Source organism: Herbaspirillum sp. LeCh32-8 (assembly GCF_017814915.1).
Lineage (GTDB): Bacteria > Pseudomonadota > Gammaproteobacteria > Burkholderiales > Burkholderiaceae_D > Herbaspirillum.
Map to the genome: position 1 here is coordinate 721,638 of NZ_JAGIPZ010000001.1, position 57,193 is coordinate 778,830.

A 57,193-nucleotide genomic window follows, 5' to 3' on the forward strand; every position below is an offset into this window, starting at 1 on the left:
GAATCCGCGGTGTTGTGGCTGCGGCCGATGGTGTGGGTGGACTTCAGCTCCAGCTCCTGCTCCAGCGGTTCGACGAAGGTCTGGAACAGGTCCATGTGCATGGCCTTGGCCTGGCGGATCACCGACGACAACTCGGACTTCACCAGGGTCGAGAACACGATCGGCAGCTTGCCGTCGACCTGGAAGGCTTCATTGATCTTGCGCGTGGCGTCGTAGGCCTTGTCCAGGGTGTCGATGAAGGGCAGGCGCACCTGCTTGAAGCGCAGCTCGAACTGGCTCAGCACGGAATGCCCGAGCGTCTCGGCGGTGATGCCGGTACCGTCGGAGACGAAGAACACGGTACGGTTGGCAGCGATCATCGGCGCGGTGCGCGGGAGGGGCATGGGGTCGAGCATAGTCTTGTCGGAAAGAAATTTGAAAAAAAATGTGCTGCAATGAACAAAAATGATTACACGGGTTACAATGCCTAGCAACTAATCGAGCAGCTCATCCTGATGACCCTCAACCGCCTGCGCTATTTGGCCGAGTATTTTTCGATGTTTGCATTGGCAAACGTCCTCGGTGCGTGCGCGCGTTTGCTGAAGTCTCTGGGCTTGCCTCCGATGCCGCCACTGCTGTCGCAATCGTCGAAGAATAACAAAAATCAACAGACGCATGCCGCACCCGCGAAGATTTCTTATCATCAAGCTAGGGGTTGTCATGTCCAACGCAGTAAATACCCAGGGGGCAGCAGTATACGTAGCTCCCTTTGAAACTCTTCGCATGACGGACGTCGAGTCCGTCGGTGGCAAAAACGCATCGCTGGGTGAAATGATCTCCCAGCTGACCGGCGCGGGCGTTCGCGTGCCGGGCGGTTTCGCCACAACTGCGCAAGCCTTCCGCGATTTCCTTGAGCACAGCGCCGACGGTGGCCCCACCTTGGCCGCACGCATCGCCACGCGCCTGGAAGGACTGGATATCGATGATGTTCGCTCGCTGGCAGCCGCCGGCGCCGAAATCCGTCAATGGATCATCGATACCCCGTTCCAGCCGCGCCTGGATCAGGAGATCCGTTCCTTCTACGACAAGCTGGTGGCCGACTCGACCAGCGAGATGTCGTTCGCCGTGCGTTCCTCCGCCACTGCGGAAGATCTGCCCGACGCATCCTTCGCCGGCCAGCAGGAAACCTTCCTGAACGTGGTCGGCATCGACAACGTGCTCGAAGCGATGAAGCACGTGTTCGCCTCGCTGTACAACGACCGTGCGATCTCGTACCGCGTGCACAAGGGCTTCACCCACGCTGAAGTGGCGCTGTCCGCGGGCGTGCAGCGCATGGTGCGCTCGGATGTGGGCGCCGCCGGCGTGATGTTCACTATCGACACCGAATCGGGCTTCAAGGATGTGGTCTTCATCACCTCCAGCTACGGCCTGGGCGAAACCGTGGTGCAGGGCGCCGTGAACCCGGACGAGTTCTATGTGCACAAGCCCATGCTGGAGCTGGGCAAGCAGCCCGTGATCCGCCGCAACCTGGGTTCCAAGCTGATCAAGATGGAATTCACCGGCGAAGCCAAGGCCGGTCGTTCGGTCAAGACCGTCGACGTGCCGGTCGAGCTGCGCAACCGCTACTCGCTGACCGACGCCGAAGTCGTCGAGCTGGCCAAGTACGCCACCATCATCGAGAAGCACTATGGCCGCCCGATGGACATCGAGTGGGGCAAGGACGGCCGCGACGGCAAACTGTACATCCTACAGGCGCGCCCGGAAACCGTGAAGTCGCAACAAAAGGCGACCGACGCCCAGCAACGCTTCAAGCTGAAGAGCTCGGGCACCGTGCTGGCCACCGGCCGCGCGATCGGCCAGAAGATCGGCGCCGGTCCGGTGCGCGTGATCAACGACCCGGCCGAGATGGAACGCGTCCAGCCGGGCGACGTGCTGGTGGCCGACATGACCGACCCCAACTGGGAGCCGGTGATGAAGCGCGCTTCGGCTATCGTCACCAACCGCGGCGGCCGCACCTGCCACGCGGCGATCATCGCCCGTGAGCTGGGCGTGCCGGCGGTCGTGGGTTGCGGCGACGCCACCGACGTGCTGAAGGACGGCACCCTGGTGACCGTGTCCTGCGCCGAAGGCGACGAAGGCAAGATCTACGACGGCCTGCTGGAAACCGAAGTGACCGAAGTGGCGCGCGGCGAACTGCCGGAGATCCCGCTGAAGGTGATGATGAACGTGGGCAACCCGCAGCTGGCCTTCGACTTCCAGTCGATCCCCAACGGCGGCGTCGGCCTGGCGCGTCTGGAATTCATCATCAACAACAACATCGGCGTGCACCCGAAGGCGATCCTGGAATACCCGAACATCGACGCCGACCTGAAGAAGGCGGTCGAGTCGGTGGCGCGCGGCCACGCTTCGCCCAAGGCGTTCTACGTCGACAAGCTGGCCGAAGGCATCGCCACCATCGCCGCGGCCTTCTGGCCCAAGCCGGTGATCGTGCGCCTGTCCGACTTCAAGTCCAACGAGTACAAGAAGCTGATCGGCGGTTCGCGCTACGAGCCGGATGAAGAAAACCCGATGCTGGGCTTCCGCGGCGCCGCCCGCTACCTGGCGGACGATTTTGCCGAAGCCTTCCAGATGGAATGCCAGGCCATGAAGCGCGTGCGCGAAGACATGGGCCTGACCAACGTCGAGGTGATGGTGCCGTTCGTGCGTACCCTGGGCCAGGCCGAGAAGGTCATCGGTCTGCTGGGCAAGTACGGCCTGAAGCGCGGCGAGAACGGCCTGCGCGTCATCATGATGTGCGAAGTGCCGTCCAACGCCATCCTGGCCGAGCAGTTCCTGGAACACTTCGACGGGTTCTCGATCGGCTCCAACGACCTGACCCAGCTGACCCTGGGCCTGGACCGCGACTCCGGCATGGAGCTGCTGGCGGCCGACTTCGACGAGCGCGACCCGGCGCTGCAGGCCCTGCTGACCAAGGTCATCTCGACCTGCCGCGAAAAGGGCAAGTACGTCGGCATCTGCGGCCAGGGTCCTTCGGACCATCCTGACTTCGCCGAATGGCTGATGGACCAGGGCATCGAGTCCATCTCGCTGAACCCGGACACGGTGATCGACACCTGGCAGCAGCTGGCCAAGAAGTAATCAAGAAGCAATGGCCTGCATCGGCGCCGCGCAGGCGGCGTCGATGACGGCGAACGCAAAGGCGCGGGCAGAAATGTCCGCGCCTTTGTTTTTGGGCGCATGATTGTGGGGTAGACTATTGCCGCCCTTGCCGGAGGGAAAACCGGTGTTTCCATAGACGGGGATTGCATATGACGGACTGGGCCATCTGGTTTGTGCTGGCCGGCGTGCTGATCGGCGCCGAGCTGTTCACCGGCACCTTCTATCTGCTGATGATTGCGCTGGGTGTGGCGGCCGGCGGTGCGGCGGCGTTGTCCGGCGCGCTGCTGGAGTGGCAGCTGTTGGCGGCGGCGGTGGTCGGCATCGCCGCAGTGCTGTTGCTGCGACGCAGCCGCTTCGGCCGCCTGCGCAAGAGCTGCGCCAATGACGATCCCAACGTCCTGCTCGACATCGGCCAGACCGTGGAAGTGGCGGCCTGGCAAGAGCACGGCAGCCAGCATATCGCCCGCGTGCCATACCGCGGCGCCATGTGGGACGTGGAGCTGCAAGGCGGCCACCATGCCGCCGCCGGCGCCTTCGTCATCCGCGAGATCCGCGGCAGCCGGCTGATCGTCGCGCCGCGCTGAATCCGGGATCCGGTCCCGACACCTGAATCACACCTAAGGAGAGCCTCATGCTGGGAAGCGTCACCCTGGTCATTTTCTTCATCGCCATCGTGTTCGTCGTGCAGACGGTCAAGGTGGTCCCGCAACAGCACGCCTGGGTGGTGGAGCGCCTCGGCAAGTACCACGCCACGCTGGCGCCGGGCCTGAACATCGTGGTGCCGTTCATCGACCGCGTCGGCTACAAGCACATCCTGAAGGAAATCCCGCTGGACGTGCCGCCGCAGGTCTGCATCACCAAGGACAACACCCAGCTGCAGGTGGACGGCATCCTGTACTTCCAGATCACCGATCCGATGCGCGCCTCCTACGGCTCGTCCAACTACATCGCCGCCATCACCCAGCTGGCCCAGACCACCTTGCGCTCGGTGATCGGCAAGATGGAGCTGGACAAGACCTTCGAAGAGCGCGACCACATCAACACCGCCATCGTCAGCGCCATCGACGAATCGGCCGAGAACTGGGGCGTGAAGGTGCTGCGCTACGAGATCAAGGACCTGACCCCGCCCAAGGAAATCCTGCACGCGATGCAGGCGCAGATCACCGCCGAGCGCGAGAAGCGCGCGCTGATCGCCGCCTCCGAAGGCCGCAAGCAGGAGCAGATCAACATCGCCACCGGCGAGCGCGAGGCTGCCATCGCCAAGTCCGAGGGCGAGAAGCAGGCTTCAATCAACCGCGCGCAAGGCCAGGCGGCCGCCATCCTGGCGATCGCCGAAGCCAGCGCGGAGGCGATCCGCAAGACCGCCGCCGCGATCCAGTCGCCGGGCGGCGAGGACGCAGTCAACCTGAAGGTGGCCGAGCAATACGTGGCCGCCTTCGGCCAACTGGCCAAGACCAACAACTCCATCATCGTGCCGGCCAACCTGTCCGACATGAGCGGGCTGATCGCCGCCGCGTTGCAGGTGGCGAAGACGCAGAAATAAGAACCGGGAAGACATCCATGATTGTTCGCCACCTCCGCCAGCGCCTGCTTCCGGCCGCGCTGTCTGCCGCTTTCAGCATTGCCGCAGTTGGATTGACCGTGGCCGCAGCGCAGGCGCAGGACCAGGCGCAGATGCCGGCCCCGGCGCAAAATGAAGCCCTGGCCAAACGCGTCGACGCGCAGATGGAGCAACTGCTGGGCAAGTACCCGATCCCGGGCGCCAGCATCGCCATCGCCTACAAGGGTGAATTCGTCTACCAGCGCGGCTACGGCTTGGCCGTCATCGAAACCAACACGCCGGCCACGCCGGCCACGCGGTTTCGCATCGCCAGCATCGCCAAGCCGGTGACGGCGGTGGCGATCCTCAAGTTGTTCGAGGACGAATTGCCGCAGGCGCTGGATCGCAAGGTGTTCGGGCCCGACGGCCTGCTGCCGGACTCGGCCTATCCCGAGTTCGCCAACCCGCGCGACACGCGCGTGCTGAACGTGACCCTGCGCGACCTGCTGCAGCATACCGGCGGCTGGGGCGCGACCGACTACGATCCGCAATACGACCTGGTCGACATCGCGCGCACCATGAATGTCAAGGCGCCGGCGTCGGCGCGCGACGTGATCGCCTTCATGCTGAAGCAGCGCTCGCTGGACGTGCCGCCAGGCACCGAGGTCCACTACAGCAACTTCGGCTACAACATCCTCGGCCGCATCATCGAGTACAAGACCGGCAAGCCCTATGAGCAGGCGGTGCAGGACCTGGTGTTCAAGCCGGCCGGGGTCACCGACGCGGTCATCGGCGCCGACAAGCGCGCCCAGCGCGTGGCCAATGAATCGGCCTATTACGACGACCAGCGCTGGCCGGCGGTGCCGGACCAGGACGGCAGCGGCGCCACCGGGCCGGAGTCGTATTTCGGCTTCCACCTGGCGACCATGGATGCGCACGGCGGCTGGGTCGCCAGCGCGGCCGACCTGGTGCGTTTTGTCGATGCCGCGCAAGGCACCGCCAAATCGCCCGCCTTGTTGAAGCCGCAGACGGTGGCGCTGATGAAGCAGCGCAACGCCGCCATGCCGGACAACAACAACGGCCTGGGTTGGGTGGTGACCCGCATGGACGGCGTGACTATCCTTTCGCACAGCGGCGCGCTGACCACCGGCAGCTACGGTTACCTGCAGGCGCGCGAAGATGGCTGGTCGTGGGCAGTGCTGTTCAACCGCCTGCCGATTCCTTACCCGCCTGAAAAGGCCATGGCTGATCTGCAGGCCTTCCAGACCGCGGTGCAGCGCGGCCTGATGGCGGCCATCGTCAACAAGACCGATCCGGCCGTGGGCAAGTAATCCGCCCTGCGCGGAAAGTCCCGCGCGCCAAAGAAAACGGCCCGCCTTGCAGTCGCAGGGCGGGCCGTTTTGCCTGGGGCTCAGGCATTGCAGCAAACGGAAAAGATCGGGCGGATCAGGACTCCAGCGTCTGCCCCTTGGCCGGCTCGTCGGCCATGAAGGGCAGGGTGATGTCTACCCGCAAGCCGCCGTCGCGACGGTTGGCAGCGCGGATGAAGCCGCCGTGCGCATCGACGATGCGGCGCGCGATCGACAAGCCCAGGCCGTGGCCCGAGCTGTTGCTCTTGGTGCGGCTGCTGCGGAAGAACAGCTCGAAGATGCTGTTCATCTCGTCTTCCGGCACGCCCGGGCCGCGGTCCAGGATGGACAGGTGCACCAGCTTGTTGATCTCGTCGAGCTGGGTGTGGATCTGCACCGTGGTGTCGGGCGCGGTGTGCTTGATGGCGTTGCGCAGCACGTTCTCGATGGCGCGGTAGAGCAGTTCCGGGTTGCCCTTGATCTGCACCCGGCAATCGATCTGGCCGTCGATGTGCTTGCCGTGGGCGCCGGCCTCGAAGCTGGCGTCGTTGATCATGTCGGCCAGCATGGCCTGGATCGCGATCGGCTCTTCCATTGAGCCGGGTACGTTGGCTTCCAGGCGTGACAGCGTCAGCAGCTCGCCCACCAGTTTGTCCATGCGCACGCTTTCGCGCTCGATGCGCTCCAGCGTCAGGTCCAGCTTGTCCTTGTCCTGCACGCGGGCCAGGCCGATGGCCATCTGCAGGCGCGCGATCGGCGAGCGCAGTTCGTGCGAGACGTCGTGCAGCAGGCGGCGCTGGCTTTCCATCAGCGTGCGCAGCTTGGCGGTCATGGCGTCGAAGTCGCGGCCGAGATCGGCCAGCTCATCGCTGCGCGAGCTCATCACCGGTTCCAGCTCCAGGTCGAGATTGCCGGAGGAGGCTTGGGCGAAGGCATTCTTCAGGTGGCGGATCGGGTAGGAGAAATACCAGGCCAGCAACAATGCGAACACCAGGCTGGCCACCAGGGCCACGGCGATCGGCATGGTCGGGAAGAACAGCGGCTGCGGGCCGCGTTCACGCATGTGGCGGCCTTCGCGCGGACCGGGGCCCGGGCCGGGTCCGCCGAATTCCTCGGTGGGGGCCGGGATGAACATCAGGTAGCTGTGGCCGTTGGCGGCTTTCACCAACTCCACCACGCGACGTTGCTGCTGGTGCTGCTCGGTCTTGAGCAGCTCGCGTGCTTCTTCCACCAGCTTGGCCGGCACATCGCGGCCCATCAGGTCCTTGTTGTCCTCGTCCACCGCATACAGCTGCAGGCGGTTCTGGCGGCCTTCGTTGATCAGGCTGCGCAAGGCTTCGGCGCCGCCGAACTGCAGGGTGGCGGCGGCCGAGCGGATCATGAAGGAGGCCGGGGGGCTGAGATCGATTTCCGAGGAGCGGTTATTGCGCTCCAGGTTCTCGATCCAGAACAGCACGCCGACGCCGAAGGTGGCGGTGATCTGGGCAATGGCGATGAAGAAGAAGAACTTCCAGAATAACCGGCCCACTTTATTCCTTGATGAACTGGTAGCCCAGTCGATAGACGGTCTGGATGCAGCTCTTGTCGCTGCCCAGGGCGGCGATCTTCTGGCGGATGCTGGACAGGTGCACGTCGATGTTGCGGTCGAAGCGCGCCAGCGGGCGGCCCAGGCCTTGCTCCGACAGGTGCTGCTTGCTGACCGGCTTGCCGGCATTGCGCGCCAGCACTTCGAGCAGGTTGAACTCGCTGCTGGTCAATTCCAGCGGGCGGCCGCCCCAGGTGGCGCGGCGTTGTTCCGGCCACATCGACAGGGCGCCGACGGCCAGCGGGGAGTAGGGCGATTGTTCGGTGTTCTCGGCCGAGGCGCGGCGCAGGATGGCGCGGATGCGGGCGGCGATTTCGCGCGGGGTGCAGGGCTTGGGGACGTAGTCGTCGGCGCCCAGTTCCAGGCCGATGATGCGGTCGGTGTCGTCGCCCTTGGCGGTCAGCATCACCACCGGCATGCTGCTCTTGGCGCGGATGCGACGCAGCGTGTCGACGCCGTTCAGGCGCGGCATCATCACGTCCAGCACGGCGATGGCGTATTGGCCGGTGAGCGCTTCGGCAGCGCCGGCTTCGCCGTCGTAGGCGACGTTGACTTCAAATTTTTCCTGCTCCAGGTATTCCTTGAGCATATCGACGAGTTCGACATCATCGTCGATCAAAAGCACTTTAGACATTTGCTGCATTCCATTCTTGTTGCCCTGCATTAAGGCCTTCGGGCGTCGGCAGTCGCTAATATGCCGTAAAAGGTTTTGCAGAAGTGTTTCAGACCGTCTTTACAATTGCATCTTTACATTCATTTACCCACGTCCGCGCGAACATTTCAAGCGACTTCCGCTCGCATTTTGCAGCTTTTCCTTTTTGCAATTTTTCAGGCGAATCGCCGGCCGGATCATGTCCGTACGGCAATGCGGGCGTGCCGCAAAAAACGCGGTCATGCTCGGCGCTGACAAAACTTTACCTGCATTTACGCGGATGGCACGAACTTAACATGCTGCGATGGCCGATACTTCCGGCGTAGGAACAAGCGATGCCTGACATCGCAACGGGAGCGATGCCCGGCATCGCAGACAAGAACCTATAAGGGAGTGCGCCATGGCCATCAGCAGCGTATCGTCCAATTCATCCAGTTACAGCCTCGCCGATTTGTCGAGCCTGTCATCGCTCAACAGCAGCACCTCCAGCGCCACGCTGCGCCTGGACATGCCGCCGCCACCGCCTCCGGGCGGCGGCAAGGGCGGCGGCCTGATGGGCGCGTTGAAGGACGTGCTGGAGTCGCTGGGCATCAGCCTGGACAGCGATACCACCGCCACCACCGCGACCAGCGCCTATTCGCTCTCGTCGACGTCCTCGGTCTCCTCCAGCAGCGTCGACTCCAAGCTGGACGCCTTCCTGCAGCAGCTGATGGCGGCCTTGCATGGGCAAGGCGGCCAGCCGCCGGGACCGCCGCCGTCGTCGACGTCTTCCAGCGATTCCTCCTCCGACAGCAGCGACTCGACCAGCGTCAGTGCTGCCGATGGCAGCACCTCCACCGGCAGCACGTCGTCTGCGTCTTCCTATTCTCCCGCCGGCCGGCCGCCGCCACCGGGAGGCGGTCTGGAGGCAGACCTCAAGAGCCTGATCTCCGCCGTGTCGGGCAGCGACAGCGATACATCCTCCAGTTCAGGCAGCTCAAGCAGCTCGGGCAGCTCCGTGTCCTCGTTGGAAAGCGCCTTCAGCAACCTGCTCAGTTCGCTGGGCGTGTCGTCGGGCAGCACTTCGCTGTCGAGTTTCCTGCAATCGCTGCAAAGCAAGCTGGCCGCCGGCAAGACCACCGGCAACCTGGTCGATACCACCGCCTGATCAACTCTTTTCAGGTCATTTCTCGGCCGGCGGCCGTGTTAATCTGCCGGCCATGAACAACCCACACCCGGCCACGCTGGCCCGTCTCATGGGCCTGATGTGCGAGGCCATCGCCCTGCGCGCCGCAGGGCAGCTGCCCCAAGCCGTCGACGCGCTGGACCAGGCGCTGGCGTTGGACGCCGGTTTCATTCCCGCCCACATGCAGCGCGCCGACCTGCTGGCGCAGGCGGGGCGGCATGCCGACGCCGTCGCTGCCTGCGAGGCCTGCCTGGAGATCGCACCCGATTTCGCGGATGCGCGCATCGTGCATGCGCAACTGCTGGCCCAGCTGGCGGCGCAGTGCGAGAGCGAACTGGCCGACGGTGCTGCAGCCGACTCCTTCCCACTGCAATTCACACTGGCCCAGGCTCGCTACAAATCGGGGCAGATGCGGCAGGCGCTGGTCGCGGTGGAGGCCGCGCTGGCGAGCGGCGCTGCCGGCCCCCTTCATTTCCCCGCGCGGGCGCTGCGCGCCGACATCCTGCTGCGCCTGAACCGGCATGAGGAGGCGTTGGCCTCCTATGGCGACGTGGCCGGTCTCGATGACGAGCAGCGCGCGCTGGCCAGTCACAACCGAGCCGATATCCTGCGCCAGATGGGGCAGGTCGGACCGGCGCAGGAGGGCTACGGCGAAGCCTTGCGGCAATGTCCTGACCTGCATCAAGCGCGTGTCGGGCGCGCCCATATGCTGCTCATGCGCGGCGATTTCGAGGAGGGCTGGCGCGAGCACGAAGCGCGTCATCACATCCCTGAACTGGCGGCCCGGCGCGTGCGCAGCGCGCAACCGCCATGGCGGCGCGGGGACGATCTGCGCGGCCGGCATGTGCTGTTGTGGGCCGAGCAGGGGCTGGGCGACACGCTGCAGTTCGCACGTTATATCCCGCTGGTGGCGGCGTTGGCGGCCCGCGTCACCGTATGCGTGCCGCCGGGGTTGCTGTCGCTGCTGGCGCAGTCCTTTCCCGGCTGCGACTTCGTGGTCAACGACAAGGCGCCGCCGCTGCACGATCTCTACGCTTCCTTGCTGAGCCTGCCCTGGTTGCTGGCGCTGCCCGAACCGGGGCAGGCGCCATCCTCGCCTTATCTGCAGGCGGACGATCAGGCCGTTGCCGATTGGCGCGCGCGCCTGGACGCGATGACGGCGTCGGCGCCCCGGCGGCCGCGCATCGGCATCGCCTGGGCGGGGCGTCAGTACGCCACCATTCATTACTCGCGTGACATCGCACTGGAGCAGCTGGCGCCGTTGTTCGCGTTGCCGGCCGACTTCATCAGCCTGCAGCCGGTCGTGCCGGCCGGCGATGCCGATGCCCGCGCGGCGCTGGGCGAGCGCCTGCACGCGCCGCCCCTGCAGGATTGGGCCGATACCGCCGCGTTGATACAGGGTCTGGATCTGGTCATCAGCGTCGACACCGCGGTGGCGCACCTGGCCGGTGCGCTGCGGCGGCCATGCCTGTTGATGCTGCGTTATGAGGGAGAGTGGCGCTGGGGCCTGGCGCCGCAGCACACGGCCTGGTATCCGGGCACGCGTTTGTATCGCCAGCAACGGCGCGGCGAATGGGACGCGGTGGTGGAGCAGGTGACGGCAGCCTGCCTGGCGCCGCTGTCGGTCGCACCATGAAAAACGGCTGCGCGAGGCAGCCGTTGATGGAGATGGACGAACGGGCGCCGGTCAGCGTCGATGCTGCTTCATCGCTGCCTGGATCTCGCGCTGGCTATCGCGTTGCTTCTCGGTCTCGCGCTTGTCGTGCTGCTTCTTGCCCTTGGCCAGGCCGATCTCGCATTTGATGCGGCCCTTGTTGTAATGCAGGTTCAGCGGCACCAGCGTATAGCCGGAGCGCTCGACCTTGCCGATCAGCTTGGCGATCTCGGCGGCGTTCAACAACAGCTTGCGGGTGCGGGTGGTCTCCGGATGCACGTGGGTCGAGGTGCTGGTCAGCGCGCTGATATGGCAGCCGAACAGGAAGATCTCGCCGTTGCGGATGATGACGTAGGCTTCCTTCAGCTGCACGCGGCCGGCGCGGATCGATTTGACTTCCCAGCCTTGCAAGACGACGCCCGCTTCGTATCGTTCCTCGATGAAGTAATCGAAAAAGGCTTTTTTGTTATCAATAATGCTCATCTGAGAAAAAATCGTCCTGTCGGTTAAAATTGTTACTTTGCGATTTTATCAAACGGACCACCCTCGATGGCAGTCGTACACAAAACCGTCCTCATCAACTATAGCGCGGAACAGATGTTCAACCTGGTGGATCGGGTCGAGGACTATCCTGAATTCCTGCCCTGGTGCGGCGGCGTCGAAGTGGCGGAGCGCAGCGAGCACAGCCTGACCGCCAAGCTCAAGATCAATTACCACGGCCTGAAGCAGTCCTTCAGCACCCAGAATACCAATGAGCGTCCGACCACCATGACCATGCGTCTGGTCGAAGGGCCGTTCAAGCACTTCGAAGGCCGGTGGCATTTCAAGGCGCTGCGCGAGGACGCCTGCAAGATCGAGTTCGACATGGAGTATGAGTTCTCCAGCCGCATCCTTGAAGGCGTGATCGGCCCGGTGTTCAGCATGATTGCCAACAGCTTCGTCGATTCCTTCTGCAAGCGCGCCGAGCAGATATATGGCTGAGGCGGCCCGTTTGCAAGTCCAGATCTGCTACGCCGCGCCCGGCCTGCAAGTGTTGAAGGACGTGCAGGTGGGGCAGGGCTGCACCATCCAGCAGGCCATCGTCGACAGCGGCCTGTTGCGCGAGCAGCCGGCCATCGACCTGTCGGTGTGCAAGGTCGGCGTGTACGGCAAGCTCAAGACGCTGGAGACCGCGCTGCGCCAGCATGACCGCATCGAGATCTATCGCCCGCTGATCGCCGACCCCAAGGAGTCGCGCCGCCGTCGGGTGACCAAGCAGGACAAGCCGGCGCAACATAAGTCGGCGCAATAAATCCGCCGTCAGCATGCGCCCTCAGCTTGCCTGAATTCCAACGCCTCTGACCTGTTTGCCACACGCCGCGACGCGCGACGCGACAAAACCCGGCAAAAACTCAACTGGAGGAGACGCACGCAGAGCTTTTCTGTATAATTCGCTTTTGCGCCTATAGGAAACACTATGCGTCTTCTCCAAAAAGCACTCACGTTCGATGATGTGCTGCTCGTTCCGGCCTTCTCGGACATCCTCCCCAAAGATACTTCGCTGACCACGCGCCTGACGCGCAACATCACGGTCAACATCCCGCTGGTTTCGGCCGCGATGGATACCGTGACGGAAGCCCGCCTGGCCATTGCCATGGCGCAAGAGGGCGGCATCGGCATCATCCACAAGAACCTGACGCCCAAGGAACAGGCGCGCGAGGTTTCCAAGGTCAAGCGTTTCGAGTCCGGCGTGGTCCGCGATCCGATCACCATTCCTCCCACCATGAAGATCCGTGACGTGATCGCGCTGTCCAAGCAGCACGGCATCAGCGGCTTCCCGGTGGTCGAAGGCAAGAGCCTGGTGGGCATCATCACCAACCGCGACCTGCGCTTCGAGAACGAGCTGGACGCCGAAGTGCGCGCCAAGATGACCCCGAAGGAAAAGCTGGTCTACGTCAAGGAAAACGGCGCCGGCGCCGATCCTGAAGAAGCCAAGCGCCTGATGAACAAGCACCGCCTGGAGCGCGTGATGGTCGTCAACGACGCCTTCGAGCTGCGCGGCCTGATCACCGTCAAGGACATCGAGAAATCCACCGAACACCCGTTCGCCTGCAAGGACGAACACGGCAAGCTGCGCGTGGGTGCGGCTGTCGGCGTCGGCCCGGACAACGACGAGCGCATCGAGCTGCTGGTCGCCGCCGGCGTGGACGTGATCGTGGTCGACACCGCCCACGGCCACTCGGCCGGCGTGTTGAACCGCGTGAAGTGGGTCAAGACCAAGTTCCCGCACGTGGAAGTGATCGGCGGCAACATCGCCACCGCCGCCGCTGCGCTGGCGCTGGTCGAGCACGGCGCTGACGCCGTCAAGGTCGGCATCGGCCCCGGCTCCATCTGCACCACCCGTATCGTCGCCGGCGTGGGCGTGCCGCAAATCTCCGCTATCGCCAACGTCTCCGAAGCCCTGAAGGGCACCGGCGTGCCGGTGATCGCCGACGGCGGTATCCGCTTCTCGGGCGACGTCGCCAAGGCGCTGGCCGCCGGCGCTTCCACCGTGATGATGGGCAGCATGTTCGCCGGCACCGAAGAAGCGCCGGGCGAAGTGATCCTGTACCAGGGCCGCAGCTACAAGTCCTATCGCGGCATGGGTTCGCTGGGCGCGATGGCTGACGGCTCCGCCGACCGCTACTTCCAGGACGGCGACAATACCGCCGACAAGTTCGTGCCGGAAGGCATCGAAGGCCGCGTCGCCTACAAGGGCTCGGTCGTCGCCATCCTGTACCAGCTGGTGGGCGGCGTGCGCTCCTCCATGGGCTACTGCGGTTGCGCCTCCATCGACGATTTCCGCGAACGCGCCGAATTCGTCGAGATCACCGCCGCCGGCATGCGCGAGTCGCATGTGCACGACGTGCAGATCACCAAGGAAGCCCCGAACTACCGCGCCGAGTAATTCCCGGTGCGGCCACAGCCCGACAGCAAAGCGGCACATTGCCCGGCTGTCGGGCTGTTGATTTTTTACCGCGCATGGCTTGCATGCGCAGACCATTTTCCAACGTAGCCAGATCTCATTGCCCATGTCCACGCATTCGCATTCGAAAATCCTGATCCTCGATTTCGGTTCCCAGGTGACCCAGCTGATCGCACGCCGCGTGCGCGACGCCGGCGTGTTTTCCGAGGTTTTCCCGCATGACGTGACCGACGAATTCGTGCGCAACTACGGCGCGGCCGGCGTCATCCTCTCCGGCGGCCCCAACAGCGTGACCGAAGGCGACACCCCGCGCGCGCCGCAAGCCGTGTTCGAGCTGGGCGTGCCGGTGCTGGGCATCTGCTACGGCATGCAGACCATGGCCGAGCAGCTGGGCGGCAAGGTCGAGATCGGCCACCTGCGTGAATTCGGCTACGCCGAAGTGCGCGCCCACGGCCACACCGCGCTGCTGGAAAACATCAGCGACTTCACCAACGCCCAGGGCCACGGCATGCTGAAGGTCTGGATGAGCCACGGCGACAAGGTCAACGAAATGCCGCCGGGCTTCAAGCTGATGGCCTCCACCGGCAACTGCCCGATCGCCGGCATGGCCGACGAAGAGCGTCGCTTCTACGGCGTGCAGTTCCACCCGGAAGTCACCCACACCGAACAGGGCAAGGCGCTGCTGGGTCGTTTCGTGCACGAGATCTGCGGCTGCAAGTCGGACTGGAACATGCCCGACTACATCTCCGAAGCAGTCGAGATGATCCGCCAGCAAGTGGGCAGCGATGAAGTCATCCTCGGCTTGTCCGGCGGCGTCGACAGCAGCGTGGCTGCCGCGCTGATCCACCGCGCCATCGGCGACCAGCTGACCTGCGTGTTCGTCGACCACGGCCTGCTGCGCCTGGACGAAGGCAAGATGGTCATGGAAATGTTCGGCAAGAACCTGGGCGTGAAGGTGATCCACGTGGACGCCACCGCGCAGTTCATGGGCCACCTGGCCGGCGTGACCGATCCCGAAGCCAAGCGCAAGATCATCGGCCGCGAATTCGTGGAAGTGTTCCAGGCCGAATCGGCCAAGTTGACCAGCGCCAAGTGGCTGGCCCAGGGCACCATCTACCCGGACGTGATCGAAAGCGCCGGCAAGGGCAAGAAGACCGCCCACACCATCAAGAGCCACCACAACGTGGGCGGCCTGCCGGAGACCCTGAACCTGAAGCTCTTGGAGCCGCTGCGCGAGCTGTTCAAGGACGAGGTGCGCGAACTGGGCGTGGCGCTGGGCCTGCCGCCGGAGATGGTGTACCGCCACCCGTTCCCGGGCCCGGGCCTGGGCGTGCGCATCCTGGGCGAAGTGAAGAAGGAATACGCCGACCTGCTGCGCCGCGCCGACGCCATCTTCATCGAAGAGCTGCGCAACACCAAGGATGCAGACGGCCAGACCTGGTACGAAAAGACCAGCCAGGCCTTCGCGGTCTTCCTGCCGGTCAAGTCGGTCGGCGTGATGGGCGACGGTCGCACTTACGAATACGTGGTGGCGCTGCGCGCAGTGCAGACCCAGGACTTCATGACCGCGCACTGGGCGCACCTGCCGCACGAGCTGCTGGGCCGCGTCTCCAACCGCATCATCAACGAAGTGCGCGGCCTGAACCGCGTGGTGTACGACATCTCGGGCAAGCCGCCTGCCACCATCGAGTGGGAATAAGGCTTGCCGTCGCCGGTCCCTGACCGGCAGGCAAACGACAAGGCCCTGTTTTCACAGGGCTTTGTCTTTTTGGATTCGCGCCGGCCGGCACCGGCATGGCGGCGGATGACGGATAATAGCGGCCACGCCTGTTGCGCCTTACTTGCCTCATTTTTGGAATTCCCCCATGGAAATCAAAGTCAACTTCCTCGACAAGCTGCGTCTTGAAGCCAAGTTCGACGACTTCACGGTCATCGCCGACCAGCCCATCCGCTACAAGGGCGACGGCTCGGCCCCAGGTCCTTTCGATTACTTCCTGGCGTCGTCGGCGCTGTGCGCGGCTTACTTCGTGAAGTTGTACTGCAACACCCGCAACCTCTCGACCGAGAACATCCGCCTGTCGCAGAACAACATCGTCGATCCGGAGAACCGCTACAAGCAGATCTTCAAGATCCAGGTCGAGCTGCCGGCCGATTTTTCGCAGGCCGATCGCAACGGCATCCTGCGTTCGATCGAGCGCTGTACGGTCAAGAAGGTGGTGCAGGAAGGGCCGGACTTCGTCATCGAAGAAGTCGAGAACCTGGACGCCGACGCCCAGTCGCTGCTGACGGTGAAGCCCGACGCCGACGCCAGCACCTACATCCTGGGCAAGGACCTGCCGCTGGAGCAGACCATCGCCAACATGTCGGGCCTCTTGGCTGACCTGGGCATCAAGATCGAGATCGCGTCCTGGCGCAACATCATTCCCAACGTGTGGTCGCTGCACATTCGCGATGCGCACTCGCCGATGTGCTTCACCAACGGCAAGGGCGCGACCAAGGAAAGCGCGCTGGCCTCGGCGCTGGGCGAGTACATCGAGCGCATCAGCAACAACCACTTCTATGCCGGCTCCTACTGGGGCGAAGAGATCGCCAACGCCGAGTTCGTGCATTACCCCAACGAGCGCTGGTTCAAGCCCGGCCGCAAGGACGCGCTGCCCAAGGAGATCCTCGACAAGTACAGCCTGGCGATCTACAACCCGGACGGCGAGCTGCGCGCCTCGCACCTGGTCGACACCAACTCCGGCAATGCCGAGCGCGGCATCTGCTCGTTGCCGTATGTGCGCCAGTCGGACGGCGAGGTGGTGTATTTTCCGTCCAACCTGATCGAGAACCTGTTCGTCAGCAACGGCATGAGCGCCGGCAACACGCTGGCCGAGGCGCAGGTGCAGTGCCTGTCGGAGATCTTCGAGCGCGCGGTCAAGCGCGAGATCCTGGAGGGCGAGATCGCCTTGCCGGACGTGCCCGCCGAGGTGCTGGCCAAGTACCCCGGCATCGTGGCCGGTATCAAGGGGCTGGAGGAGCAAGGCTTCCCGGTGCTGGTGAAGGATGCCTCGCTGGGCGGCGCCTATCCGGTGATGTGCGTGACGCTGATGAACCCGCGCACCGGCGGCGTGTTCGCCTCGTTCGGCGCGCACCCTAGCTTCGAGGTGGCGCTGGAGCGCAGCCTGACCGAGCTGCTGCAGGGCCGCAGCTTTGAAGGCCTGAACGACCTGCCGCAGCCGACCTTCGAGAGCAACGCCGTCACCGAGCCGAACAACTTCGTCGAGCACTTCATCGACTCCAGCGGCATCGTGTCGTGGCGCTTCTTCAGCGCCAAGGCCGATTATGAATTCGTCGAGTGGGACTTCACCGCCCAGGGCGAGAACGCCAACGCGGAAGAAGCGGCGACCCTGTTCGGCATCCTCAAGGAAATGGGCAAGGAGGTCTACACGGCCGTCTACGACCAGCTGGGCGCCACCGCGTGCCGCATCCTGGTGCCGGGTTTTTCCGAGGTCTACCCGGTGGAAGACCTGATCTGGGACAACACCAACAAGGCGCTGCTGTTCCGCGCCGACATCCTGAACCTGCACCAGCTGGACGACGAGGCGCTGGAAGACCTGCTGGAGCGGCTGGAGAACAACGAGCTGGACGAGCACTCGGACGTCGCCACCCTGATCGGCATCGATTTCGACGAGAACACCGAATGGGGCCAGCTGACCGTGCTGGAACTGAAGCTGCTGATCCATCTGGCGCTGCAGCAGCACGAGGAGGCGCACGACTTGGTCGGCGCTTTCCTGCAGTACAACGACAACTCGGTGGCGCGCGGCCTGTTCTACCAGGCCGTGAACGTGGTGCTGGAAGTGGCGCTGGACGAAGAGCTCGAACTGGACGACTACGTGGTCAACTTCCGCAAGATGTTCGGCGACGCGCGCATGGACGCGGCGCTGGGCTCGGTGGACGGCAGCGTGCGCTTCTACGGCCTGGCGCCCACCAGCATGAAGCTCGAAGGGCTGGACCGCCACCAGCGTTTGCTGGACAGCTACCGCAAGCTGCATGCGGCGCGGGCGAGGGCGGCTGCAGTCGCTTGAGTTGCCGGCCAGGTAGTGTGATCAAACAAAAAGCCCGCGACAATCGCGGGCTTTTTTCATGTGCCTTGGCGAGGGGATATGCCGGCGATCAGGCGCCGCGCTCGACGATCACGTAATGCTTGCGCACCGGCTCCACCACTTCAAACACGCCCTTGAAGCCGGCCGGGATGACCATGGCGTCGCCCGGACCGGCCTCGGCGGCGTAGCCTTGCTCGTCAATGACGCGGCAGCGGCCTTCCAGCACGCAGAAGTATTCATCCTTGTTGGGCGCGAAGGCGATGCGCCAGCTGCCTTTTTCGCAAGCCCAGATGCCGGCGTTGACTTCGCCGCTGGCGCTGGTGAAGTGGTTCCAGGTGGTGCGCCTGGGATTGCCGTCCAGGCGGCGCTCTTCGCGCGGATGGTCGACTTCGGGCGCGGGGGACTGCAGGCGGAATTCGGTGATGGCGGGCATGGTCGTGGGCGGGTAAAGCGGAACAGGCCGGCAGTGTAACAGGCGCGACCCGGCCGGCACAGGCCCGGCCGATTCATAAATTGGATTTACCAATGGAGTAATTCCAACTGCCTAGGTGCATTTCCGGTCGGGGTATAAGATAGCCCGCATGACCACTTCCACGCTTTCGTCGGCCCTGCCGGCGCTGTTTCAGGGCTTCGCCGCCCATCGCCTGCCCACGCCGGACGGCCAGCACATCCATGTGCTTACCGGCGGCAGCGGGCCGGCCTTGCTGATGCTGCACGGGCATCCGCAGACCTCGGCCATCTGGCATAAAGTCGCCCCGGCGCTGGCGCAGCATTTCACGCTGGTGCTGGCCGACTTGCGCGGTTACGGCGACTCCGACAAGCCGGCCGGCGACGCGGCCCACACGCAGTACAGCAAGCGCGTGATGGCGGCGGACATGCTGGCCGTGATGCAGGGGCTGGGACACGCGCAGTTCTCGGTGCTGGCGCACGACCGCGGCGCGCGGGTGGCGCACCGGCTGGCGGCGGACCATCCGCAGGCCGTACGGCGCATGGTGCTGCTGGACATCGCGCCGACGCTGGCCATGTACGAGCAGACCAACAACGATTTCGCCCGCGCCTACTGGCACTGGTTCTTCCTGATCCAGCCGGCGCCGCTGCCGGAACGCCTGATCGAGGCCGACCCGGCCGCCTACGCGCGCGACGTGATGGGCCGGCGCAGCGCCGGCCTGGCGCCATTCGATCCGCGTGCGCTGGCCGAGTATGTGCGCTGCCTGGCGTTGCCGGGTACGGCGCATGGCATCTGCGAGGATTATCGCGCCGCCGCCGGCATCGATCTGGAGCATGACCGGGCCGACCGCGATGCGGGCCGCAAGCTGTCCATGCCGGTGCTGGCGTTGTGGGGCGAGCAGGGCGTGGTGCATAAATGCTTCAAGCCGCTGCAGCAGTGGCAGCGCGTGGCTGCCGATGTACGCGGCCATCCCTTGCCCTGCGGGCATTACATTGCCGAGGAGGCGCCGGACGCCTTGCTGGCGCAGGCGTTGCCGTTCTTGCTGGATGGGCGCTAGAGGCTGGCGACTCGGGGAATTCCAGCATGCCGCCTAGTGCTGCTCAGTCAGCTGGACGACGGCTGGCGATGTGTTACGAACGACGCTGGGCCCCTGCTTTCGCAGGGACGACAAGTTTTTCTCGATTCAAATCTCCCTGAGTCTTCAAGCCTTTCTCAACTCAATTCTTCCCCAATTCAGATTTTCCTCAATCTGCAGGTATTCCCCAATCGGCTTCCGTCGCCTCTGCGAAAGCAGGGGCCCAGCGGCGTTTGTCGCGCACCGCTTCCCTCCGGCTTGTTGATACGCCGCAGCAAACAAAAATGCCGTTCAGCGTCTGCCTGAACGGCATTGTCGTATCGTCGCGGCCATTTCCGTTTCCGGTCCCGGCGCGGCCAGTCGCTCAGGCGCGCTTCGCCTTGCCCGCTTTGTTCAGCGCCGCAGCCGCGTGAATCAGCGCCTTGAAGGCCGCCGCGTCCAGTACATCGCCTTCGTGGATATCGATGGCGCGGCGGGTGTTGCCCTCCAGCGAGGCGTTGAACAAGCCGGTCGGGTCAGCAACCGAAGCGCCCTTGGCAAAGGTCAGCTTGAGGATGTTCTTGTAGCTCTCGCCGGTGCAGAGGATGCCGGCGGCTTCCCATACCGGCACGCCGCGCCATTTCCATTGCTCGACCACGTCCGGTATCGCCTCCTTGATCAGCGCGCGCACCCGCGCCAGCTGTTCGCCGCGCCAGTCGCCAAGCTCGGCGATACGGGCGTCGATGAGGGCGGACGGCGTGGTTTCCTGATTCGTCATGCAGCGTCTCCTGATGATCTGGTTGTATTGGGCGGCAATTCTATTCCCCGCACGCGCGGTCGTCAGTGCGACGACACGAATGGCGAGCCCGCGTGCGGCGGCGGGATGGCGAACTCGGCCTTCATGCGGCGCACTTCTTCCACCGGACTGCGTCCGAACAGGCGCTTGAATTCGCGGCTGAACTGGGACGGACTTTCATAGCCGACCTCGCCGCTGGCGGCCGCCGCAGTGATGCCGTTTCTCACCATCAGCAGCCGTGCCTGGTGCAGCCGCGTGGACTTCAGGTATTGCATCGGCGAGGTGCGCGTGACGTTGCGGAAATGCGCATGGAAGCTCGGCACGCTCATGCCGGATTCGCGCGCCAGGCTGTCCACGTCCAAGGCCTGCGTGTAGGCGGCATGGATGCGGCGCAGGGCGCGCGCGATCTTGCCGAACTGGCCCTGCATCGTCAGCGCGGCGCGCAGCGAGTGGCCCTGTTCGCCGGCCAGCACGTGGAAGTAAAGCTCGCGCACCAGCGATGGACCAAGGATGGCCGCCTGCATCGGATCCGACATGGCTTGCAGGAAGCGCAGCACCGACGCCTGCATGGACGCATCCATCGGCGTGGATAGCATGCCGCGCGGCTCGGACGGCGCTGCGCCGCCGTGGCGGTCGATCTCCAGCATCAGGTCGGCTGCCAGGCGGAAGTCGAGGTGCATGTAGATCGCCAGCAGCGGCTCCGCGGCGCTGGCGTCGGTCTCCATGGTGAAGGGCACCGGCACCGACACCGCGAGGTAATGGCTGGCGTCGTACAAATAAACCTCGTCGCCGAAGAAGCCGCGCTTGCGGCCCTGGCAAACGATCACGATGCCCGGGTCGTACAGCACCGGGGTGGTCGCCAGCGGGCGGTTCGAGCGCAGGAAGCGCACGTCCGGCAGGGCGCTCAAGTTATAGCCCTCGTGCGGCGCCAGGCGCGCCAGCAGTGACGTCAGGGTGGGGTTCGGGTGGCGCTGCTGGGCTTCAGGGGGAATCTTTTGTTTCATAGGATCAGGCAAGGATTTGATATTCCAGGCCATCGATATTCAAGTTCATGAATCCTATCATTCAATCCGTGTTCCGCGACTCCCTTCACATCAAAGGATAGTAAATGACGATTACCGTATTCAACCCGGCCGACGGATCGGTGGCGGGTGAGGCTCCCTTCATGTCCACGGCCGAGGTGCAGGCCGCCATCGACCGCACCTGTTCCGCTTTTCCGCGCTGGTCGCGTGCGTTGGCCAAAGAGCGCAGCGCGCTGCTGCGCCGCTGGTTCGAGCTGGTGAGCGCCGACCGGCGCCTGTTCGCTGAAACCATGGTGCGCGAGAACGGCAAGTGCCTGTCCGAGGCGCGGGGCGAGATCGACTACGGCCTCGGGTTCATCGAGTGGTATGCGGAAGAAGCCAAGCGCGTCTATGGCGACACCCTCCCCAGCCATGCCGCCGATGCCGCAGTGATGGTGGTGAAGCAGCCGGCCGGGCCGACGGCGGCGATCACGCCGTGGAATTTCCCGTTCATGATGATCACGCGCAAGATCGCCACGGCATTGGCGGCCGGCTGCACCATGATCATCAAGCCTTCCGAGGAGACGCCGCTGACGGCTTGGCTGCTGCTGGACTACGCGCGCCGCGCCGGCATCCCCGAGGGCGTGTTCGAGATGGTGACCGGCGACCCCAAGGCGATCGGCGCGCTGTTCACCGGAGACGAGCGCATCCGCAAGATCTCCTTCACCGGCTCGACGGCGGTGGGCAAGCTGCTGGCCTCGGCCTGCGGGCAGGGGCTGAAGAAGATGACGCTGGAGCTCGGCGGCAACGCGCCGTTCATCGTCTTCGACGATGCGCAGTTCGACGATGCCATCGCCGGGCTGGTGAGCGCCAAGCTGCGCAACTCGGGGCAGGTGTGCATCTCGCCCAACCGCGTGTTTGTGCAGGCGGGCGTGCATGATCGCTTCGTCGCGGCGCTGACCGATAAGGTGGCGCAGATCCGCGTCGACCAGGGCATGCAAGAGGAGTTCGTGGTCGGCCCGTTGATCAACCGCGCGGGTTTCGACAAGGTGGCCGCATTGGTGGACCAGGCGCGGGAGCAGGGCGCCAATGTGGCGCTGGGCGGCGGCGCGCATGCCAAAGGCGGGCTGTTTTACGAGCCGACCATTCTCAGCGGCCTGCACGATGGCATGCAGCTGGCGCAGACGGAAATCTTCGGGCCGGTCTTCGCCATCTATCGCTTTGAGGACGAGGAGGAAGTCATCCGTCGCGCCAACGCCACCGAATACGGTCTGGTCGCCTACGCCTATACGCGTGACCTCGGCCGCGCTTTCCGCCTCTCGCAGCAGATCGAGGCCGGCATGGTGATCCTCAACTCCGGCTCGGTGGGCACCGCCTCAGTGCCGTTCGGCGGCGTCAAGCAATCCGGCTATGGGCGCGAGGGGAGTTACTACGGCATCGAGGAGTATGTCGAGGTCAAGTACGTGCTGATGGCGGGGTTGCAGCGCTGAGCGGACGGGCGCCGCCGCCCGCTGCCGGACAACTGATCGCTTAGCGGCCCACGGTGGCGGTCGGGCGCACCACGATCTCGTTGACGTCGACGTCGTCCGGCTGCTCTACCGCGTAAGCGATGGCGCGGGCGATGGCGTCGCCGTCCAGCGCAATGCGGCGGTATTCGCGCATCAGCGCCTGGGTGGACTCGTCGGTGATGGTATCGGCCAGTTCGGACTCGACCACGCCGGGGCAGATGCTGGTCACGCGGATCTTGTCGTTCTCCTGGCGCAGGCCGTCGGAGATTGCGCGCACCGCGAACTTGGTGGCGCAGTAGATGGCGGCAGTCGGCGAGACCGCCAGGCCGCCGATGGACGACACGTTGATCACCTGGCCGGCGCCTTGCGCATTCATGCGCGGCAGCACGGCGGCGATGCCGTGCAGCACGCCGCGGATGTTGACGTCGATCATGCGGTTCCACTCGTCCAGCTTCAGCGCCGCCACCGGCGAGAGCGGCATCACCCCGGCGTTGTTGACGATGACGTCGACCCGGCCGAAGCGTTCGGCGGCGGCGTCGGCGAAGGCCTGCACGTCGTCCATGCGGGTGACGTCGAGCGCACGCAGCTCGACCGTGCCGCCGGCGGCGCGGATCCCGGCGGCCAGCTGTTCGAGGCGGTCGGTGCGGCGCGCGCCGATCATCAGTTGGTGGCCGCGCGCGGCCAGCAGGCGTGCCGCGGCCAGGCCGATGCCGCTGCTGGCGCCGGTGACGAGGATGACCTTGGAAGAGGTTGCGATTTGCTGATTCATGGCATTGCTCCTTTGACATGGCCGCACCGGACTGATGCGGCGATGCAGGCATGATAGGAAGCGACGACCCCGGCGAACATGCACGGGGTTCCGCGATTTGCGCCTATTTCTCCATACCTCGGTTTCCCCCGTTTCCCATGCTTCGGCGTACGGCAAGCCGGCGGTTGTCGGCAGGGCTGCTCCCGGCATACAATTGGGAATAATTCGCATTAACATCCACCAGCGACAACAAGGGCGGCGCCTGCAGGCGTCGGCAGGGAGCAGCCATGTCCGGCGCAGAATCGGTCTTGCAGCAGCAACTGGGTTCGCTTTATCGCAGCCATCACGGCTGGCTGCATGGCTGGCTGCGCAAGAAGCTGGGCTGCGGGCATCATGCCGCCGACGTCGCGCATGACACCTTCCTGCGCATCATCGCCTCGCGCGACGCCTTGCTGGGCATGCGCGAGCCGCGCGCCTTCCTGACCACCACCGCCAAGCGCCTGCTGATCGACCAGGCGCGCCACGCCGCCATCGAGCAGGCCTACCTGGCTGAACTGGCGCTGCTGGCCGACAGCCTGCCGGGCTATCCGTCGCCGGAAGAGACCTTGCTGGCGGTGCAGGCGCTGCAGCAGATCGGCGCCGCGCTGGAGGGGCTGGCCGACAAGCCGCGCGAGGCCTTCCTGCTGCATTACCTTGAAGGGCAGGCGCAGGGCGAGGTGGCTGCTGTGCTGGGCGTATCGGTGCGCATGGTGCACAAGTACCTGGTCAAGGCCCTGCTGCATTGCCGCCACGCCTGCCCGGCGCTGGATGAAGCCTCGCTCTGATCCTTGCCGCTCGCGCCCATGAACTCCTCCTCATCAACGCCAAACGATACCGATCTGCTGGAACGGCAAGCCGCCGATTGGCTGGTGCGGCTGGGCCACGGCAGCGCTGCCGAACGCCGCCAGGCGGAGCAGGCCTTCGGCGAATGGAAGGCGGCAGATCCGCGCCATGCCAGCGCAGCGGCGGGGATGGAGCGTTTCCTCGCACAATTCGCCCAGATCCGTAAGCCGACCGACGGTGACGGCCGTGCCGCGCACCTGGCGCTGGAGTCGGCGCGGCAAACTACGCGCGCCAAGCGCAGCCGCGTGCGGCGCACCGTCGCGGCGCTGTGCCTGGCGCTGGCCGTGGGCGTGCCGGGCTATTCGCTGCTGCATGCCTACCCGCCGACGCTGCTGATGGCCGATCTGCGCACCGCCGACGGCGCCTGGCAGACCCACACCCTGGAAGACGGCACCCGCATCACCCTGCAGGGCGGCAGCGCCGTCAATCTGCGCTACGACGCCAAACGCCGTGCGGTGCAGCTGCTGCGCGGCGAGATTCTGGTGGAAGTGGCGAAGGACGCCGCGCGCCCGTTCCTGGTCGAGACTGCGCAGGGCAGCATCCGCGCGCTGGGCACGCGCTTCGTGGTGCAGGAGGCCGACGCGGTAACCACGTTGTCGATGCTGGAGTCTAAAGTGCGGGTGCGCGCCGCCGCCGACGCGGATGCCGACGGCATCGTGGTTGCGGCCGGCCAGCGCGTACGCATCACCACCGCCGGCGTCGGCGCGGTGGAGCCGGTCGACGGGCGCAGCATCGACGACGCCTGGCGTTACCGTCAGCTGGTGGTCAGTGACCGGCCGCTGGCCGAGGTGCTGGACCAACTGGCGCGCAACCGGCCCGGCACGATCCGCTATGACCGGGCGCAGATCGCGGGCATCCGCGTTTCGGCAGTGCTGCCGCTGGACGATACCGACCGCGCGCTGCAATTGCTGAAGAACAATTTCCCGGCCCTGCGCATACGCAGCTTCTCATCGTGGCTGGTGTGGGTCGATGCGCCTGATGCTGCCAATGGACCTGGCAGCCGGGCATCTGAAAAATAAATCGAAGAAGAGGCGGTAGACGGTTCCGGTTTGGCGATGTCATCCGTCAAGCAGGCAAGAGCAAACAAAGGAACCGCTGCCATGTCTCGTCCCCCGTCCCGTCTTTCTTCACATCCCTTGTACCCATCGCGTCCGCCTCGCCCCCTCGCGCGGGCGGTGCATGTCGCCTGCCTGGGCTGGCTGGCCTGGGCCGCCGTCTTGCCCGCGGCCCAAGCGCAGGGCCAGCGCGTCGAGCGCCAGGTGGCGTCTTACGATATTCCGGCCGGGCCGCTTGCCGACGCGCTGAACCGCTTCGCCCAGCAGGCGCAGGTCGCCATCGTGATGGATGCGGCCAGCCTGAAGGGTTTGCAGTCGCCGGGGCTGAAGGGCAGTTATACGGTGGAAGAAGGTTTCAGCGGCCTGCTCAAGGGCAGCGGCCATGCCGCGGCGCGCACGCCGGCAGGCTACGTGTTGCGTCCGCAGGCCGCGCCCGCCGCCGGCGGCGATGCGCCGCTGCCTGAGGTGCGGGTAACGGCTGATGCGCAAAGCGAGATCAGCGGTGGCGGCTACGTCGCGCGCCGCGCCGTCACTGCCACCAAGACCGATACGCCGCTGCTGGAAGTGCCGCAGTCCGTCTCGGTGATCACGGCGCAGGAGGTGGAGGACAAGGGCGCCACCACGCTGACCGACATTCTGGCCCAGACCCCGGGCGTGACGGTGAATCCGTATGGCTTCGACTCGCGCGCGCCGGACTGGGTGGCGCTGCGCGGCTTCGACAGCTGGTACACCGGCAGCTACCGCGACGGCTTGATCCAGACGGTGGGCGTGACCTTCCTCGGCGTGCAGACCGAGCTCTACGGGCTGGAGCGCATCGAGGTGCTGCGCGGGCCGTCGTCGGTGATGTTCGGCAAGGGCGATGCCGGCGGTGTGGTCAATCGCGTCAGCAAGCTGCCTTCAGCCGATGCGCCGCGCGAGATCAATGTGCAGCTGGGGAGTTTCGATCGTCGCCAGGTGGCCGCTGACGTCGGCGGCAAGCTCGACGAGGACGGCAAGCTGCTGTGGCGCGTGGTGGGGCTGGATCTGGATACCGGCACTCAGGAGCGTTACCCCAACGGCGAGCGCATGACCCGCAAGCGCCAATACTTCGCGCCCTCGCTGCGCTGGCAGATTTCGCCGCGCACGTCGCTGGTGCTACAGGCCGAGTCGCTGCGCGACGATGCCTCCGACGACGTGCAGTTCATCACCGGCGCCAACGGCCTGCCGACCTCGGTGAAGGAGGGCGACCCGAGCTACAGCCGCATCAAGACCGACACTGACGCCTTCGGCTACCAGCTCGAGCACCGGTTCGACGGCGGCTGGACCTTGCGGCAAAAGGCGCGCTACGCCTACCGCAGCATGGACAAGCATCACATCCAGTCCTCGCTGGATACCGACGGCGTGACCCTGCTGCGCCAAGCGCGGCATGACCGGGAAACGGTCAACGACCTGGCTGTCGATACCTCGCTCGCGGGCGAGGTCGGACTGGGGCCGAGCCGGCACCGGCTGTTGTTCGGCGTGGACTACAACCATTCGCGCGCAAGCTGGTGGCGCAATACCGGCGCCGCGCCCAGCCTGGACATGAACAACCCGGTATATGGCGTGCTGATCCCCGAGCCGCAGACGCCGGCCGGCAACATCCGCCTGACCACCACTCAGCTGGGCGTCTACGCGCAGGACCAGATGGCGTTCGGCGAGGCCTGGCGGCTGACGCTGGGCGGGCGCTATGACAAGGTCAAGTCCGACAACGACGACCGCCTGAATGTCACCCGCAGTACGCAGCAGGACGAAGCCTTCAGCGGCCGCATCGGCATCAACTATCTGCTGGGCGGAGGCTGGTCGCCCTATATCAGCCATTCGGAATCCTTCCTGCCCAACGTCGGCGCGGATGTGGCCGGGCGCGCCTTTACGCCCAGCCGCGCGCGGCAGGACGAGGTCGGCATCAAGTACATGCCGGCCGACGGTTCGGTCAGTTTTTCGGCGGCGCTGTTCGACCTGATCAAGACCGCCGTGGTCAGCTACGACCCGGATACCTTCGAGGCGCGCCAGATCGGCCGCGTGCGCTCGCGCGGCCTGGAGCTGGAGGCCAAGGCCGCGCTGACGCGCCGGCTCAGGATGATCGCCAGTTTCACCGCGCTGGACATCAAGGTGCAGGACAGCGCCGACCCCTCCGAGATCGGCAAGACGCCGATGCTCACGCCCCAGCGCAGCGCCGCCTTGTGGTTCGACTACGCGGCCGATGCCTGGCTGCCGGGCCTGTCGCTGGGCGGCGGCGCGCGTCATGTCGGCAAGAATTGGGACGATGCGGCCAACACCGGCTCGCAGCCGAGCTACACCCTGGTCGACGCCGCCATTCGTTATGAAACAGGGCCATGGAAGTTCGCGCTCAACGCCAGCAATCTGTTCGACCGCCGCTACTACGCCGGCCACGGCTACGGCAGCTGGTACCGCGGGGCCGAGCGCAGCGTGCTGCTGACGGCGCGTTACGGTTTCTGAACGATGGCGGGCGGCCGGCACTAATGCGCCCGCTGCCGGTCACACCGGTTCCGACGGCATCGAGGAGAGCGGCATGGGCAAGATCTGGATCGGCATTTCAGGCTGGCGCTACGAACCCTGGCGCGGCGGCTTCTATCCCAAGGGGCTGCGCCAGGACGACGAGCTCTGGTATGCCTCGCGCGCCTTGCCCAGCATCGAGCTCAACGGTTCCTTCTACGCGCTGCAGCGGCCGGAGAGCTACGCCAACTGGTATGAGGCGACGCCTGCGGGTTTTATCTTCAGTCACAAGGGCAACCGCTACATCACGCATACGCTGCGCCTGAACGAGATCGACGGCGCGCTGGCCAATGTGTTCGCCTCGGGCGTGTTCAACCTCCGGGAGAAGCTCGGCCCTTTCCTGTGGCAATTCCCGCCGAGCTTTACCTATGAGCCCGAGGCGCTGGAGCATTTCCTGGCGCTGCTGCCGCATGACACCGAAGCGGCGCAAGCGCTGGCCGAACGGCACGAGCCGCGCATGAAGGGGCGCGTGCAGCTGGAGATCGACAAGAAGCGCAAGCTGCGCCATGCGATGGAGATCCGCCATGCCAGCTTTGTCGACGAGACCTTCGTCAGGCTGCTGCGCAAATACAAGGTGGCGCTGGTGGTGGCTGACGCGCCGAAGAAGTGGCCGTATCAGGAAGACGTGACGGCCGACTTCATGTATCTGCGCCTGCACGGCGACAAGCGACTCTATGAGAGCGGCTACAGCGACGAGGCCATCGACGCCTGGGCCGCCAGGATCGAGGCCTGGGCAGCCGGCGGCCAGCCGGAGGACGGGCCGCGCATCTCGGAGACCGCGCCCGCCAAACGCGCCGGGCGCGACATCTACTGCTACTTCGACAACGACATCAAGGTGCGGGCGCCGTTCGACGCCCGCAGGCTGATCGAACGGCTGGGCTTGAAGTTCGACTTGCTGGAGCCGGGCAAACTGCCGGAATAGCTCATCGTTCAGGCCGCGGCCGGGGCGGCCTCGCGACGGATCGCGCCGCGCAGCAACAGCAGCGATGCGGCGACGAAGGCGGCGGCCACCAGGCCCACCTCGCGCACCGAACCGGTGGCCACCGTCAGCGCGCCCATGGCCGCGCCCAGCGAGAATCCCAGGTACATGAAGGAGGCGTTGAGCGAGAGCACGATCGAGGCCAGCTTGACGCCCGCGATGTTCATCAGGCGCGCCTGCTGCGCCGGATGGAAGGCCCAGGCCGAGATGCCCCAGACGATCATCGCCAGGTACACCGGCAGCAGCGCATGCGCCGGTGAGAGCGTGTAGGCGATGGCGGCCAGCGCCAGGAACGAGGCCATCATGAACATCAGCGCCGGGCCCGAGACGCGGGCGAAGCCCAGCCGATCCGACAACTTGCCGCCGGCCATCACGCCGACTGCGGCCGACACGCCCCACAGCAGCAAGCCGTAACCCACATGCGCGCCGTGCACGCCGGCCACTTCGTTGAGGTAGATCGCGAAGTAGGTGTACATGGTGTAGGCGCCGGTGGCCCAGAGCAGCGTGGTCAGCAGGCCGTGCAGCACGCGGCCGTTGCGCGCGGCGTTGATGCGTTCGCTCAGGCTGGCCACCGGCAGGTGGTCGCCGATGCCGCGCGGCAGGCCGCGCACCAGGCCTAGCGCGGCCAATGCCGACAGGATGGCGACGCCGGCGAAGGTCATGCGCCAGTCCAGCCGGTCGGCGATCAACACGCCCAGCGGCGCACCCAGCGCCACCGCCACGGTCAGCCCGCCGCTGACGATGGCCAGCGCGCCGCCGCGCTTGTCGGGCGCGACCAGGGCGCCTGCCAGCGCCATCGCATTGGGCACATACAGGCCGGCCGCCATGGCCAGCACGATGCGCGCCAACAGCAGCGCTTCGTAGCCGGGCGCTTGCCACGCCAGCAGGTTGGCAAGCGCAAACAGCACCATGGTGGCGATCAGCAGCAAACGACGATTGATTGCGCCGGTCAGCGCGGTCAGGATGGGCGAGCTGATCGCGTAGGCGGCGGTGAAGGCCACCACCAGCTGGCCGGCGATGGCCGGGCTCACATGCAGGTCATGCGCCACCGTGGGCAGCATGCCGGCGATCATGAAGCCCTCGGTGCCGATGGCAAAGGTGCCGAGCGCCATCCAGTAGAGCGGGGCGACGCCGGTGGAGGCGGCAGCCGGCGGGGTTGGCGCGGAAGTGGTTGCGGTGTTCATGGCGAAATCCTTGTCCTGGGATGTTTAATATGACCGGTCGTCTTAAAATGGTGTAAAAAAAGGCCGCCTGGTATCAGGCGGCTTGCTGCACGGTTCTTGCGACGCAATGGCGCGGCCCTGTGGCACAGGGCTCACGCCGGATGTGACAGGTTCAGGCCAGGATCTTGTTGAAGGCCAGATCCATGAATTGTTCGAACGGTACGCTGCTGCGCTCCACGCGCACCCGCAGGATGGTGCCTTCCCAGGCATTGAGCAGGAAACTGGCCAGGATGCGGGCGTCGGTCTTGTCGGGAATGGAGCCTTCCTTCTGCCCCGCGGCCACGGCGTATTCCAGCTTGTCGGTCCAGCGCTCGTAGACTTCGCCCAGCTGGGCGCGGATCACCGGGCTTTGCTCGGCCAGCTCGGCGCTCATGTTGCCGACCATGCAGCCGTGCTGGTAGCCGCTCTCGGCCATCTTGCCGTTGACGATGGTGAAGTAGCGGCGCAGCCGCTCCAGCGGCGCGATGGTGTCGTCCAGCAGCATCTCGCGCCATTTGCCCAACACCCCGTAGTGGGTGACGATCTCGGCCGCCAGCGCTTCCTTGCTTTCAAAATGGTTGTAGAACGAGCCCTTGGGCACGCCGGCCGCGGTGGTGATGTCCTGCACGCTGCAGGCGTTGAAGCTGCGCTCCGACAATAGCTTCAGGGCGGCATCGAAAATCTGGTCGCGGGTGTTGGGTTTGCTCATGTAGTGGATGATATGACCAGTCGTCTTAAAATTCAAGGGCGAGATGTTTGAGTTGCCCGTTTTGGACGTTTTTTGGACGTTGTCACGGGGAAACGACCTCGGCCGCCTGTCCCGCCAAAAGTAAGGATTCTGACAAATACGATTCAAACTCATATAATAACGATTCTCATTTGAAAGAATGTCGATACCCGTCCCATGAATGCGCATGCCCTCCAGGCCAGTCAGAACGACCCGCTGCATCTGATGTACCGCGGCCACCACGGTTGGTTGGTGCAATGGTTGCAGCGCAAGCTGGGCAATCTTGGCGATGCGGCCGACCTGGCACAGGACACCTACCTGCGCGTGGCCACCGGGCGCACCATGCCGGCGCCGGAAGAGGCGCGCCCGTATCTGGTCCAGATTGCCAAGAACCTGGTGGTCGACCTGTACCGCCGCCGCAAGCTGGAGGCGGCCTACCTGGAGGCGCTGGCTACGTTGCCCGAGGCGGTGGCGCCGTCGCATGAAGACACCCTGATCGTGCTGCAGACGCTGGGGGCCATCGACCGCGCGCTGGACGGCTTGCCGGAGAAGGTGAGGGAGGCGTTCTTCATGTCGCAGTTCGACGGCCTGACTTACAGCGCCATCGCCGAGACCCTGGGCATCGCCGTGGCCACTGTGCGCAAGCACATGCTGAGCGCCACGCGCGCCTGCTTCCATGCCATGCAGGACAGCGGGGCAGTCATTCCATCGGCCACCTGAGCCGAGGCTGCCGCCATGTCCGCTGCGACCATCGATCCCACTTCCCCCATCGCCGGCGATGCGCTGGACCAGGCGCTGAACTGGTTCGTGGTGCTGTCTTCCGGCGAGGTGACGCGGCAGGAGCGGGAGGACTTCGCGCATTGGCTGCAGGCCGACGCCGGCCATCGCCAATATTGGGAGGTGGTCAGCGGCTTTCAGTCGGCGTTGCAGGGCATCCCCGCGCAAGCTGCCGGGCAAGCCTTGCGCCATGCTGCCAGGAAGTCGGCGCGCATCTCGCGCCGCCATGTGCTGGGCCTGTTGGGCGTGGCCGCCATCGGGGCGCTGTGTTACGACCGGCGCGGCGAATGGGGCGTGCTGATGGCGGATCAGCGCACCGCCGTCGGCGAGCAGCGCGAGCTGACGCTGCCCGACGGCAGCCGCGTCGTGATGGATACCGACACTGCGCTGGACATCCGCTTCGACGACCGGCGTCGCCGCGTCGTCCTCAAGCGCGGCGCGGTGATGATCGAGACCGCGCATGCCGATGCATGGCGCGAGCAGCCCTTCGTGGTCGACACCGCGCAAGGCCGGGTGCGTGCGCTGGGTACGCGCTTCGTGGTGCGCCAGGCGCGCCCGCCGGGCTGGTTCGGCCGCGGCGGCCTGACCCGGGTGGAGGTGATGGAGGGCGCGGTGCGTATCTGTCCGCAGGACGGTGTCGACGAAGGCTTCGTGCTGCCGGCCGGCAAGCAGGCGCTGTTCGACGGCGCCGGCGTGGCGCAGGTCGAGGCGCTGGATCCCAACGGCCAGGCGTGGGCGCAGGGCATGCTGGTGGTGCGCGACCGCCCGCTGGGCGAGCTGGTGGCCGAGCTGGCGCGCTATCGGCCCGGCGTGCTCAGCGTGGATGAGCGCGCCGCAGCAATCCGCATCACCGGCGTGTTTCCGCTGGACGACAGCGAACGCATCCTCGGCGCGCTGGAGCGCGCTTTCCCCATTCGCGTCGAGCGCCATACCCGCTACTGGGTGAACCTGGCGGCGGCGCCCGAAAAAAAATCGACGCAGCCGTAGCACTTTTCGATTCTCGTTCGTAAAGGAAATGAAGGAGATGAAAACAACATCTCCCACCCATTTCAATACGCCAACGAGGATAGAAACAACAATGCGTCATTCCACCGCCCGCACCGGCCACGTTCCCGCCGCTCGCTGCCTGCTGCGCCCGATCCGCGCCTGGTCCACCACCTCGCATGTGCTGCTGGCCGGCAGCCTGGCGCTGGCGGCGGCGACCATGGCGTCGCACACGCATGCGGCCGAATCGGCTGCAAATCCAGCAGCTGCGGCGCAGGTGACCAGCTTCAGCATTCCGTCCGGCCCGCTGGACCAGGCCCTGAACCTGTATGCGGCCCGCGCCCGCGTGCTGCTGGTGGTCGATCCGGAACTGACGCGCGGCAAGCAAAGCGCCGGCCTGAGCGGCAGCTACAACCATGAGCGCGCGCTGGAGCTGCTGCTCTCGGGCAGCGGCCTGGAAGCCGAGCGGCGCGCCGACGGCGGCGTGGTGATCCGCCAGCGCAGCGCCGCCGACGGCGCCGCATTGCCGGCGGTGACGGTGGTCGCCGCGTCCGAAAAGGACAGCGGCCTGAAACGCGCCGCCACCAGCGGCGCACTCGGCGCGCGCTCGGTGCTGAACACGCCGTTCTCGATCAGCGTGGTGGAGAAGGACGATATCCAGGATCGCCAGGTCACCACCATCGAGCAGGCCTTTCGCTTTGATCCCTCGGTGACCTCGGCCAGCGGCGAATACGGTCGCGGCTCATCGGTGCTGGTGCGCGGCCTGGGCATCGACGCTACCAACGGCTTCAAGATGGACGGCCTGGCCATCCCGGGCTGGGGCAACGATCTGCTGCCCATGGAGATGTTTGAGCGCGTTGAGCTGCTCAAGGGCTTGTCCGGCTTCATGTACGGTTTCGGTTCGCCGGGCGGCATCATGAACTACGTGCTCAAGCGTCCCACGGAGGAGAAGCAGTTTTCGGTCGACGTCGGCTACAAGAGCGGTTCGCTGTTCTCCGAGCATATCGACGTCGGCGGGCGCGCGGGCGACGACCAGCGCCTGGGTTACCGGGTCAACCTGGTGCACGAGCAGGGCGGCACCTACTTCACCGGCGGCGAGCTGAAGCGCGACGCCGCGTCGCTGGCGCTGGACCTGAAGCTGACCAACGACCTCACCTGGACCTTCGACACCCTGTACGCCAAGCGCAAGTCGATCGGCAACGCCTTCTGGGGCCTGTCGCTGGGTTCCGGGCTGAGCATCCCGAACACCATCAATCCAGGCACGCGTCAGCAGCCGGACGGCAGTTACTACAACAATGAAAACATCATGGTCAGCACCGGCCTGCAATGGCGCCTGAACCAGGACTGGAAGACCCGCTTCGACTACCGCTACGCGCGTGAAGACGTGGACTACGTCTACAGCACGATCAACATCGTCAACGCCGCCGGCGACACCACCGCGTCGCAGTCGGCCGGCATCTACAGCTTCGAGTTCCAGCAGCTGCAAGCCATGGTGGAAGGCAAGCTGCAGACCGGAGCCATCGGCCACCAGCTGGTGTTCGGCGCGAGCCGCCAGGAGTACGCCTCGCTGAGCGATCGCGGCGCGATAACCACCGCCATGGGCGCGGGCAACATCTACCGCGACACGACGCTCAGCACCGGCGGCGTCAACAACAGCACGCACACCCAATACCGCTCGTCCGAAATCATGCAGGACGCGCTGTTCGCCAGCGATACGCTGAGCCTGGGCGACAAGTGGTCGCTCATCGCCGGCCTGCGCTACACGCGCTTCAGCCAGTACGGCTACAACACCAGCGGCGCCACCACCAGCACCTACAAGCGCAATCCGGTCACGCCGACCATCGCGCTGATGTACAAACCGACCGAAGACTCCACCGTCTACGGCAGCTATGTCGAGGCGCTGGAGCGCGGCGGCACGGCCGGATTCAACAGCAGCGGCGGGCGCACCGCCAACTATCAGGAAGTGATGGGGCCGATCAAGAGCAAGCAGGCCGAAGTCGGCGTCAAGGCCGAGCGCGAACGCTGGATGACCAGCGCCGCCTTGTTCCGCATCCAGCGCACCGCGGAATACGTCAACACCAGCAACTACTACGTGCAGGACGGCGAGACGCGCTACCAGGGCCTGGATCTGGCCGGGCGTTATGACTTCACGCCGGCGCTGTCGCTGTCGGGCGGCCTGATGTGGCTGGACGCGAAATACAAGCAGACCACTGCCGCCATGGAGGGCAAGTCGGTGACCGGCGCGCCGCACTTCCAGGCCACCGCCGCGGTGCGCTATCGCGTACCGCAGCTGACCGGGCTGACGCTCAATGCCGGCGGTCGCTATGTCGGCCGCTCCACGCTCAACACCACCACCGGGCTGGAGCTGCCGTCCTACTACGTGTTCGACGCGGGCGCCTTGTATCGCACTCGTCTCGGCGGCAAGGACGTCACCTTCAATGCACAGATCCAGAACCTGACCGACAACCGCTATTGGGTCTACAACGGCACCAATTACATTTTCGCAGGGGCGCCACGCACGCTCAGCCTGAACGCGCGCGTGGAGTTCTGAGAGCGGAGGGGTGGCCGGGGTTCGCCTGACGTCGGATTCCGGCCTTTTTTATCCGCTTGGCCGAACCTCGCCATGACTTGATCGGCCGCAGGAAAAGTTACGTTTTGAAGTGAATATCAATGGAGCTTTCTGGTGCAACCGGGTATCATCACAAATGAGAATTATTATTATTTGTGAGCGGGCCGGCCATCTGCATCCTGCCGCCGCGCAGCGCACATGACCCGGCCCCAGCGCCCCTGCCAGTCCATCGTATTCATCGCAAACATCATGACCATCATCAACAAGAAAACCGCGGCCTTGCCCGCCACCGTATCCAACTGTTTCGCCAGCGGCCGCAAGCAGCTGATGTCGGCCGTCGCGCTGACCGCCTCGCTGGCGCTGGCCAACCCGGCCTACGCCAACTACCTGTGGCTGGAGAAGGACGGCGCCGGCGAGGCTTCCGGCAACCGCTTCCGGGTCTATTCGGGGGAGCTGGCCAAGCGCGACGTCGCCATGCCCCAGATCGAAATGCCCAAGGCGTTCCCGGCGGATGCGGCCGATGCCTCGGCCAGCCTGCCGCTGACCACCGCCGGCGACCACCTGCAGATCGATCGCGCGCCGGCCGCCGGCGACCTGCGCTTTTCCGCGCGCGAAGTCACCGGCAAGAACACCGTGGTGTTCTACCAGGCGCGCTACGGCCGCAGCGAGACCAAGGCCGTCAACGACCTGGAGCTGGTGCCCACCGAACCGGGCGGCAATACCTTCCGCTTGATGTGGAAAGGCAATGCGGTGGCCGCATCGCAAGTCAACGTCGAGACTTCCGAAGGCTGGCGCCGCGTGCTGGCGCCGGGCAAGGACGGCACTGTGACGCTGGGCACGCCGTTCCCCGGCTTGTACGTGCTGGAGGTGACGGCCAAGGTGAACGGCTCGGTCACCATCGACGGCAAGGAATATACCGACGTGCGCCATGTGGCGACCTTGAGTTTCGAGGTCGCGCGCTGATAGTTGCCAATCAGGCCAACGAGGCCGATGACGGCCGGATGATAGTTCGAAGGAGGGGGAGTGAAGGGGGGAAGTGTGAGGCGCAGGACGATGGTCGCAATGGCCGTGCTGGTGATCGCCGCGCTGGCGATCTGGTGGCTGGGGCGATCCTCGGTGACGTATGAATCGGCGGTGATCGGTCGCGGCGATATCGAGTCCAGCGTCTCGGCGGTCGGCAAGCTGCAGCCGCGCCGCTATGTCGATGTCGGCGCCCAGGTGTCGGGGCAGATCCTGCGCCTGCACGTGCAGGCCGGCGACGCGGTGAAGAAGGGCCAGCTGCTGGCGGAGATCGACCCCAGTGTGCAGAAAGCCACCGTGGACGCTGGCCGCGCCTCGCTGACCGGCCTGCGCGCACAGCTGGCCGAACAACAGGCCCAGCATATGCTGGCCGGGCAGCAGGTGCAGCGGCAACGCCAGCTTGACGCCGGCGGCGCCACCCGCAGCGAAGACGTCGACATCGCCGAATCCAACCTGACGCAGGCGGCCGCCCGCGTCGAACACCTGAAGGCGCAAATCACCCAGACCTCGGCCACCTTGCAGGCCGACGAGGTGCGGCTGGGCTATACCAACATCTACGCGACCATGGACGGCACGATCGTGTCGGTCGATGCGCGCGAAGGCCAGACGCTCAACGCCACCTACCAGACGCCCAACATCATGCGCATCGCCGATCTCGGCCGCATGACGGTATGGACCGAGGTCTCCGAAGCCGAGGTGCGCAAGGTGCGCGCCGGCATGCCGGTGTACTTCACCACGCTGGGCGCGGACCGCCGTCGCTGGCACGGCGAGGTGCGCCAGGTGTTGCCGGCGCCGCCCAGCCCGGAGGGCAAGAGCGCCGACACCGCACTGGCGCCGTCGACCAGCAAGGTGATCGTCTATACCGCGCTGTTTGACGTAGACAATGCCGACGGCGAGCTGATGCCGCAGATGACCGCGCAGGTCAGCTTCGTCTCCGCCGCCGCGCGCGACGTGGTGGTGGCGCCGCTGGCGGCATTGAAGCCGATCAAGTCCGAGCTGGCCGCGCCCGGCGCTTACACCGCGCGCGTATTGGACGCCGACGGACGCATCCAGGAGCGCCGCGTGCGCGCCGGCGTGCGCAACCGCGTCAGCGCCGAAGTGCTGGAAGGCCTGGCCGAGGGCGAGCGCATCGTCACCGGCGAGCAGCGCCATGAAGGCGCGCTCAAGAGATTCCAGCTGTGAGCTCACAGCCTGCGCAGGCCGCGCCGTTGATCGAGCTGCGCGACATCCGCAAGTCCTATGGCGGCCACGACGGCGCGCCGTCGGTGGAGGTGCTGCGCGGCGTGAGCCTGCAGATTCGCCGGGGCGAGTTCGTTGCCATCGTCGGCGCGTCCGGCTCCGGCAAATCCACGCTGATGAATATCCTGGGCTGCCTGGACCGGCCCAGCGCAGGCGCTTATCGCTTCAACGGCAGCGATGTTTCCGCCTTCGACGCCGACCGCCTGGCCTGGTTGCGGCGCGAGGCCTTCGGCTTCGTGTTCCAGGGCTACCACCTGATCCCCACCGAGTCGGCGCGCGAGAACGTCGAGGTGCCGGCTATCTATGCCGGCCTGGGTGAGCGCGAGCGGCAGCAACGCGCCAGCGCGCTGCTGACCCGGCTGGGACTGGGCGAGCGGCTGGAGAACCGGCCCCATCAGCTGTCCGGGGGGCAGCAGCAGCGCGTCTCGATCGCCCGCGCGCTGATGAACGGCGGGCGCATCATCCTGGCCGACGAACCCACCGGCGCGCTCGACAGCAGCAGCGGCGCCGAGGTCATGAAGCTGTTCAACGAGCTGGCCGATGCCGGCCACACCATTATCCTGATCACCCACGATCGCGAGGTGGCGGCGCAGGCGCGGCGCGTGATCGAGGTGCGCGACGGCATGGTGGTGGCCGACAGCGGCAAGGTCGCCGTCGACGCCGGCGGCGACATGCCGGATCCGGCGCATCAGCCGATGGACACCGCCGATCCGCCGCGCCTGCTACTGGCCGAACTGCGCGAGGCCGGGCGCGCCGCCTGGCGGGTGATGTGGATCAACCGTTTTCGCACCGGTCTCACGCTGCTGGGCATCGTCATCGGCGTGGCCTCGGTGATCGTGATGATGGCCGTGGGCCTGGGCACGCGCCAGCAGGTGGTGGAGCAGCTGGGGCGCTTCGGCTCCAACCTGATGTACATGTCGTCCATCGGCGAGAGCTCGCGCATTCCCGGGCGCAGCATCACGCTGCAAGACCTGGAGGCGGTGGCCGAGGTGCCCAACATCATCCATGTGCTGCCCAACGTCACCGGCAACAAGGTGGTGCGTTATGGCAACCAGGACATCCAGACCTACGTGCGCGGCACCGGCGCCGGCCTGCCGGCGATCCAGACCTGGCCGCTGGCGCGCGGCGCCTTCTTCTCGGCCGAGGACGAGCGCGAGCTGGCCGCGGTGGCGGTGCTGGGACACAAGCTGGCGCGCGAACTGATGCCGGGCGTGGACGACCCGGTGGGGCAATACATCCTGATCGGTAATGTGCCGTTCCAGGTGGTCGGCGTGATGAGCCAGAAGGGGGCGCTGACCGGCGACCGCGACGAGGACAACATCCTGATCATGCCGTTCTCCACGGCCGGGGTAAAAGTGTTTGGCCAGCGCGAGCCGACTTACACCGTGATGGCGGTGGCCGACGTCGGCAAGATCCTCGATACGCAAGCCCGGGTGGAAGAGCTGCTGCTGGAGCGCCATCGCATCCGCGATTTCGCCATCGGCAACGCCGCCGCCTCCATCGCGGCCGAAGCCAAGACGCGCGACACCATGACGCTGATGCTGTCGCTGGTGGCGGCAGTGTCGCTGCTGGTGGGCGGCATCGGCGTGATGAACGTGATGCTGATGACGGTGCGCGAGCGCACCCGGGAGATCGGCATCCGCCTGGCCACCGGCGCACGCCAGCGCGACATCCTGCGCCAGTTCCTGACCGAGGCGGTGCTGGTCACGCTTGTCGGCGGCAGCGCCGGCGTGGCCGCCGGCTTGCTGATCGGCGTGGCGCTGATCGTGGCCGGCGTGCCGCTGATTTTCTCCCTCACGTCCATCCTCACCGCCTTCGGTTGTTCGGTCGCCACCGGCCTGCTGTTTGGCTACATGCCGGCAAAAAAGGCGGCCCGGCTGGATCCGGTGGCCGCGCTGACCGCTGAGTGAGGCCGGCGGCTTATCAGGCAGTGCGCGTTGCCAGCCTCCGGATGTCCGGGCTTTCCAGCACGCCCTTGTCGGCGCCGCGCCGCACCGTCTCCAGCATGGCCTGGCCGATCAGCTCGGTGGTCAGGATGCGATCCGGCCAGATGGCGCGCAGCAGCGGCAGCACCGGGCCGAGGAGCGGATAGAGCAGGCGATAGGCGAAGGTCTTGGAGCGCACGCCGTGCATGGCGATCATCGCGCCGGGACGGAACATGAAGGCGCGGCCGAAGCCCATCGCCAGCAAGGCGTTCTCGGTGCGGCCCTTGACGCGCGCCCACATGCTCTTGCCGCGTTCGCTGCTGTCGGTGCTGGCGCCGGAGACGTAGACGAACACCATCTTCGGGTTCAGGCGCTGCAAGGTGCGCGCGGCGGCCATGGTGAGGTCGTAGGTGATGCGCGCATAGTCGGCCTCCTGCATGCCCAGCGAAGACACGCCCAGGCAGAAGAAGCAGGCGTCGTAGCCGCGCAGTTCCGACTCGATCGCGCCATAGTCGAACAGGTCTGCATGCACCAGCTGGCGCAGCTTGCCGGCCACCGCGTGGTTGAAGGCAGCGTCCTGGCGGTCGCGCCGGAACAGGTCGGTGTCGGCGGCGGTGCGTCCCACGGTCGTGACCTGGGTGACGTCGTCCGCCACCAGACATTCGCGCAGCACGCCCAGTCCGACCATGCCGCTGGCACCGAAGATCAGTACTTTCATCGTCTTTCCTTTCGCTGAATCGTTCAATGGGCCGGCAGCTCAGGCACCGGCAGCTCCGAATAGCCGGTGGAGGTGGTGACCTGCCGCCAGCGTTCGGCGGCTTGCACGCGCTGCTCTTCGATCATGGTGTAGAAGTGCAGGGCGTCCTCGCCCAGCATCAGGTGCATTGGCGGCGCCGGGTGCGCGGCCAGCTTCAGCACCACTTGCGCCACGCGCGCCGGGTCGCTGTGCTCGTTGCCGGCGACGCCGGCCAACTGCTTCATCCATGCGCCCACCGACTCCTCGTAATCCGGCATCACCTGCGGCGCGTTGCCGCGCGCCCGCTGGGCCCAGTTGGTGCGCATGCCGCCCGGCTCGATCGCGGTGACCTTGATGCCCAGCGGCGCGGTCTCCATCGCCAGCACCTCGGTAAAGCCGCCCACCGCCCACTTGGCCGACTGGTAGGCGCTCATGCCCGGCACGCCGATGCGACCGCCCACCGACGACACGTTGATGATGTGACCGCTGCGGCGCTCCCGCATGGTGGGCAGCACGGCGCGCGTGACGTCGACCACGCCGTAGAAGTTGGTGTCGATCTGGGCGCGGAAGTCGGCGTTGTCCATCTGCTCGAACGGCAGCATCTGGCCGTAACCGGCGTTGTTGACCAGCACGTCGATGCGGCCGAAGCCTTGCAGCGCCTCGCCGACGGCGCGGCCGATGGCGGGGCGATCGGTGACGTCCAGCGCCACCGGCAGCAATTGGCCGGGGTAGCGCTGGACCAGTTCGGCCAGTTGCGCGGGCGTGCGGGCAGCGGCCACGACCTGGTGGCCGGCGGCGAGCGCCGCTTCGGTGATATCGCGGCCGAGGCCGTTGGCGCTGCCGGTGATGAACCAGACTTGTTGGGTCATGATGGTTTCCTTTCGGTGGGTGTGCGGTTGATGTTCGATCAATCAGGCGGCTGGAAGCCGTCTTGTGCTGCCGGTGAAGTATGAGTGTGTAATCACTCATTTATTGCCATGAAAAAGAAGCGGAGGAAGTGCGCTTTGTCCTGCTGCTTGTTTGGCGGCCTACTTGCCGCCGATGGCGTTCCAGAACGCGACGAAGCCCGCTTCGCAATAGCTTTCCTGCTGGTCCGGCTGGCGCAGCATGAAGTCGATCGTCATGTCGGCCAGCGAGCTCATGATGGCGCCGGCGAAGTCGGGTGACTGGTCCCGCAGCATCCCCACCGATACGCTCTCGGCGATCAGCCCGCTGATCTCGCAGAAGGCTTCGGCGCCGCGCGCGCGGGTGGCCGGCAGGATCGCGGCCGACACCGACAGTTGCTGCATCACGCGGCGCCGCGCCACGTCCTGCGCGCCCCAGTGCACATAGGCGTGCCACAGGTGGCGTACCCGCTCACGCAGCGACGCGCCTTGCGGGAAGCCCTGCATCATGGCCTCATGCAGGCTGCCTTTGACCTCAAGGTAGAGCGCGTTGAGCAGTTCGTCCTTGGTGGCGAAATAGGTGAACAGCGTGCCTTCGGCGATGCCGGCTTCGCGTGCGATCTTGGAGGTGGGCGCGCCCGCGCCGAGCTCGGCCATCACCTTGACGGTGGCGGCCAGGATGGCGTTGCGTTTGTCTTCGCTCTTGGGGCGGGCCATGGAATGCTTTCAATTAATGAATGAGTACGCACTTATTTTATGGGCCAGGCTGCAAAGTTTCAAGTCCGATTCGGCGAAATGCCAACAGTTGCAGCTCTTGCCTCCGGGTGCAGGCGCTGCGTTCGGCGGGGCGAGCGGCTATAATGTCGGCCTCGGCCGTTCGGGAAATCTCCCGCAATATCAGGCATTTAGCCGTACCTGCGCGGCACTTCAGCAACAATTTGAACGCAGGCGCACTGAGCCGCGGACGCCGTCAATAGTGGCGGCGACTCCTGGGCAGCCTGCTTTTCCAGCTTCGCGGCATGGCCGCATCGATAACGTGACCTACAGCATCAAAGAAATTTTCTACACCCTGCAAGGCGAAGGCGCGCATGCCGGTCGCCCGGCGGTGTTTTGCCGTTTTTCCGGCTGCAACCTGTGGACCGGCCGTGAAGAAGACCGCAGCCGCGCCATCTGCCAGTTCTGCGATACCGATTTCGTCGGCACCGATGGCGAGAACGGCGGCAAGTTCAAGTCGCCGCAGGCGCTGGCCGCGATGATCGACAGCCTGTGGCCGTCCACCTATGCGCCAAGCAAGTACGTGGTGTTCACCGGCGGCGAACCGCTGCTGCAGCTGGATGGTCCCCTGATCGACGCCATGCATGCGGTCGGCTTCGAGATCGCCATCGAGACCAACGGCACCATCGACGTGCCGGCCGGCGTGGACTGGATCTGCGTGAGCCCCAAGATGGGTTCGGAACTGAAGGTGAAGAAGGGCAGTGAGCTGAAAGTGGTGGTGCCGCAGGCCGGCCAGCCGCTGGCCGAGTACGAGCGGCTGGATTTCCAGAATTTCCTGCTGCAGCCGATGGACGGCCCGCAGGCCGCCGCCAACACGAAGCTGGCCATCGAGATGGTCAAGAACAACCCCAAGTGGAAGCTGAGCATCCAGACCCACAAGCTGCTCAATATTCCCTGACGCATCAATTCATGCAGCCTGATGCCGCCGATGCGTCGATGGCGGCGATGGCGGCCCACCGGTATGGATGCCGGGCGGGCCGTTGATTACAATTGCTCCAATTTCTCCCCGTTCGCCCGGACATGCCGGGCGGCTTTCATTGAAGACCCAGATTCATGCTGACCATCACCCGCAAACTCGAATTCGACGCCGGCCACCGCATTCCGGACCACAAGAGCCAGTGCCGCAACCTGCACGGCCACCGCTATACGCTGGAGATCACGTTGACCGGCGCGGTGATCGACATCGAGGGCAATTCCGACAACGGCATGATCATGGACTTCTCCGACATCAAGTCGCTGGCCAAGGAACACCTGGTCGACGTCTGGGATCACGCCTTCCTGGTCTATGAAAAGGACACACCGGTGCGCGATTTCCTGGCCAGCCTGCCGGGCCACAAGACGGTCGTCATCGACAGCATCCCCACCGTGGAAAACCTGGCGCGCACCGCCTTCCACATCCTGAAGGCGGCCTACAAGGACCGTTACGGCACCGGCCTGCACCTGCAAAAGGTGGTGCTGCACGAGACGCCCAATTGCTGGGCCGAAGTCACCGCCGACTGATGCCGATGAGCGAGGCGAGCCCACTCCCGGCCGACGCAACAACGCCAACGCCGACAGCGGCCTCGGACAGCGACCTGCATTTCATGCGGCTGGCGCTGGAACAGGCCAACAACGCCTGGGCGCTGGGCGAGATCCCGGTGGGCGCGGTGGTGGTCAGGGACGGCGAAGTGATCGCCGCCGGCTTCAACCAGCCCATCGGCAAGCACGATCCCACCGCGCACGCCGAGATCATGGCGCTGCGCCGCGCCGCCGAAAAACTGGGTAACTACCGGCTGCCGGGGTGCGAGCTGTATGTGACGCTGGAGCCGTGCGTGATGTGCTCCGGCGCCATGATGCACGCCCGCCTGGCGCGGGTGGTGTACGGCGCGGCCGATCCCAAGACCGGCGCCTGCGGCTCGGTGCTGAACCTGTTCGAACAGGAAAAACTGAATCACCACACGGAACTGCTGGGCGGCGTGATGGCCGAAGAGTGCGGCCAACTGCTTAAGGATTTCTTTGCCATGCGCCGCGAGCAGGTCAGGCAGCAGCGCTTGCAGGCGCAAGCGCAAGACAATCAACAAGGCGAACGAACATGATGCACGCGGCAAGCGAAGCAACGCTGGAAACGGTGAAAGCCCTGGTCCCCGCAGGAACCTGTGTGGCGGTCGTGGCGCCGGGCGGCTATGCGCCGGATCCGGCCGCGGTCGAGCGCGGCGTGGCGCTGTTGGAGGCGCTGGGTTGCCGCGTCAAAAATTTCTATCGGCACGAAGAGCGTTACCAGCGTTTCGGCGCCAGCGACGAGGCGCGCGCCGCGCAACTGATGCAAGCCGCAGCCGACCCCGAGGTGGAGGTGGTGCTGGCGCTGCGCGGCTCCTACGGCGTCTCGCGCATCCTGCCGATGCTGGACGTTCCCGCGCTGGCTGCCAGCGGCAAGCTGTTCGTCGGCTACAGCGACATCACCGCGCTGCATCTGGCGCTGCTGCAGGCAGGCGCGGCCAGTTTTGCCGGCCCCATGCTCAATGGCGACTTCGGCGCGGCCGAGCCGAACTGGCCGGCGTTGCAGGCGTTCTGGACCACGCTGGCGTCGCCGCAGGTGACGGTGCACGAGCACCGCCCCACCGAAGAAGACGGCAAGGAATCGATGGATCCGCGCTGCGGCGACCGCCTTACCGACGCCGACAGCCCGGCGCTGCACGCCGAAGGCAAACTGTGGGGCGGCAATCTGGCGATGGTCGCGCATCTGGTGGGCAGCCCGTGGTTCCCGCAGGTGGACGGCGGAATCCTGTTCCTGGAGGACGTGAACGAACATCCGTTCCGGGTCGAGCGCATGATGCTGCAGCTGGAGCATGCCGGCATCCTGGCGCGCCAGAAGGCCATTGTCCTGGGTGACTTCGCCAGCTATCGCCTGGCCGAGATCGACAACGGCTATAACTTCGGCGAAATGCTGTCCTTCCTGCGCGGCCGCATCGCCACGCCCATCGTCACCGGCTTGCCGTTCGGCCATGTGCGCGACCTGGTGACGCTGCCGGTGGGCGCACACACGGTGCTGGAATCGCAGGGCGCGGCCGGCTTCACGCTGACGCTGTCGGGCTATCCGACGCTGCGCCCGCGCTGAAGCGGCATGGGCGGGCGTTGGCGCGCATCTGCTGCGCCTTTTACTGCTCCTTTTACTGCTCCTTGATCTCCACCTTCACCGCATCCTTTTCCACGGTGATCTTGCCCGGTTCGAAGCGCTTGCCGTTCATTTCCAGCTGCTCGGGCTTGAAGGTGTAGACGGCATAGTCGCGCAACAGCTGGTCGGCGGCGGTATTGCCCAGCGCGGTCAGTTGCTGCGCGTATTGCGGCGGCAGGTCCTTGGTGTCGACGTTCTCCACCTTGGGCGCGTCCAGCCGCAGCGAGCGCGTGGCGGAGTCGTACTTGAAGCCGCTGCTCATGGTCAGCGCGGCATTGACCGGACGGGCCAGCAGCAGCGGGTTGGCGATCTGCGCGTCAACGACCGTGGTCAGCCGGTTCTTCTCGGGATCCATGCCCAGCCGGGGATTGCTCAGGGTGACGTCGAAAATCTCCATATAGCGCAACTTGCGCGGAAACTGCGGCGCGATCGCCGTCTCCAATTCCTGTTTGGAGAAGCTGTATTCATTGGTCCAGATGTTGTAGGCGGCATGCGCGCCTTGTGCAAGGCCCAGCGCCAGCAGGGCGGCGCAGGCCAGTTTCTTGGCTTGGTTCATGTCGTGATGTCGTGGCTGCAAAGTGGCTTGGAGCGCCGTCGCGGCGCCAAAAATCCCCGGCATTGTAGGGCAGGCAGGCGGCGCTCCGCATTTTTGCTTGATAACAGGCAATAAATTCCTTCCCGAACGAGGCCGTAGCTCAAGCCGCATCGGGCTCTCAGTGGTAAAATCGACGGCTTCGCGTACTGCGGCATCCGCATCTTTTTTTACGTACGCATGTTTCATTTTAGAAAAGGTTTTCGCAGTGCTATCCACCGCTAACATCACCATGCAGTTCGGCGCCAAGCCGTTGTTCGAGAACATTTCCGTCAAGTTCGGCGACGGCAATCGCTACGGCCTGATCGGCGCCAACGGTTGCGGCAAGTCGACCTTCATGAAGATCCTGGGCGGCGACCTCGACCCGTCGGGCGGCAACGTCAGCCTGGACGTCAACGAGCGTCTGGGCAAACTGCGCCAGGACCAGTTCGCCTACGAAGAAATGCGCGTGCTGGACGTGGTGATGATGGGCCACGTGGAGATGTGGGCGGCGATGTCCGAGCGCGATGCGATCTACGCCAATCCGGACGCCACCGACGACGACTACATGAAGGCCGCCGACCTGGAAGCCAAGTTCGCCGAGTACGACGGCTACACCGCCGAAGCGCGCGCCGGCGAACTGCTGCTGGGCGTGGGCGTGCCAATCGAACAGCACCAGGGCCCGATGAGCAACGTGGCGCCCGGCTGGAAGCTGCGCGTGCTGCTGGCGCAGGCGCTGTTCTCGAACCCCGACATCCTGCTGCTGGACGAACCGACCAACAACCTGGACATCGACACCATCCGCTGGCTGGAGAACGTGCTCAACGAGCGCAACTCCACCATGATCATCATTTCCCACGATCGCCACTTCCTGAACCAGGTCTGCACGCACATGGCCGACATGGACTACGGGACCCTGAAGGTCTATCCGGGCAACTACGACGAATACATGCTGGCCTCGTCCCAGGCGCGCGCGCAGCAGCTGGCGGTCAACGCCAAGGCCAAGGAAAAGGTCGCCGAACTGCAGGACTTCGTGCGCCGCTTCTCGGCCAACAAGTCCAAGGCCCGCCAAGCGACGTCGCGCGCCAAGCAGATCGAGAAGATCAAGGTCGAGGACGTCAAGCCGTCTTCGCGCGTGAACCCGTTCGTGCGCTTCGACGGCGAGAAGAAGCTGCACCGCCTGGCCGTGGAAACCGAAAGCATTACCAAGACCTACGACCGCGACATCTTCAAGAACTTCAGCATCATGGTCGAAGCCGGCGAGAAGATCGCCATCATCGGCGCCAACGGCGCGGGTAAGACGACGTTGCTGCGCACCATCGGCGGCGAAGCCTCGGGCGACGTGCGTCCCGATCACGGCCAGGTGAAGTGGGCCGAAAACGCCAACGTCGGCTACATGCCGCAGGATCCGACCGAGGAATTCGCCAAGGGCGAGACCCTGACCGACTGGATGGGCATGTGGACCCAGGAAGGCGACGACGACCAGGCCGTGCGCGGCATCCTGGGCCGCCTGCTGTTCTCCGGCGACGACGTCAAGAAATCGGTCAAGGTGCTGTCCGGCGGCGAGAAAGGCCGCATGATGTACGGCAAGCTGATGCTGGGCCGTCACAACGTGCTGCTGATGGACGAACCGACCAACCACATGGACATGGAGTCCATCGAGTCGCTCAACATCGCGCTGGAAAAGTACGCCGGAACGCTGATCTTCGTGTCGCACGACCGTGAATTCGTGTCTTCCCTGGCTACCCGCATCCTGGAAGTGAAGGACGGCAAGGTGATCGACTTCCAGGGCAACTACGAAGACTACCTGGCCAGCCAGGGCATCGAATAACCTCCGGAGTCAGCCTCACAGCCATGCAAGCCACAGCAACAAAGGTCGTCGAATTCGAGCGGCCGCAAATGGAGACCGGCGGCAGCTGCACCGCCAACGCCTGGGCCAAGGTGCCGCCGACGCCCGGCGCAGAGGAGCGCGCCAGCCTCAAGGCGCGCATCAAGCAGTTATTGAAGGAAAAGCAGGCCGTCCTGGTGGCGCACTACTACGTCGACGGCGACCTGCAGGACCTGGCCGAGGAAACCGGCGGCTGCGTGTCGGACTCGCTGGAAATGGCGCGCTTCGGCCGTGATCATGCCGCCCAGACCCTGGTGGTGGCCGGCGTGCGCTTCATGGGCGAGACCGCCAAGATCCTGAGCCCGGAAAAGCGCATCCTGATGCCCGACCTGGACGCCACCTGCTCGCTCGACCTGGGCTGCGCGGCCGACGAGTTCGCCGCCTTCTGCGACCAGCATCCGGACCGCACCGTGGTGGTCTACGCCAACACCAGCGCCGCCGTGAAGGCGCGCGCCGACTGGATGGTGACCTCCGGCATCGGCCTGGAGATCGTCAAGCACCTGCACGCCGAGGGCAAGAAGATCCTGTGGGCGCCCGACAAGCACCTGGGCGGCTACATCCAGAAACAGACCGGCGCCGACATGCTGCTGTGGCAGGGCTCCTGCCTGGTGCATGACGAGTTCAAGGGCACCGAGCTGGAACTCATGCGCGCCGAGCACCCGGACGCACTGGTGCTGGTGCACCCCGAGTCGCCCGAGGCGGTGGTGGCGCAGGCCGACGTGATCGGCTCCACCACGCAGCTGATCGCGGCGGTGCAGAATTCGGACGCGCCGGCCTTCATCGTCGCCACCGACAACGGCATCCTGCACAAGATGCGCGTGGCGGCGCCGGGCAAGCGTTTCATCGACGCGCCCACCGCCGGCAACAGCGCCACCTGCAAGAGCTGCGCGCATTGCCCCTGGATGGCGATGAACGGCTTGCAGAACCTGCTTCACGTATTGGAAACCGGAGCCAACGAGATTCACGTCGATCCCGCCGTCGGCCAGAAGGCCGTGGTGTGCATCGACCGCATGCTGGATTTCGCAGCCAGAAAGAAAGCCAAGGCGTTGCCCACCGGCCGCCTTGAAGACGAACAGCAACTGTTTGCAGGAATCGGCCCCGCATGACACTCCACGCCCTCAAGACCAGCATCAGCGCCACCAGCACGCTCAAGAACCCGTTCGCGCCTTTCGATCCGGCGCTGCATGCGGCCTTTGACGCCAACGTCAACCAGGCCATCGCCGAGGATGTGGGCGATTGCGACTACACCGGCCTGCTGGTGCCGGAGAACGAATTCGTCAAGGCGCGCGTGATCGTGCGCGAAGACGCCGTGTTATGCGGCGCCCCGTGGTTCGAGGCGGTGATGACCCGGCTCGACCCGCGCCTGCTGGTCAGCTGGCACTATGCCGAAGGCGACCTGATGGCCGCCGACACCGAGGTCTGCACCATCGAAGGCCCGGCCCGCGCCTTGCTGACCGCCGAACGCGGCGCGCTGAACTTCCTGCAGCTGCTGTCGGGCGTGGCCACCGCCACCCGTCGCTATGTGGACGTGATCGCCGGCACCCGCGCGAGCATCCTCGACACCCGCAAGACCTTGCCCGGCCTGCGCCTGGCGCAGAAGTACGCGGTGCGCGTGGGCGGCGGCGTCAACCAGCGCCTGGCCCTGTACGACGGCATCCTGATCAAGGAAAACCACATCGCCGCCGCTGGCGGCATCACCGCGGCCGTGGGCGCGGCGCAAAGGTTGAATGCCGGCGTCACCATCCAGGTCGAGGTGGAAAGCATCGCCGAGCTCAACGAAGCGCTGGCCGCCGGCGCGGTCTCCATCCTGCTGGACAACTTCTCGCTGGAGATGATGCGCGAAGCGGTGACCGTGAACGCCGGTCGCGCCGTGCTGGAAGCCTCCGGCGGCATCAACATGGACACCGTGCGCGCCATCGCCGAGACCGGCGTGGACCGCATCTCCATCGGCAGCCTGACCAAGGACATCCGGGCGGCGGATTTCTCGCTGCGCGTGGTCGGCTGACGGGAGTCCGTCGGTCAAAGAGAACGCCGCGCCGGTCGCAGCGTTTTTCATTGGGCGGCGCGGTTCGTCATGCACTTCCATCCCGCTTCGGCGACCGACGGGCCTGCTAGAATGAGCGACGTGCGGGCCGTGCAGCGCCGCCATCTTCATACCCTCGGGAACCCATGGTGAAATCCAACTATCTCGTCGCGCCGCTGGCGTGGGCCGTCGTCTATTTCCTGTTCGGCTTCACGTCGCACGAGCTCAACGGCGCCTTCATCGCCAGCGGCTATATCTGGCTGCCGGCCGGCATCACGGTCGGGGCGCTGCTGCTCACGCCCACCGCACGATGGTTCCCCTTGCTGGTGTTGCTGGTGGCGGCACAGGTTCTGCTGGGCTGGGTCGAGCAGCGCGACCTGCTGCGCATGATGCTGTTTTCGCTCGACGAGATCGGCGTAGCCGCGATTGCCGTGTGGCTGGTGCGGCGCGCGCCGTTCCCGATGGAAGGCTTGTTCTTCGTGCGCGGCCTGCTGATGGTCGGCGTGGGCGCCAGCGTGGTCAGCGGCGTGTTCGGCGCGGCCTGGTTCCTGCTGACCCAGGATCAGCCGTTCTGGCAGACGCTGCGCATCTGGGCGCTGTCCGACCTGGTGGGCATCCTGATCATGACGCCGGTGCTGGCCGGCTGGTCGCAGTTTCGCGCCACCCGCTCGGGCGGCATCGCGCGCACCGAGTTCCTGCTGGGCCTGGCGTCCTTCGTCGCGATGGTGGTGACGGCCTACCTGTCCTTCGACAGCGATATCGACCGCCTGGTGTTTGACGTCGCTTTCTCCACCACCTATCTGCCGCTGTTCTTCATCGCCCTGGTGACCCTGCTGTGGGGCGGGCGCGGCGGGTCCCTCTCGGTGGTGGTGCTGTCGCTGATGGCCTTCGTCTACAACTCGCTGGGGCGCGGCCCCTTCGTCGAACTGGTGCAGCTGCATTCCAGCAATGCCTTGCTGGAGCTGCAGGTCTACCTGGCGGTGGCGTCACTGCTGTCACTGCTGATCAGCGCGCTGAAGACCACGCGCGAACAGCTGCACGAGGACGTCGCCCGCTGGAAGACCGAGGTCGAGCTGTCGCTGTCGGCCAGCCACCAGCTGGCCTATACGTTGGATGCACAGAAACTCGCCTTTACCTGGAGCGGCGATGTCGAGGGCCTGCTGGGCTGCCCGGCAACGCAACTGCGCACGCTGGAGCAGGTGCTCAAGCACATCTCACCGCTGGACCAGGCGCGCCTGCGCCAGCGCTGGCTGGACGGCGATGATGGTGACGAGCGCGCCGACATGCCGCTGCGCCTGCAAACCGGCAATGCGCTGGTGCTGGACGCCAGCCGCAGCCTGCTGGATGCGCAAGACCGGCTGGTGATGGTGGCCGGAGTCTGGCGCTTCGCCGATGCACCGGCCGCTGCGGAAATCCGGAGCGCGTAATGAGCCAGCGTATCGGCGCCTTGCTCATTCACGGGCTGGGCGGCACCCAGTACGATCTGGGCTCGATGCACAAGATCCTGGCCAAGGCCGGGGTGCAGACGCACGCCATCACGCTGGCCGGCCACGGCACCACGCCGGAAGACCTGGTCAACGTGCGCGCCGAGCAATGGGTGGAGGCGGTGGTCGCGCAGTATCGCGAGCTGCAGCCGCAATACGATCAGCTGCACATCCTGGGCATGTGCATGGGCTCGCTGGTGGCGCTGGCGCTGGCCGAGCGCGTGCAGCATAGCGCCGCGCAGGGAAAGCTGGTGACGCTGGCGCCGCCGATCTACATCGATGGCTGGTCCACGCCCTGGTACAGCCGGCTGCGGCAATTCTTCTATCTGATTCCCGGCGTGGCTGCGCGCATGAAGGTAGAGGAGGGCGAGCCCTTCGGCATCAAGAACAACCTGGTGCGCGCCGTGGTGAAGGCCAAGTTCGAACGCGGCGACAACTTTCACTATCGCTGGGTGCCGCTGATCTGCGTCAAGCAGGTCGACCGCCTGCGCGCCTGGGCCATGGCCGGCGCCAAGAACATCAAGGCCCCCACGCTGGTAGTGCATGCGCGCGAGGACGAGCTGACCAGCCTGCGCTCGGCCGAGTTCCTGCAAGGCCAGATCGCCGACAGCCGGGTGGTGGTGCTGGAAAACAGCTATCACATGATCTGCGTGGACAACGACCGCGACCTGGTGGCCAACAGCATCCTGACCTTCTTCGGCTTGCCGCCGCAGGAGTTTCGCGCGCGGCGACGCGAGCGCGGCGCTGCCGCAGTATCCGACGCGCCGATGGCGTAAGCCGGGCGCGCCGCCGGCTTCAGAATTCAGAACACCCGGCCCAGCTGCATGTAGAGGTTCCACATGCCGCGCTGGCCCAGGGCTACGCCGAAATAGATCGGCCCCACCGGGCTGTTGCCGCCGAGGAAGACGCTGGCGCTGGTCTTGTAAGGCCCGTCGCCGAAATTGTCCTTGGACTGCCAGACATTGCCGACCTCCAGGCTGGTGCCCAGCACCGGGTTGCGCAGGCCGGCCAGGCTGTATTGGTTGAGGTCGCGCAGCCAGGTCAGGCGGCCGTACAGCAGATAGTTGCCGGCGAACTGGTCGGGCGCATAGGCCGACAGGCGCTGGAAGCCGCCCAACGTGAACCCGATGCCGTTGCTGCCCAGGCTGGTCTCGTTGGACGACAGGCTGCGCGCCCCTTCCAACGCCACGTTCACGGTATTGAGGCCGCTGCCGAAGGCCCACAGCACCTTGGCCTGCACATCCGAATAGCGGTTGTCGCTGCCGCCAAAGCCGTGGTTGGCCTCGGCGTAGGCGTAGTAGCCCTTGCGCGGGAATAGCACGTCGTCCAGCTGGTCGATGGTCAGGCGAATACGCGCCGAGGGCTGGTTGCTGCTGCCGCTGGGGAAGACAGTGCCGCCGCTATCGATGGGGTAGTCATAGTTGGGCGCATAGCGCTGGTGGCGGTAGTTCAGGCCCACCCGCAGCTCGCCCAGGCGCGCCAGCGGCAGGCCGAGGTCGACCCCGGCGATGGCGCTGTCGAGGCGGTATTCATTGAGCGGCGAGGCCTTCACGTCGCTGCCGTCGGCGTACAAGTCCAGATAGCGGCGGCTGAGCTCCACATAGGGCGCGATGTACGCACCGGTACTGCCCCAGATCGGCTGGCGCAGCTCGCTTTGCAGGCTCAGGCGGGTGTTGCCCAGCACCAGGTCGTTGCGCCACTCCAGGCCGCTGGCGTTGATCCAGGGATAGCGGTGGCCGATCTGCAGGTTGTAGCCGCCGCGGCCGTTGAAGCTGTTGGACAGGCCCAGGCCGAACAGCAGGTATTGCGGCCCCCAGGATTTTTCTTCGGCATCCACCACCAGCACGTTGCGGCCCTCGCGCGTGATCAACTCCTGCGTCACGCCGTTGAAGTCGCCGTTGGCCGAGAGTGTCGACAGTTCGCGATTGAGCTCGGCGCCGTCATAGACGTCGCCGGGCTTGGCCTTCAGTTTCCCGCGCACGTAGTCGGTCGGGATGTGCTTGCCGCTGCGCACCTCGATGGCGTCAATGCGCGTGCCCTCGGCCAGCGCGCTGCCGTTGCGCGCGCGTTCGGCAAGGTAAGCCTGCCAGCGCTGCGGCGGCAGCGACAGCTCGGTCAAGCGCACATTCTGCCGCTGGGCGGCATCCCAGCCGGCGTTGATGCCGTCCTTGCCGCGCGCGAAATCGGTGAAGGAGACGCCTTCCAGCTGCGGCTCGATCAGCACGTCGCCGCTGCCCAGCAGTGCCTTTTGCGCCTGCACGTTCTGCTGGATCAGGATGCCCACCATCTGCTGCGCCACCGCGGTGGGCGACTGTAATGCCGCCGCGTCCTGCAGCGGTGTGGCGATGTTGACCGCGATGATCACGTCGGCGCCCATCTCCCGCGCCGTCTGCACCGGTAGGTTGCTGACCAGGCCGCCGTCCACCAGCGTGCGCGAGCCGACCCGGAACGGCGCAAACAAGCCCGGCACCGCCATGCTGGCGCGCATCGCGCGCGGCAGCGAGCCTTCCGTCATTTCCACCTTGGTGCCCAGGCTGAGGTCGGTCGCCACCGCCCGGAACGGGATCGGCAGGCGCGAGAAGTCGATATTGGCCGGCAGCCGGGCGGTCCAGTTCTGCAGCAGCGTCAGCAGGTTGTTGCCCTGGACCAGGCCGGGCGCCAGCTTGAGCTTGCCGTCGTCATAGCCGGCCGAGATCGAGATCGGATATTGGTATTCGTCCTCGCGCTGCGACTGCGGCAGGCGCGCGCGGTCGTTGCGGTCGAAGGCGATGTCCGACAGGTTGGTCGCCGCCAGCCGGCGTTCCAGCTCCTCGGCCGACAGGCCGCTGGCGTACAGGCCGCCAATCAGCGCGCCCATGCTGGTGCCGGCGATGCAGTCGACTGGCACGTGCAGCTTCTCCAGGTATTGCAGCACCCCAAGGTGCGCATAGCCGCGCGCGCCGCCGCCGGAGAGCACCAGGCACACGCGCGGGCGATGCGATGGTGGCGGCGAGGCTGATGCCGGATCGGCGCCGGCTGAAGGTTGAGCGGAGGCCGGAACGCCGGCGAGCAGGAAAAGGGAGGGGAGAAGACGCAGGAGCGTCGGGACGAACCGGTGCACGGCAACTGTTCCGCGAAGAAAGGAAATGTAAAGGGATGGCGGATATTACACCAGCGCCCGGCATCGGCGACAAGCGTCGCGAGCGCAACAAGCTGCCGTCAGGATCAGGAGTAGTAACCGCCGCTGGGCGTCGCCGCCAGGAACTGCTTGGCCTGACGGATGCTTTCGGGCGAGACCTGCGCCAGCGATGCCCGGTGGGCCTCGATGCTTTCCCATATCTCGACGATGACGATACGTGTCGGATCGGCGTGGTCCTGCAACAACTCGCAGGACAGGCAGCCGGCCGAGGCGCGGATGTCCGGCAGGATGCCGGTGAGGAAGCTCTTCAGTTCGGCGGCGCAGTGCTCGCGCGCGCGGAAGTTGTTGATGCGGGTGATGCTCATGGCGTTCTCCCTGGGGCCTGTTTTGATGCTAGTCGTCCGCCGTGCGGCATGGCAAGGACTATCCATGCTGCACGGCGACAAGCGATGTTACTGGCCCGGCAGGATGGTCGGCGTGGCGCGCGGCAGCGTGCGCGGGTAATCCTGACTGAAGTGCAGGCCGCGGCTTTCCTTGCGCATCAGCGCGCTGGAGACGATCAGTTGGGCCACGTCGACCAGATTGCGCAGCTCCAGCAGGTCGCGCGAGATGCGGAAGTTGGCGTAGTACTCGTCGATTTCTTCCTTCAACAGGCGGATGCGATGCTGGGCGCGCTCCAGGCGCTTGTCGGTGCGCACGATGCTGACGTAGTTCCACATGAAGCGGCGCAGCTCGTCCCAGTTGTGGGCGATCACCACTTCCTCGTCGGCGTCGGTGACGCGGCTCTCGTCCCATTGCGGCACCTCGGCCACGGCGTGCGTGGCGCCGGCCAGTTCGCGCGCGATGTCTTCGGCCGCCGAGCGGCCCAGCACCAGGCATTCCAGCAGCGAGTTGCTGGCCAGGCGATTGGCGCCGTGCAGGCCGGTATAGGCCGTCTCGCCGACGGCATACAGGCCCGGCAGGTCGGTGCGCCCGGCCATGTCGGTGACCACGCCGCCGCAGGTGTAGTGGGCGGCGGGCACCACCGGGATCGGCTGCTTCGTGATGTCGATGCCGAACTCAAGACAGCGCGCCATGATGGTGGGGAAATGCTCGCCGATGAATTCCGGGCTCTGGTGGCTGATGTCGAGGTCGACGTGGTCCAGGCCGCGCTTTTTCATCTCGAAGTCGATGGCGCGCGCCACGATGTCACGAGGAGCCAGTTCGGCGCGCTCGTCATGCTCGGGCATGAAGCGCGTGCCGGCGGCGGCGCCGGCCGAGGGCGGCAGCTTCAGGTGCGCGCCTTCGCCGCGCAGCGCTTCGCTGATCAGGAATGACTTGGCGTACGGGTGATAGAGGCAGGTCGGGTGGAACTGGATGAACTCCATGTTGGCCACCCGGCAGCCTGCGCGCCAGGCCATGGCGATGCCGTCGCCGGTGGCCGAGTCGGGGTTGGAGGTGTAGAGGTAGACCTTGCCGGCGCCGCCGGTGGCCAGCACGGTGTGCGCGGCGGCAATCGAACGCACCTCGCCGGTGCCGGTGTCCTGCACGTACAGGCCCAGGCAGCGCGGTTGCGCCTTCGGGTCGAGCTTGCGGGCATGGATCAGGTCGATGGCGCAGTGATGCTCCAGCAGCGTGATGTTCGGGTGGGCGCGCACGCGCTGTTCCAGCGTCACCTGCACCGCGTGGCCGGTAGCGTCGGCGGCGTGGATGATGCGGCGCTGGCTGTGGCCGCCTTCGCGCGTGAGGTGGTAGCCCAGTTCGGCGCTGGCGTCGCGGGTGAAGGGCACGCCCTGGTCGATGAGCCACTCGATGGCTTCACGGCCGTGCTCGACGATGAAGCGGGTGGCCGCCTCGTCGCACAGGCCGGCGCCGGCGACCAGGGTGTCGTCGATGTGCTGGTCGTGGCTGTCGCCGGAATCGAGCACCGCGGCGATGCCGCCCTGGGCCCAGTTGCTGGCGCCGTCGAGCAGCTCGCCCTTGGAGATGACGACAACCTTGTGCTTTTCAGCGAGATGGAGTGCAACAGAAAGACCGGCCAGACCGCTGCCGATGATGGCGACATCGAACTTCATGATCGTGGGCAATACCGCTGTAGTGGTGGGAGGCGGTGATTATAACCAGCGTCGGCGGGGAAACTGTTTAGATGGTTTTTTAGGCGTTATCGATGGCGATTGATATTGGCATATTTTCGTCCTCTTTCCAGGACGAAATGGAGTCCGTCGGCATAGATGATGCGGTGATGCGGCGCCGTTCGCTGAACGACGCTGGGTTCCTGCTTTCGCAGGAACGACAGAGTGGAGATGGCCAAGACCTCCGCGCGTTCAAGCTGCCGACTACCTGTCATCCCTGCGAAAGCAGGGATCCAGTGTCGTTTGTCGTTTTTCGGTCAAGGCAGCGGCCAAAAGAAAACCGGGCCCCGACTTGCATCGGGGCCCGGTTCAGGCATTGCGGTACGGAAGACTTATTCCGGAATCACCGGCTTGACCTTGGCCGCAGCCTGCTTGGCGCGGATGCGCGCGGCTTCGATGTTTTCACCGGAGGCCAAGGCCACGCCCATGCGGCGGCGCTGGAAGGATTCCGGCTTGCCGAACAGGCGGATGTCGGCGCCCGGGATGCGCAGCGCATCGGCCACGCCTTCGAAGGCGATGGCCTTGGCGTCGTGCTGGCCGTAGATCACGGCGGAGGCGCCCGGGGTCTTCAGCGCGGTGTTGACCGGCAGGCCGAGGATGGCCTTGGCGTGCAGTTCGAATTCGCTTTGCACCTGGCTGACCATGGTCACCATGCCGGTGTCGTGCGGACGCGGACTGACTTCCGAGAACCACACCATATCGCCCTTGACGAACAGCTCGACGCCGAACAGGCCCAGGCCGCCCAGGTTTTCGGTGACCTTGCGGGCGATCTCGCGCGCCTTGTCCAGCGCGGCGGCCGGCATCGGGTGCGGCTGCCAGGACTCGACGTAGTCGCCCTTGACCTGCACGTGGCCGATCGGGTCGCAGAAGCTGGTGATGGTCTCGCCGTTTTCGT

Annotated in this window: 50 protein-coding genes (2 of these 50 only partly in view); 32 read left to right on the plus strand and 18 right to left on the minus strand. The window is 65.6% G+C overall.

Annotated elements, in window-relative coordinates; translation table 11 throughout:
- A protein-coding gene (locus J8I26_RS03360; protein ID WP_209604016.1) for a pyruvate, water dikinase regulatory protein crosses the window boundary here: on the minus strand, positions 1 to 395 show its 5' portion. 460 nt of this gene lie to the left of the window's left edge; the window shows 395 of its 855 coding nt (coding positions 1–395); its start codon is at positions 393 to 395; its stop codon lies beyond the left edge, outside the window.
- Positions 396 to 762: 367 nt separating this feature from the next.
- On the opposite strand from J8I26_RS03360, the gene ppsA reads away from it, so the two are divergent.
- From ppsA to J8I26_RS03380, 4 genes are all read left to right on the plus strand, one after another.
- Positions 763 to 3,117 carry a phosphoenolpyruvate synthase gene (ppsA, locus tag J8I26_RS03365; RefSeq protein ID WP_245200029.1) on the plus strand — a complete coding sequence of 785 codons (2,355 nt, stop codon included), beginning with the start codon at positions 763 to 765 and terminating at the stop codon, positions 3,115 to 3,117.
- 170 nt (positions 3,118 to 3,287) lie between these two features.
- Positions 3,288 to 3,722, plus strand: a complete 435-nt coding sequence (locus tag J8I26_RS03370; RefSeq protein WP_209604020.1) for an NfeD family protein — start codon at positions 3,288 to 3,290, stop codon at positions 3,720 to 3,722.
- 47 nt (positions 3,723 to 3,769) lie between these two features.
- Positions 3,770 to 4,681 carry a stomatin-like protein gene (locus J8I26_RS03375; RefSeq protein WP_209604023.1) on the plus strand — a complete coding sequence of 304 codons (912 nt, stop codon included), beginning with the start codon at positions 3,770 to 3,772 and terminating at the stop codon, positions 4,679 to 4,681.
- Positions 4,682 to 4,698: 17 nt separating this feature from the next.
- Positions 4,699 to 6,009, plus strand: a complete 1,311-nt coding sequence (locus J8I26_RS03380) for a serine hydrolase domain-containing protein (RefSeq protein ID WP_209604025.1) — start codon at positions 4,699 to 4,701, stop codon at positions 6,007 to 6,009.
- A gap of 115 nt (positions 6,010 to 6,124) precedes the next feature.
- Here J8I26_RS03380 and J8I26_RS03385 read toward each other — a convergent pair whose 3' ends face one another.
- Complete coding sequence (locus J8I26_RS03385; protein WP_209604027.1) at positions 6,125 to 7,555, minus strand: ATP-binding protein; 1,431 nt, start codon at positions 7,553 to 7,555, stop codon at positions 6,125 to 6,127.
- Position 7,556: 1 nt separating this feature from the next.
- Positions 7,557 to 8,246 carry a response regulator transcription factor gene (locus J8I26_RS03390; protein ID WP_209604030.1) on the minus strand — a complete coding sequence of 230 codons (690 nt, stop codon included), beginning with the start codon at positions 8,244 to 8,246 and terminating at the stop codon, positions 7,557 to 7,559.
- Positions 8,247 to 8,664: 418 nt separating this feature from the next.
- Between J8I26_RS03390 and J8I26_RS03395 the strand changes: the two genes are divergently transcribed.
- Both J8I26_RS03395 and J8I26_RS03400 read left to right on the plus strand, forming a co-directional pair.
- The gene (locus J8I26_RS03395; RefSeq protein ID WP_209604032.1) at positions 8,665 to 9,411 is read left to right on the plus strand and encodes a hypothetical protein; all 747 of its coding nucleotides are present in this window, start codon (positions 8,665 to 8,667) and stop codon (positions 9,409 to 9,411) included.
- Positions 9,412 to 9,463: 52 nt separating this feature from the next.
- Positions 9,464 to 11,065, plus strand: coding sequence for a tetratricopeptide repeat-containing glycosyltransferase family protein (locus J8I26_RS03400; protein ID WP_209604034.1), 1,602 nt, complete (start codon positions 9,464 to 9,466; stop codon positions 11,063 to 11,065).
- A 51-nt stretch (positions 11,066 to 11,116) separates the two neighbouring features.
- Here the strand turns inward: J8I26_RS03400 and smpB are convergent, their stop codons facing one another.
- On the minus strand, positions 11,117 to 11,566 hold the full coding sequence (gene smpB / locus J8I26_RS03405) for an SsrA-binding protein SmpB (RefSeq protein WP_209604036.1): 450 nt from the start codon (positions 11,564 to 11,566) through the stop codon (positions 11,117 to 11,119).
- A gap of 66 nt (positions 11,567 to 11,632) precedes the next feature.
- Here smpB and J8I26_RS03410 point away from each other — a divergent pair, with 66 nt between their 5' ends.
- From J8I26_RS03410 to J8I26_RS03430, 5 genes are all read left to right on the plus strand, one after another.
- Positions 11,633 to 12,064 (plus strand): type II toxin-antitoxin system RatA family toxin, encoded by a 432-nt coding sequence (locus tag J8I26_RS03410; RefSeq protein ID WP_209604038.1) that lies wholly within the window; start codon positions 11,633 to 11,635, stop codon positions 12,062 to 12,064.
- Positions 12,057 to 12,374: an RnfH family protein gene (locus tag J8I26_RS03415; RefSeq protein ID WP_209604040.1), complete on the plus strand. Its 318-nt coding sequence runs from the start codon at positions 12,057 to 12,059 to the stop codon at positions 12,372 to 12,374. The genes J8I26_RS03410 and J8I26_RS03415 overlap by 8 nt, the downstream gene beginning before the upstream one ends.
- 165 nt (positions 12,375 to 12,539) lie before the next feature.
- Positions 12,540 to 14,009 carry an IMP dehydrogenase gene (gene guaB / locus J8I26_RS03420; protein WP_209604042.1) on the plus strand — a complete coding sequence of 490 codons (1,470 nt, stop codon included), beginning with the start codon at positions 12,540 to 12,542 and terminating at the stop codon, positions 14,007 to 14,009.
- A gap of 124 nt (positions 14,010 to 14,133) precedes the next feature.
- Entirely contained in the window at positions 14,134 to 15,726 is a 1,593-nt protein-coding gene (gene guaA / locus J8I26_RS03425; protein ID WP_209604044.1) for a glutamine-hydrolyzing GMP synthase, read from the plus strand.
- 166 nt (positions 15,727 to 15,892) lie between these two features.
- Entirely contained in the window at positions 15,893 to 18,094 is a 2,202-nt protein-coding gene (locus tag J8I26_RS03430; protein WP_209604046.1) for an OsmC domain/YcaO domain-containing protein, read from the plus strand.
- Between the two features lie 88 nt (positions 18,095 to 18,182).
- On the opposite strand, the gene J8I26_RS03435 is transcribed toward J8I26_RS03430, so the two are convergent.
- Positions 18,183 to 18,545 (minus strand): cupin domain-containing protein, encoded by a 363-nt coding sequence (locus J8I26_RS03435; RefSeq protein ID WP_209604048.1) that lies wholly within the window; start codon positions 18,543 to 18,545, stop codon positions 18,183 to 18,185.
- A gap of 148 nt (positions 18,546 to 18,693) precedes the next feature.
- Between J8I26_RS03435 and J8I26_RS03440 the strand changes: the two genes are divergently transcribed.
- A complete protein-coding gene (locus tag J8I26_RS03440; protein ID WP_209604050.1) occupies positions 18,694 to 19,617 on the plus strand; it encodes an alpha/beta hydrolase in 924 nt (307 codons plus the stop codon).
- A gap of 382 nt (positions 19,618 to 19,999) precedes the next feature.
- Here the strand turns inward: J8I26_RS03440 and J8I26_RS03445 are convergent, their stop codons facing one another.
- Positions 20,000 to 20,392 carry a DUF1801 domain-containing protein gene (locus J8I26_RS03445; protein ID WP_209604052.1) on the minus strand — a complete coding sequence of 131 codons (393 nt, stop codon included), beginning with the start codon at positions 20,390 to 20,392 and terminating at the stop codon, positions 20,000 to 20,002.
- Positions 20,393 to 20,454: 62 nt separating this feature from the next.
- Positions 20,455 to 21,414, minus strand: a complete 960-nt coding sequence (locus J8I26_RS03450; RefSeq protein ID WP_245200030.1) for an AraC family transcriptional regulator — start codon at positions 21,412 to 21,414, stop codon at positions 20,455 to 20,457.
- Positions 21,415 to 21,518: 104 nt separating this feature from the next.
- Between J8I26_RS03450 and J8I26_RS03455 the strand changes: the two genes are divergently transcribed.
- Entirely contained in the window at positions 21,519 to 22,901 is a 1,383-nt protein-coding gene (locus J8I26_RS03455) for an NAD-dependent succinate-semialdehyde dehydrogenase (protein WP_209604056.1), read from the plus strand.
- 40 nt (positions 22,902 to 22,941) lie between these two features.
- Here the strand turns inward: J8I26_RS03455 and J8I26_RS03460 are convergent, their stop codons facing one another.
- The gene (locus J8I26_RS03460) at positions 22,942 to 23,688 is read right to left on the minus strand and encodes an SDR family oxidoreductase (protein WP_209604058.1); all 747 of its coding nucleotides are present in this window, start codon (positions 23,686 to 23,688) and stop codon (positions 22,942 to 22,944) included.
- Positions 23,689 to 23,954: 266 nt separating this feature from the next.
- Here J8I26_RS03460 and J8I26_RS03465 point away from each other — a divergent pair, with 266 nt between their 5' ends.
- From J8I26_RS03465 to J8I26_RS03480, 4 genes are all read left to right on the plus strand, one after another.
- Positions 23,955 to 24,491 (plus strand): sigma-70 family RNA polymerase sigma factor, encoded by a 537-nt coding sequence (locus J8I26_RS03465; RefSeq protein ID WP_209604060.1) that lies wholly within the window; start codon positions 23,955 to 23,957, stop codon positions 24,489 to 24,491.
- Between the two features lie 18 nt (positions 24,492 to 24,509).
- On the plus strand, positions 24,510 to 25,568 hold the full coding sequence (locus J8I26_RS03470; RefSeq protein WP_209604062.1) for a FecR domain-containing protein: 1,059 nt from the start codon (positions 24,510 to 24,512) through the stop codon (positions 25,566 to 25,568).
- A gap of 156 nt (positions 25,569 to 25,724) precedes the next feature.
- Positions 25,725 to 28,079, plus strand: coding sequence for a TonB-dependent siderophore receptor (locus J8I26_RS03475; protein WP_209604064.1), 2,355 nt, complete (start codon positions 25,725 to 25,727; stop codon positions 28,077 to 28,079).
- Between the two features lie 73 nt (positions 28,080 to 28,152).
- Complete coding sequence (locus J8I26_RS03480) at positions 28,153 to 29,058, plus strand: DUF72 domain-containing protein (protein ID WP_209604066.1); 906 nt, start codon at positions 28,153 to 28,155, stop codon at positions 29,056 to 29,058.
- An 8-nt stretch (positions 29,059 to 29,066) separates the two neighbouring features.
- Here J8I26_RS03480 and J8I26_RS03485 read toward each other — a convergent pair whose 3' ends face one another.
- On the minus strand, positions 29,067 to 30,299 hold the full coding sequence (locus J8I26_RS03485; RefSeq protein ID WP_209604068.1) for an MFS transporter: 1,233 nt from the start codon (positions 30,297 to 30,299) through the stop codon (positions 29,067 to 29,069).
- Between the two features lie 151 nt (positions 30,300 to 30,450).
- Positions 30,451 to 31,026: a TetR/AcrR family transcriptional regulator gene (locus J8I26_RS03490; protein ID WP_209604070.1), complete on the minus strand. Its 576-nt coding sequence runs from the start codon at positions 31,024 to 31,026 to the stop codon at positions 30,451 to 30,453.
- A gap of 195 nt (positions 31,027 to 31,221) precedes the next feature.
- On the opposite strand from J8I26_RS03490, the gene J8I26_RS03495 reads away from it, so the two are divergent.
- The 6 genes from J8I26_RS03495 (at position 31,222) to J8I26_RS03520 (ending at position 39,543) form a co-directional block, all read left to right on the plus strand.
- Positions 31,222 to 31,764, plus strand: coding sequence for a sigma-70 family RNA polymerase sigma factor (locus tag J8I26_RS03495; protein ID WP_245200031.1), 543 nt, complete (start codon positions 31,222 to 31,224; stop codon positions 31,762 to 31,764).
- A gap of 15 nt (positions 31,765 to 31,779) precedes the next feature.
- The gene (locus J8I26_RS03500) at positions 31,780 to 32,808 is read left to right on the plus strand and encodes a FecR domain-containing protein (protein WP_209604073.1); all 1,029 of its coding nucleotides are present in this window, start codon (positions 31,780 to 31,782) and stop codon (positions 32,806 to 32,808) included.
- A gap of 91 nt (positions 32,809 to 32,899) precedes the next feature.
- Entirely contained in the window at positions 32,900 to 35,356 is a 2,457-nt protein-coding gene (locus J8I26_RS03505; protein ID WP_209604075.1) for a TonB-dependent receptor, read from the plus strand.
- 216 nt (positions 35,357 to 35,572) lie between these two features.
- A complete protein-coding gene (locus J8I26_RS03510) occupies positions 35,573 to 36,337 on the plus strand; it encodes a hypothetical protein (RefSeq protein ID WP_348635272.1) in 765 nt (254 codons plus the stop codon).
- Between the two features lie 90 nt (positions 36,338 to 36,427).
- Complete coding sequence (locus J8I26_RS03515) at positions 36,428 to 37,576, plus strand: efflux RND transporter periplasmic adaptor subunit (RefSeq protein WP_209604077.1); 1,149 nt, start codon at positions 36,428 to 36,430, stop codon at positions 37,574 to 37,576.
- Positions 37,573 to 39,543, plus strand: coding sequence for a MacB family efflux pump subunit (locus J8I26_RS03520; protein WP_209604079.1), 1,971 nt, complete (start codon positions 37,573 to 37,575; stop codon positions 39,541 to 39,543). Before J8I26_RS03515 ends, J8I26_RS03520 begins: the two co-directional genes overlap by 4 nt.
- A 13-nt stretch (positions 39,544 to 39,556) precedes the next feature.
- Here J8I26_RS03520 and J8I26_RS03525 read toward each other — a convergent pair whose 3' ends face one another.
- The 3 genes from J8I26_RS03525 to J8I26_RS03535 all read right to left on the minus strand — a co-directional run bounded on the left by J8I26_RS03525 (position 39,557) and on the right by J8I26_RS03535 (position 41,895).
- The gene (locus tag J8I26_RS03525; RefSeq protein WP_209604081.1) at positions 39,557 to 40,276 is read right to left on the minus strand and encodes an epimerase; all 720 of its coding nucleotides are present in this window, start codon (positions 40,274 to 40,276) and stop codon (positions 39,557 to 39,559) included.
- A gap of 23 nt (positions 40,277 to 40,299) precedes the next feature.
- Complete coding sequence (locus J8I26_RS03530; RefSeq protein ID WP_209604083.1) at positions 40,300 to 41,163, minus strand: oxidoreductase; 864 nt, start codon at positions 41,161 to 41,163, stop codon at positions 40,300 to 40,302.
- Between the two features lie 159 nt (positions 41,164 to 41,322).
- Positions 41,323 to 41,895: a TetR/AcrR family transcriptional regulator gene (locus tag J8I26_RS03535; RefSeq protein WP_209604085.1), complete on the minus strand. Its 573-nt coding sequence runs from the start codon at positions 41,893 to 41,895 to the stop codon at positions 41,323 to 41,325.
- Positions 41,896 to 42,214: 319 nt separating this feature from the next.
- Here J8I26_RS03535 and queE point away from each other — a divergent pair, with 319 nt between their 5' ends.
- From queE to ldcA, 4 genes are all read left to right on the plus strand, one after another.
- A complete protein-coding gene (gene queE / locus J8I26_RS03540) occupies positions 42,215 to 42,850 on the plus strand; it encodes a 7-carboxy-7-deazaguanine synthase (protein WP_209604087.1) in 636 nt (211 codons plus the stop codon).
- 155 nt (positions 42,851 to 43,005) lie between these two features.
- On the plus strand, positions 43,006 to 43,452 hold the full coding sequence (gene queD / locus J8I26_RS03545) for a 6-carboxytetrahydropterin synthase QueD (RefSeq protein ID WP_209604089.1): 447 nt from the start codon (positions 43,006 to 43,008) through the stop codon (positions 43,450 to 43,452).
- A gap of 5 nt (positions 43,453 to 43,457) precedes the next feature.
- A complete protein-coding gene (gene tadA / locus J8I26_RS03550; RefSeq protein ID WP_280868222.1) occupies positions 43,458 to 44,027 on the plus strand; it encodes a tRNA adenosine(34) deaminase TadA in 570 nt (189 codons plus the stop codon).
- The gene (ldcA, locus tag J8I26_RS03555; protein ID WP_209604789.1) at positions 44,027 to 45,046 is read left to right on the plus strand and encodes a muramoyltetrapeptide carboxypeptidase; all 1,020 of its coding nucleotides are present in this window, start codon (positions 44,027 to 44,029) and stop codon (positions 45,044 to 45,046) included. Before tadA ends, ldcA begins: the two co-directional genes overlap by 1 nt.
- Positions 45,047 to 45,098: 52 nt before the next feature.
- Here ldcA and J8I26_RS03560 read toward each other — a convergent pair whose 3' ends face one another.
- Positions 45,099 to 45,659: a DUF1439 domain-containing protein gene (locus J8I26_RS03560; protein WP_209604091.1), complete on the minus strand. Its 561-nt coding sequence runs from the start codon at positions 45,657 to 45,659 to the stop codon at positions 45,099 to 45,101.
- A gap of 244 nt (positions 45,660 to 45,903) precedes the next feature.
- Here J8I26_RS03560 and J8I26_RS03565 point away from each other — a divergent pair, with 244 nt between their 5' ends.
- From J8I26_RS03565 to J8I26_RS03585, 5 genes are all read left to right on the plus strand, one after another.
- A complete protein-coding gene (locus tag J8I26_RS03565; protein ID WP_209604093.1) occupies positions 45,904 to 47,505 on the plus strand; it encodes an ABC-F family ATPase in 1,602 nt (533 codons plus the stop codon).
- A gap of 23 nt (positions 47,506 to 47,528) precedes the next feature.
- The gene (nadA, locus tag J8I26_RS03570) at positions 47,529 to 48,668 is read left to right on the plus strand and encodes a quinolinate synthase NadA (RefSeq protein WP_209604095.1); all 1,140 of its coding nucleotides are present in this window, start codon (positions 47,529 to 47,531) and stop codon (positions 48,666 to 48,668) included.
- Positions 48,665 to 49,567 (plus strand): carboxylating nicotinate-nucleotide diphosphorylase, encoded by a 903-nt coding sequence (gene nadC, locus J8I26_RS03575; RefSeq protein WP_209604097.1) that lies wholly within the window; start codon positions 48,665 to 48,667, stop codon positions 49,565 to 49,567. Before nadA ends, nadC begins: the two co-directional genes overlap by 4 nt.
- Positions 49,568 to 49,731: 164 nt before the next feature.
- The gene (locus tag J8I26_RS03580; protein ID WP_209604099.1) at positions 49,732 to 51,012 is read left to right on the plus strand and encodes an MASE1 domain-containing protein; all 1,281 of its coding nucleotides are present in this window, start codon (positions 49,732 to 49,734) and stop codon (positions 51,010 to 51,012) included.
- Complete coding sequence (locus J8I26_RS03585) at positions 51,012 to 51,845, plus strand: alpha/beta fold hydrolase (RefSeq protein ID WP_209604101.1); 834 nt, start codon at positions 51,012 to 51,014, stop codon at positions 51,843 to 51,845. Before J8I26_RS03580 ends, J8I26_RS03585 begins: the two co-directional genes overlap by 1 nt.
- Before the next feature lie 26 nt (positions 51,846 to 51,871).
- On the opposite strand, the gene J8I26_RS03590 is transcribed toward J8I26_RS03585, so the two are convergent.
- The 4 genes from J8I26_RS03590 to purT all read right to left on the minus strand — a co-directional run.
- On the minus strand, positions 51,872 to 54,145 hold the full coding sequence (locus J8I26_RS03590) for a patatin-like phospholipase family protein (RefSeq protein ID WP_245200113.1): 2,274 nt from the start codon (positions 54,143 to 54,145) through the stop codon (positions 51,872 to 51,874).
- Positions 54,146 to 54,273: 128 nt separating this feature from the next.
- Positions 54,274 to 54,552, minus strand: a complete 279-nt coding sequence (locus J8I26_RS03595; RefSeq protein WP_209604105.1) for an antibiotic biosynthesis monooxygenase — start codon at positions 54,550 to 54,552, stop codon at positions 54,274 to 54,276.
- Positions 54,553 to 54,639: 87 nt separating this feature from the next.
- Positions 54,640 to 56,241 (minus strand): L-aspartate oxidase, encoded by a 1,602-nt coding sequence (nadB, locus tag J8I26_RS03600; protein ID WP_209604107.1) that lies wholly within the window; start codon positions 56,239 to 56,241, stop codon positions 54,640 to 54,642.
- 389 nt (positions 56,242 to 56,630) lie between these two features.
- Positions 56,631 to 57,193, minus strand: the 3' portion of a protein-coding gene (purT, locus tag J8I26_RS03605) for a formate-dependent phosphoribosylglycinamide formyltransferase (RefSeq protein ID WP_209604109.1). It continues 649 nt past the right edge of the window; 563 of the gene's 1,212 nt are visible here — the last part of the coding sequence; the start codon falls outside the window, past its right edge; it ends in the stop codon at positions 56,631 to 56,633.

Bases quoted from the DNA above. Each gene is read 5' to 3' on its own strand.
- J8I26_RS03435 (WP_209604048.1), bottom strand. From the start codon at position 18,545: ATGCCCGCCATCACCGAATTCCGCCTGCAGTCCCCCGCGCCCGAAGTC.
- nadB (WP_209604107.1), bottom strand. From the start codon at position 56,241: ATGAAGTTCGATGTCGCCATCATCGGCAGCGGTCTGGCCGGTCTTTCT.
- smpB (WP_209604036.1), bottom strand. From the start codon at position 11,566: ATGAGCATTATTGATAACAAAAAAGCCTTTTTCGATTACTTCATCGAG.
- J8I26_RS03515 (WP_209604077.1), top strand. From the start codon at position 36,428: ATGGTCGCAATGGCCGTGCTGGTGATCGCCGCGCTGGCGATCTGGTGG.
- J8I26_RS03525 (WP_209604081.1), bottom strand. From the start codon at position 40,276: ATGAAAGTACTGATCTTCGGTGCCAGCGGCATGGTCGGACTGGGCGTG.
- J8I26_RS03580 (WP_209604099.1), top strand. From the start codon at position 49,732: ATGGTGAAATCCAACTATCTCGTCGCGCCGCTGGCGTGGGCCGTCGTC.
- J8I26_RS03495 (WP_245200031.1), top strand. From the start codon at position 31,222: ATGAATGCGCATGCCCTCCAGGCCAGTCAGAACGACCCGCTGCATCTG.
- nadA (WP_209604095.1), top strand. From the start codon at position 47,529: ATGCAAGCCACAGCAACAAAGGTCGTCGAATTCGAGCGGCCGCAAATG.
- J8I26_RS03375 (WP_209604023.1), top strand. From the start codon at position 3,770: ATGCTGGGAAGCGTCACCCTGGTCATTTTCTTCATCGCCATCGTGTTC.
- J8I26_RS03370 (WP_209604020.1), top strand. From the start codon at position 3,288: ATGACGGACTGGGCCATCTGGTTTGTGCTGGCCGGCGTGCTGATCGGC.
- J8I26_RS03440 (WP_209604050.1), top strand. From the start codon at position 18,694: ATGACCACTTCCACGCTTTCGTCGGCCCTGCCGGCGCTGTTTCAGGGC.
- tadA (WP_280868222.1), top strand. From the start codon at position 43,458: ATGAGCGAGGCGAGCCCACTCCCGGCCGACGCAACAACGCCAACGCCG.
- guaB (WP_209604042.1), top strand. From the start codon at position 12,540: ATGCGTCTTCTCCAAAAAGCACTCACGTTCGATGATGTGCTGCTCGTT.
- J8I26_RS03560 (WP_209604091.1), bottom strand. From the start codon at position 45,659: ATGAACCAAGCCAAGAAACTGGCCTGCGCCGCCCTGCTGGCGCTGGGC.
- J8I26_RS03585 (WP_209604101.1), top strand. From the start codon at position 51,012: ATGAGCCAGCGTATCGGCGCCTTGCTCATTCACGGGCTGGGCGGCACC.
- J8I26_RS03470 (WP_209604062.1), top strand. From the start codon at position 24,510: ATGAACTCCTCCTCATCAACGCCAAACGATACCGATCTGCTGGAACGG.
- J8I26_RS03410 (WP_209604038.1), top strand. From the start codon at position 11,633: ATGGCAGTCGTACACAAAACCGTCCTCATCAACTATAGCGCGGAACAG.
- J8I26_RS03490 (WP_209604070.1), bottom strand. From the start codon at position 31,026: ATGAGCAAACCCAACACCCGCGACCAGATTTTCGATGCCGCCCTGAAG.
- ppsA (WP_245200029.1), top strand. From the start codon at position 763: ATGACGGACGTCGAGTCCGTCGGTGGCAAAAACGCATCGCTGGGTGAA.
- J8I26_RS03395 (WP_209604032.1), top strand. From the start codon at position 8,665: ATGGCCATCAGCAGCGTATCGTCCAATTCATCCAGTTACAGCCTCGCC.
- guaA (WP_209604044.1), top strand. From the start codon at position 14,134: ATGTCCACGCATTCGCATTCGAAAATCCTGATCCTCGATTTCGGTTCC.
- J8I26_RS03430 (WP_209604046.1), top strand. From the start codon at position 15,893: ATGGAAATCAAAGTCAACTTCCTCGACAAGCTGCGTCTTGAAGCCAAG.
- J8I26_RS03535 (WP_209604085.1), bottom strand. From the start codon at position 41,895: ATGGCCCGCCCCAAGAGCGAAGACAAACGCAACGCCATCCTGGCCGCC.
- J8I26_RS03445 (WP_209604052.1), bottom strand. From the start codon at position 20,392: ATGACGAATCAGGAAACCACGCCGTCCGCCCTCATCGACGCCCGTATC.
- J8I26_RS03485 (WP_209604068.1), bottom strand. From the start codon at position 30,299: ATGAACACCGCAACCACTTCCGCGCCAACCCCGCCGGCTGCCGCCTCC.
- J8I26_RS03400 (WP_209604034.1), top strand. From the start codon at position 9,464: ATGAACAACCCACACCCGGCCACGCTGGCCCGTCTCATGGGCCTGATG.
- J8I26_RS03530 (WP_209604083.1), bottom strand. From the start codon at position 41,163: ATGACCCAACAAGTCTGGTTCATCACCGGCAGCGCCAACGGCCTCGGC.
- nadC (WP_209604097.1), top strand. From the start codon at position 48,665: ATGACACTCCACGCCCTCAAGACCAGCATCAGCGCCACCAGCACGCTC.
- J8I26_RS03450 (WP_245200030.1), bottom strand. From the start codon at position 21,414: ATGAAACAAAAGATTCCCCCTGAAGCCCAGCAGCGCCACCCGAACCCC.
- J8I26_RS03480 (WP_209604066.1), top strand. From the start codon at position 28,153: ATGGGCAAGATCTGGATCGGCATTTCAGGCTGGCGCTACGAACCCTGG.
- queD (WP_209604089.1), top strand. From the start codon at position 43,006: ATGCTGACCATCACCCGCAAACTCGAATTCGACGCCGGCCACCGCATT.
- J8I26_RS03455 (WP_209604056.1), top strand. From the start codon at position 21,519: ATGACGATTACCGTATTCAACCCGGCCGACGGATCGGTGGCGGGTGAG.
- J8I26_RS03380 (WP_209604025.1), top strand. From the start codon at position 4,699: ATGATTGTTCGCCACCTCCGCCAGCGCCTGCTTCCGGCCGCGCTGTCT.
- J8I26_RS03460 (WP_209604058.1), bottom strand. From the start codon at position 23,688: ATGAATCAGCAAATCGCAACCTCTTCCAAGGTCATCCTCGTCACCGGC.
- ldcA (WP_209604789.1), top strand. From the start codon at position 44,027: ATGCACGCGGCAAGCGAAGCAACGCTGGAAACGGTGAAAGCCCTGGTC.
- J8I26_RS03415 (WP_209604040.1), top strand. From the start codon at position 12,057: ATGGCTGAGGCGGCCCGTTTGCAAGTCCAGATCTGCTACGCCGCGCCC.
- J8I26_RS03595 (WP_209604105.1), bottom strand. From the start codon at position 54,552: ATGAGCATCACCCGCATCAACAACTTCCGCGCGCGCGAGCACTGCGCC.
- J8I26_RS03390 (WP_209604030.1), bottom strand. From the start codon at position 8,246: ATGTCTAAAGTGCTTTTGATCGACGATGATGTCGAACTCGTCGATATG.
- J8I26_RS03500 (WP_209604073.1), top strand. From the start codon at position 31,780: ATGTCCGCTGCGACCATCGATCCCACTTCCCCCATCGCCGGCGATGCG.
- J8I26_RS03505 (WP_209604075.1), top strand. From the start codon at position 32,900: ATGCGTCATTCCACCGCCCGCACCGGCCACGTTCCCGCCGCTCGCTGC.
- J8I26_RS03465 (WP_209604060.1), top strand. From the start codon at position 23,955: ATGTCCGGCGCAGAATCGGTCTTGCAGCAGCAACTGGGTTCGCTTTAT.
- J8I26_RS03510 (WP_348635272.1), top strand. From the start codon at position 35,573: ATGACCCGGCCCCAGCGCCCCTGCCAGTCCATCGTATTCATCGCAAAC.